Source organism: Zhenpiania hominis (assembly GCF_014333425.1).
In the GTDB taxonomy this organism is placed as follows: domain Bacteria; phylum Bacillota; class Clostridia; order Peptostreptococcales; family Anaerovoracaceae; genus Hominibacterium; species Hominibacterium hominis.
In genome coordinates, this window is the sequence record NZ_JACRYT010000010.1 from 57,672 (window position 1) to 109,327 (window position 51,656).

General features: G+C 45.3%; 43 protein-coding genes (1 of these 43 only partly in view). 12 read left to right on the plus strand and 31 right to left on the minus strand.

All coding sequences use genetic code 11. The features are described from left to right. Positions 1 to 157 carry the end of a hypothetical protein gene (locus H9L42_RS17280; protein WP_346726309.1) on the plus strand. The gene continues 191 nt to the left of window position 1, outside the view, so 157 of the gene's 348 nt are visible here — the last part of the coding sequence; the start codon falls outside the window, past its left edge; it ends in the stop codon at positions 155 to 157. Positions 158 to 276: 119 nt separating this feature from the next. Here the strand turns inward: H9L42_RS17280 and cydC are convergent, their stop codons facing one another. The 13 genes from cydC to H9L42_RS10125 form a co-directional block, all read right to left on the minus strand. Continuing rightward, on the minus strand, positions 277 to 2,013 hold the full coding sequence (cydC, locus tag H9L42_RS10065) for a thiol reductant ABC exporter subunit CydC (RefSeq protein ID WP_187303278.1): 1,737 nt from the start codon (positions 2,011 to 2,013) through the stop codon (positions 277 to 279). After that, positions 1,994 to 3,769 (minus strand): ABC transporter ATP-binding protein/permease, encoded by a 1,776-nt coding sequence (locus tag H9L42_RS10070; RefSeq protein WP_187303279.1) that lies wholly within the window; start codon positions 3,767 to 3,769, stop codon positions 1,994 to 1,996. The genes cydC and H9L42_RS10070 overlap by 20 nt, the downstream gene beginning before the upstream one ends. Positions 3,770 to 3,795: 26 nt before the next feature. Further along, complete coding sequence (locus H9L42_RS10075) at positions 3,796 to 4,224, minus strand: YbaN family protein (RefSeq protein ID WP_207734957.1); 429 nt, start codon at positions 4,222 to 4,224, stop codon at positions 3,796 to 3,798. Between the two features lie 9 nt (positions 4,225 to 4,233). Next, positions 4,234 to 5,025 (minus strand): ABC transporter ATP-binding protein, encoded by a 792-nt coding sequence (locus H9L42_RS10080; RefSeq protein ID WP_187303280.1) that lies wholly within the window; start codon positions 5,023 to 5,025, stop codon positions 4,234 to 4,236. Beyond that, positions 5,015 to 6,034, minus strand: a complete 1,020-nt coding sequence (locus H9L42_RS10085) for a FecCD family ABC transporter permease (protein ID WP_243235746.1) — start codon at positions 6,032 to 6,034, stop codon at positions 5,015 to 5,017. Before H9L42_RS10085 ends, H9L42_RS10080 begins: the two co-directional genes overlap by 11 nt. A gap of 5 nt (positions 6,035 to 6,039) precedes the next feature. After that, on the minus strand, positions 6,040 to 6,939 hold the full coding sequence (gene isdE, locus H9L42_RS10090; RefSeq protein WP_187303281.1) for a heme ABC transporter substrate-binding protein IsdE: 900 nt from the start codon (positions 6,937 to 6,939) through the stop codon (positions 6,040 to 6,042). Continuing rightward, on the minus strand, positions 6,939 to 7,901 hold the full coding sequence (locus H9L42_RS10095) for a heme-binding Shp domain-containing protein (RefSeq protein WP_187303282.1): 963 nt from the start codon (positions 7,899 to 7,901) through the stop codon (positions 6,939 to 6,941). Before H9L42_RS10095 ends, isdE begins: the two co-directional genes overlap by 1 nt. 1 nt (position 7,902) lies before the next feature. Beyond that, positions 7,903 to 9,681 carry an NEAT domain-containing protein gene (locus tag H9L42_RS10100; RefSeq protein ID WP_187303283.1) on the minus strand — a complete coding sequence of 593 codons (1,779 nt, stop codon included), beginning with the start codon at positions 9,679 to 9,681 and terminating at the stop codon, positions 7,903 to 7,905. 56 nt (positions 9,682 to 9,737) lie between these two features. Then, the gene (locus H9L42_RS10105; RefSeq protein ID WP_187303284.1) at positions 9,738 to 11,159 is read right to left on the minus strand and encodes a fibronectin type III domain-containing protein; all 1,422 of its coding nucleotides are present in this window, start codon (positions 11,157 to 11,159) and stop codon (positions 9,738 to 9,740) included. Positions 11,160 to 11,171: 12 nt separating this feature from the next. Beyond that, the gene (locus tag H9L42_RS10110) at positions 11,172 to 13,337 is read right to left on the minus strand and encodes a fibronectin type III domain-containing protein (RefSeq protein WP_187303285.1); all 2,166 of its coding nucleotides are present in this window, start codon (positions 13,335 to 13,337) and stop codon (positions 11,172 to 11,174) included. 75 nt (positions 13,338 to 13,412) lie between these two features. Continuing rightward, entirely contained in the window at positions 13,413 to 15,476 is a 2,064-nt protein-coding gene (locus H9L42_RS10115; protein WP_187303286.1) for a fibronectin type III domain-containing protein, read from the minus strand. 287 nt (positions 15,477 to 15,763) lie between these two features. After that, a complete protein-coding gene (locus H9L42_RS10120; protein WP_187303287.1) occupies positions 15,764 to 16,582 on the minus strand; it encodes a MarR family transcriptional regulator in 819 nt (272 codons plus the stop codon). Positions 16,583 to 16,796: 214 nt separating this feature from the next. Further along, the gene (locus H9L42_RS10125; RefSeq protein WP_187303288.1) at positions 16,797 to 21,737 is read right to left on the minus strand and encodes a chitobiase/beta-hexosaminidase C-terminal domain-containing protein; all 4,941 of its coding nucleotides are present in this window, start codon (positions 21,735 to 21,737) and stop codon (positions 16,797 to 16,799) included. Positions 21,738 to 22,409: 672 nt separating this feature from the next. On the opposite strand from H9L42_RS10125, the gene H9L42_RS10130 reads away from it, so the two are divergent. Beyond that, positions 22,410 to 24,272, plus strand: coding sequence for a S8 family peptidase (locus H9L42_RS10130; protein ID WP_243235747.1), 1,863 nt, complete (start codon positions 22,410 to 22,412; stop codon positions 24,270 to 24,272). Here H9L42_RS10130 and H9L42_RS10135 read toward each other — a convergent pair. Beyond that, a complete protein-coding gene (locus tag H9L42_RS10135; protein WP_187303289.1) occupies positions 24,269 to 24,853 on the minus strand; it encodes a hypothetical protein in 585 nt (194 codons plus the stop codon). The two genes, H9L42_RS10130 and H9L42_RS10135, sit on opposite strands and share 4 nt — an antisense overlap. A 200-nt stretch (positions 24,854 to 25,053) precedes the next feature. On the opposite strand from H9L42_RS10135, the gene H9L42_RS10140 reads away from it, so the two are divergent. Then, a complete protein-coding gene (locus tag H9L42_RS10140; protein ID WP_187303290.1) occupies positions 25,054 to 25,776 on the plus strand; it encodes a glucosaminidase domain-containing protein in 723 nt (240 codons plus the stop codon). A gap of 57 nt (positions 25,777 to 25,833) precedes the next feature. Here the strand turns inward: H9L42_RS10140 and H9L42_RS10145 are convergent, their stop codons facing one another. Next, the gene (locus tag H9L42_RS10145; protein ID WP_187303291.1) at positions 25,834 to 26,754 is read right to left on the minus strand and encodes a nucleotidyltransferase family protein; all 921 of its coding nucleotides are present in this window, start codon (positions 26,752 to 26,754) and stop codon (positions 25,834 to 25,836) included. A gap of 268 nt (positions 26,755 to 27,022) precedes the next feature. Between H9L42_RS10145 and H9L42_RS10150 the strand changes: the two genes are divergently transcribed. Together H9L42_RS10150 and H9L42_RS10155 are read left to right on the plus strand one after the other, a co-directional pair. Then, positions 27,023 to 27,493 (plus strand): shikimate kinase, encoded by a 471-nt coding sequence (locus H9L42_RS10150; RefSeq protein WP_187303292.1) that lies wholly within the window; start codon positions 27,023 to 27,025, stop codon positions 27,491 to 27,493. A 19-nt stretch (positions 27,494 to 27,512) separates the two neighbouring features. Further along, the gene (locus H9L42_RS10155) at positions 27,513 to 28,061 is read left to right on the plus strand and encodes a ferredoxin domain-containing protein (RefSeq protein WP_187303293.1); all 549 of its coding nucleotides are present in this window, start codon (positions 27,513 to 27,515) and stop codon (positions 28,059 to 28,061) included. Positions 28,062 to 28,134: 73 nt separating this feature from the next. Here the strand turns inward: H9L42_RS10155 and H9L42_RS10160 are convergent, their stop codons facing one another. Beyond that, positions 28,135 to 28,764 (minus strand): phosphatase PAP2 family protein, encoded by a 630-nt coding sequence (locus H9L42_RS10160; protein ID WP_187303294.1) that lies wholly within the window; start codon positions 28,762 to 28,764, stop codon positions 28,135 to 28,137. Positions 28,765 to 28,894: 130 nt separating this feature from the next. Here H9L42_RS10160 and H9L42_RS10165 point away from each other — a divergent pair, with 130 nt between their 5' ends. From H9L42_RS10165 to H9L42_RS10175, 3 genes are all read left to right on the plus strand, one after another. Further along, positions 28,895 to 29,659, plus strand: a complete 765-nt coding sequence (locus H9L42_RS10165) for a lysophospholipid acyltransferase family protein (RefSeq protein ID WP_187303295.1) — start codon at positions 28,895 to 28,897, stop codon at positions 29,657 to 29,659. A gap of 80 nt (positions 29,660 to 29,739) precedes the next feature. Beyond that, complete coding sequence (locus H9L42_RS10170; RefSeq protein ID WP_187303296.1) at positions 29,740 to 30,015, plus strand: type II toxin-antitoxin system RelB/DinJ family antitoxin; 276 nt, start codon at positions 29,740 to 29,742, stop codon at positions 30,013 to 30,015. After that, positions 30,012 to 30,293, plus strand: coding sequence for a type II toxin-antitoxin system mRNA interferase toxin, RelE/StbE family (locus H9L42_RS10175; RefSeq protein ID WP_187303297.1), 282 nt, complete (start codon positions 30,012 to 30,014; stop codon positions 30,291 to 30,293). The genes H9L42_RS10170 and H9L42_RS10175 overlap by 4 nt, the downstream gene beginning before the upstream one ends. Positions 30,294 to 30,366: 73 nt before the next feature. On the opposite strand, the gene H9L42_RS10180 is transcribed toward H9L42_RS10175, so the two are convergent. The 6 genes from H9L42_RS10180 to H9L42_RS10205 form a co-directional block, all read right to left on the minus strand. Next, positions 30,367 to 30,906, minus strand: coding sequence for a zinc ribbon domain-containing protein (locus H9L42_RS10180; protein WP_187303298.1), 540 nt, complete (start codon positions 30,904 to 30,906; stop codon positions 30,367 to 30,369). A gap of 27 nt (positions 30,907 to 30,933) precedes the next feature. Beyond that, complete coding sequence (locus H9L42_RS10185) at positions 30,934 to 31,671, minus strand: zinc ribbon domain-containing protein (protein WP_187303299.1); 738 nt, start codon at positions 31,669 to 31,671, stop codon at positions 30,934 to 30,936. Between the two features lie 88 nt (positions 31,672 to 31,759). Then, a complete protein-coding gene (locus tag H9L42_RS10190; RefSeq protein ID WP_187303300.1) occupies positions 31,760 to 32,905 on the minus strand; it encodes an anti sigma factor C-terminal domain-containing protein in 1,146 nt (381 codons plus the stop codon). A gap of 3 nt (positions 32,906 to 32,908) precedes the next feature. Next, positions 32,909 to 33,400, minus strand: coding sequence for an RNA polymerase sigma factor (locus tag H9L42_RS10195; RefSeq protein WP_187303301.1), 492 nt, complete (start codon positions 33,398 to 33,400; stop codon positions 32,909 to 32,911). A 138-nt stretch (positions 33,401 to 33,538) separates the two neighbouring features. Continuing rightward, on the minus strand, positions 33,539 to 33,859 hold the full coding sequence (locus tag H9L42_RS10200) for a putative heavy metal-binding protein (RefSeq protein ID WP_187303302.1): 321 nt from the start codon (positions 33,857 to 33,859) through the stop codon (positions 33,539 to 33,541). 333 nt (positions 33,860 to 34,192) lie between these two features. After that, positions 34,193 to 35,212 (minus strand): Fic family protein, encoded by a 1,020-nt coding sequence (locus H9L42_RS10205; RefSeq protein ID WP_187303303.1) that lies wholly within the window; start codon positions 35,210 to 35,212, stop codon positions 34,193 to 34,195. 576 nt (positions 35,213 to 35,788) lie between these two features. On the opposite strand from H9L42_RS10205, the gene H9L42_RS10210 reads away from it, so the two are divergent. Together H9L42_RS10210 and H9L42_RS10215 are read left to right on the plus strand one after the other, a co-directional pair. Beyond that, positions 35,789 to 37,006, plus strand: a complete 1,218-nt coding sequence (locus H9L42_RS10210; protein WP_187303304.1) for an MFS transporter — start codon at positions 35,789 to 35,791, stop codon at positions 37,004 to 37,006. A gap of 68 nt (positions 37,007 to 37,074) precedes the next feature. Then, positions 37,075 to 37,323 (plus strand): hypothetical protein, encoded by a 249-nt coding sequence (locus H9L42_RS10215; protein WP_187303305.1) that lies wholly within the window; start codon positions 37,075 to 37,077, stop codon positions 37,321 to 37,323. A 5-nt stretch (positions 37,324 to 37,328) separates the two neighbouring features. On the opposite strand, the gene H9L42_RS10220 is transcribed toward H9L42_RS10215, so the two are convergent. After that, positions 37,329 to 38,678 (minus strand): ATP-binding protein, encoded by a 1,350-nt coding sequence (locus H9L42_RS10220; protein ID WP_465270658.1) that lies wholly within the window; start codon positions 38,676 to 38,678, stop codon positions 37,329 to 37,331. A gap of 422 nt (positions 38,679 to 39,100) precedes the next feature. Between H9L42_RS10220 and H9L42_RS10225 the strand changes: the two genes are divergently transcribed. Continuing rightward, positions 39,101 to 40,258 (plus strand): IS91 family transposase, encoded by a 1,158-nt coding sequence (locus tag H9L42_RS10225; protein WP_187303306.1) that lies wholly within the window; start codon positions 39,101 to 39,103, stop codon positions 40,256 to 40,258. A gap of 24 nt (positions 40,259 to 40,282) precedes the next feature. After that, positions 40,283 to 40,534 (plus strand): hypothetical protein, encoded by a 252-nt coding sequence (locus H9L42_RS10230; protein WP_187303321.1) that lies wholly within the window; start codon positions 40,283 to 40,285, stop codon positions 40,532 to 40,534. A gap of 157 nt (positions 40,535 to 40,691) precedes the next feature. Here H9L42_RS10230 and trpS read toward each other — a convergent pair whose 3' ends face one another. The 8 genes from trpS to dnaA form a co-directional block, all read right to left on the minus strand. Continuing rightward, positions 40,692 to 41,678: a tryptophan--tRNA ligase gene (gene trpS, locus H9L42_RS10235; RefSeq protein ID WP_187303307.1), complete on the minus strand. Its 987-nt coding sequence runs from the start codon at positions 41,676 to 41,678 to the stop codon at positions 40,692 to 40,694. An 11-nt stretch (positions 41,679 to 41,689) separates the two neighbouring features. Further along, complete coding sequence (locus H9L42_RS10240; RefSeq protein WP_187303308.1) at positions 41,690 to 42,424, minus strand: SigB/SigF/SigG family RNA polymerase sigma factor; 735 nt, start codon at positions 42,422 to 42,424, stop codon at positions 41,690 to 41,692. After that, the gene (locus H9L42_RS10245; protein ID WP_187303309.1) at positions 42,418 to 42,819 is read right to left on the minus strand and encodes an ATP-binding protein; all 402 of its coding nucleotides are present in this window, start codon (positions 42,817 to 42,819) and stop codon (positions 42,418 to 42,420) included. The genes H9L42_RS10240 and H9L42_RS10245 overlap by 7 nt, the downstream gene beginning before the upstream one ends. 10 nt (positions 42,820 to 42,829) lie before the next feature. Further along, positions 42,830 to 45,346 (minus strand): DNA gyrase subunit A, encoded by a 2,517-nt coding sequence (gyrA, locus tag H9L42_RS10250; protein WP_187303310.1) that lies wholly within the window; start codon positions 45,344 to 45,346, stop codon positions 42,830 to 42,832. A 14-nt stretch (positions 45,347 to 45,360) separates the two neighbouring features. Next, positions 45,361 to 47,280 carry a DNA topoisomerase (ATP-hydrolyzing) subunit B gene (gene gyrB, locus H9L42_RS10255; protein WP_187303311.1) on the minus strand — a complete coding sequence of 640 codons (1,920 nt, stop codon included), beginning with the start codon at positions 47,278 to 47,280 and terminating at the stop codon, positions 45,361 to 45,363. A gap of 178 nt (positions 47,281 to 47,458) precedes the next feature. Continuing rightward, complete coding sequence (gene recF, locus H9L42_RS10260) at positions 47,459 to 48,580, minus strand: DNA replication/repair protein RecF (protein ID WP_187303312.1); 1,122 nt, start codon at positions 48,578 to 48,580, stop codon at positions 47,459 to 47,461. Positions 48,581 to 48,582: 2 nt separating this feature from the next. Beyond that, positions 48,583 to 49,701, minus strand: coding sequence for a DNA polymerase III subunit beta (gene dnaN, locus H9L42_RS10265; RefSeq protein ID WP_187303313.1), 1,119 nt, complete (start codon positions 49,699 to 49,701; stop codon positions 48,583 to 48,585). 180 nt (positions 49,702 to 49,881) lie between these two features. Beyond that, complete coding sequence (gene dnaA / locus H9L42_RS10270) at positions 49,882 to 51,357, minus strand: chromosomal replication initiator protein DnaA (RefSeq protein WP_187303314.1); 1,476 nt, start codon at positions 51,355 to 51,357, stop codon at positions 49,882 to 49,884. Positions 51,358 to 51,656 lie beyond the last annotated feature (299 nt).

The window sequence follows — 51,656 nt, forward strand, 5'->3', positions numbered from 1 at the left end:
CTGCCGCATATCGAAATTTGTCAGGATGCTGCAGAGATTTCAAATCGGAAAAAGCAAAAACAGCGGCGGTCTCCCGGAATCAGGGGAACCCCCGCGTTTTTCGCACACAAAATATCAAACATGGTATCCCCAGCATAATTCTTTGTTCCGGATCTGATCCCGGTTTTTTCAGTGCAATATTAAGAGTTTCCGGATCCGGTTTATGTTTTACCGCATCGTTTCTCTTACGTTGAAAAGTTGTGGAGATTTTATGCGGGTGTCTCTAACGCTTTTCTTTTACATCTGAATCACTTCCCTGGCAATACCCATGGTGGATTTGCGGTGGGACACCAGCACGACTGTTTTGCCATCGCATTCTTCCCGCAGGGTTTTCAGTATTATTCCTTCGTTCAAGCTGTCCAAATTGCTGGTCGGCTCATCGAAAAAGATCATGTCCGGATCATGGAGAAACGCTCTTGCAATCCCGATCCTCTGCCGTTCACCGCCGGAGAGGGAATCCCCCAGCTCCGCAAGTTCGGTATCGTAGCCGTCCGGCAGACTCATTACAAAATCGTGGAGAGAAGCTTTACGGGCAGCTTCTTCCACTTCCGAATCCGCGGCGCCGACATTGCCCAGACGGATATTGTTGCCAATCGTATCATGAAAGAGAAAAGTCTCCTGCGTTACATAGGCAATATGCTTTCGCAGATCTGAAGTTGTAATCTGATTTACATCTGTTTCCCCGTAACAAATCTGTCCCTGTTCCACTTCAAAGAAACGCATTAAAAGTTTGAGCAGCGTAGATTTTCCGCACCCGCTTTTTCCCAGAATGCCTGTGATTTCTCCTTTCGGGAACCGGGCCCGGAACTGTGATAAAATCTTCTTTTTTCCATAAGAAAAATCCACATGATCCACGGCAATCGAGTCAAAAGGAAATGCTTCGCCGTTTTCCACCTCATACACCTGCGGTTCTTCTTTCAGCAGATCCAGCACCCGATTCCCGCAGGCCAAAGTCTGGTTCAAATTGTTAGAAAGGCTGGACAGCGCCGCAACCGGCCCAAACGAACTCATCATTGCCATGACCGCAATCATCGCATCCGCGAAACTAAGCGTTCCCGCCGAAACCTGCAATCCGCCCATTACCAGGCTGACCCCTGCTGCAGCGATAATCACAAAATCCGTCATTGCTCCCTGCCTTGTTTCCAACGCCTTCAAACGCTTATTCGCGCCGGAAAGAATCGTCGTTTTCTCCTTCATCTGCTCCCTGCGGGTCTCTCCCTGATCGTACTGAAGAATTTCATCCATCCCCCGCAGATTATCCAGTACCACCGAATTCAGTTCCCCGAACTTATCCCTGTACTGTCTGCCCCTGCCGCTCCCCAAATGCCCGTTGATCAGCGGAATTACGGCACCTGCCAGCAGGTAGCAGATCAACGCCAGCACACCGAAAGAAATCGAGAAGTTTCCGACAAAAATGATCATCACAATGGAAGTGATAATTGCAATAGCAATCGGAGAAATGGTATGCGCGTAAAAAACTTCCAGCAGTTCAATATCCGAAGTGATCATGGAAATCAGATTGCCGCGCTCTTTGCCTTCCAGCTTTGCCGGAGCCAGCCTGCGCAAGGCCGCAAACACCTTGTGCCGAATCTGCGCCAGCAATTTGAACGCGATATAATGATTGCACGCCTGCTCCGCATACCGCAGAAATGCCCGCGCCAGCGCCAGCACAATCAAAATCACCGCAGCTGTCCGCAACGGGAACGGGCTGGCAAGATCCATTGCGGAAAGCAGCCCGAAACCGCCCATAATCGTCAAAAATGAAGCGCACAAATTACCTGCGCACCCCATCAGAATCGCCAGTAGCATGATACCCAGCATCGGCTTCACCATTCCGATCAGCCCCATCATCACACGAAAACCGCTGCGCGGCTTTGCATTCTTTTTTTCTGAATTCCCCGTCCCGGGATCCGATTTTGTGGATTTTCCGCGAATTACCTCATCCTGAATCCCCTTATTTTCCGACCGCTTCATTTTCAGCGAACTCCTCCTTTCCCGCTTTCCCCTGGTACTGTTCCAGTTCCTGCTGTGCCGTAAAGAGCCTGTAATACACGCCCCGATCTGCCATCAGTTCGCGGTGGGAACCCGATTCACAGATTCCACCGTGATCCAGCACATAGATCCGATCCGCATCCATCACATTGGCAAGACGGTGGGAGATCAGAACAACGGATTTTTCCTTACTCATCCGTCGGATTACCTCCATAATTTTGTTCTCGCTTTCCACATCCACGTTGGAAGAAGCCTCATCGAAAATATAGATAGGGCTGTCGTGGAGCAGCGCTCTTGCCAGTGCCAGCCTCTGCCGCTGACCGCCTGACAGATTTTCGCCGCGCTCCGAAAGAGCCATCGCAAGCCCGCCCCGCGGCTCGAAATCCTCATAAAGATCCACCTGCCGCAGCACTTTCAGCATATCCGCCGCGGAAGCATTCTGATTTCCCATACACAGGTTTTCCTCCACAGTTCCCCGGAAAATATATCCGTTATGATTGATCCTGGTAATCGCCGAAAACCTCACGTTTTCCCGAATCTCCCGCAGTTCTCTGCGGGCATCTCCTCCTGCAAGAATCCGGCCCTCATAATCACTGTACTCTCCCATCAGAAGGCTGGCAATCGTACTTTTTCCGCAGCCCGACTCCCCCGTCAGAGCAGTAATGCCGCGCTCCCGCACACGCAGTGAAATATCTTTCAAAATCGGCCGCTCCGGCTCATAGGAAAAACTGACCTTCTCAAAGCGCAGTTCTCCCTGTGGAAACACTCCGTACTCTCCCTTTTCCCGCTCATCCAGATCCAACAGCCCGAAAATCTTATCTGCCGCCGCATTACCGTTCATCGCGATATGGAAAAACGAACCCAGCATCCGCAGAGGCAGAAAAAACTCCACCGACACCAGCACCATGAAAAAACATTGCGCGAACGTCAGGTTTCCATGAAGAAAACTGCGGATCGAAAGCAGAATTCCCGCCGCCGCGCCGCCGTAGGCTGCCAGATCCATAATACTGATGGAATTGAGCTGCATAATCAAAACCCTCATCGTAATCTTGCGGAAACGCTCCGCAGATTCATCCATCCTGCGGGCATACTCCCCGTCCGCGCCGTAAATCTTTAAAGTCGTCAGTCCCTGCAGATTTTCCAGAAAACTATCGCCGAGTTGTGTATAGTTTCCCCAGTATTTGCCCAAAAGCCGTTTTGCGATCTTCTGTACGCCCATAATGGAAAGCGGAATCAGCGGCACGCAAATCAGAAGAACACCTGCTACGAGGAGATCCATCTGCCCTGTAACCGCAAACAGTGTCAGAGGTGCCAGCATACTGAAGAAAAACTGCGGCACATACTGGCTCATATAAAACTCCAGCTGTTCTACTCCCTCGGTGCTTACCTGAACCACTTCTGAAGTAGAAACCCTCTGATGATAATTTCCTCCAAGCCGCAGCAGCTTGGAAAAAATCTCGTCCCGCAGCCGTTCCTTCACAAGATCCGCCGTTTTTACGGAAAAATAATTCTTTCCCGCGCTGACCGCCCATCTCACTGCAAAAAAAACACCCAGCAGCACCAGATAGGTAACCGCTGTCTGCGCAGTGAAAATACCGAATATCACATTCTGCATCATACGGGCAGTCGTGTAAAGAAACAACAGATTGGCGGCCATTCCGATCCATTGAAAAAACACTACAGCCGCCGTATATTTTTTTGTGTCGGAAAATTCTTTTAATAATCGTTTATGAAACATGGATGCCCCCTCTCCTCACAAAACTCTCAGGCACTCGCTTTTTCCCGGCGCTTGCTCTCTGCTTTCTGGCGTGCTTTTTCCTCCTCCGACACGGTTCGGATTCTGAATAAAAAAACATAATAATGCGCAGCCGCCACGATCGCGATCACGGATTTGGCATGCCAAATCGGCGCTGCAAAAAAGCCAATCGTGAACAAAACCGTTATGGTCGTCAGCACCGTAAGCTTACTCTTCTTCGTCATGGATCTGGTTATTACTAAATCCTCCAGATGATTCCGGTAAAGCTTTGTCGAAAGAAACCATTGATGAAACCGCTTTGAACCTTTGGCAAACAACACGGCTGCCGCCAGAAAAAGCGGTGTTGTCGGCAGGATCGGCACAACGATACCGATCGCGCCCAACCCGACGCAGACAAACGCAAGTACTACGCATATTCCATTTATAACCTTTTTCATATTTCCTCCTCAGCGAACTGTCATAACAATCTTATGGCCGTTTACCCGCTCCACACCCAGACGAATTCCATACACTTCCTCAATGGAATCCGGGGTAATCACATCTTCCGGCTCTCCCTGGAGCAAAACCTTCCCATTTTTGAGACCAATCACCTCATCGCTGTAGTAAACCGCATGATTCATGTCATGGAGAACCATGATAATGGTAATCCCGTAATCAAGATTCAGCTTGCGCACCAGTTCTAAAAGCTCAATCTGATACCGGACATCCAGGTATGTCGTCGGTTCATCCAGAAACAGAACTTCCGTCTTCTGCGCCAGTGCCATAGCAATCCAGACCCGTTGGCGCTGACCGCCGGACAGGCTCATTACCTCCCGCTCTCTGTAATCCGCGATTCCCGTTACTTCCATTGACCACTGAACGATCTCCCGATCTTCGGCTCCGTTTATAGAAAATATGCTATGGTGGGGCGTCCTGCCGTAAGCGACCAGCTTTTCCACCGTAATATCATTGGCAGCCTGGTTGTTCTGATGCACGATCGCCACCCTGCGCGCAAACTCTTTCTGTTTCATAAAGCGGATGCTCTTTCCTCCAAGCAGCACCTTTCCCCGCAAAGGGATCAGGTTCTTTGTCATCAGATTAAAAAGTGTCGTTTTTCCGCATCCGTTCGCCCCGATCAAGGTTGTTATTTTTTTCTCTTTTATGGAGAAAGATACGCCATCAAGAATTTTCTTGGCCAGCTTTCCATTTTTATCTTTTGTCTTTCTGTCATAGGCAAACATCAGATTTCTAACTTCCATAGTTTCCCCTCCCTCTCAAAAGCGCGATAAAGAACGGGCCTCCCGCTACTGCCATCACAATCGATGCGCTGATTTCGTAAGGCGCGGCGAGGATCCTGCCAATCGTATCGGCTGTCAGAAAAATCAGCGCCCCCAGCAAAATTGTAAAAGGGATCAGCACCTTATGGTTGTTTCCCACCAGAATCCTGGCAATATGCGGCACAATCAGCCCTACAAAGCTGACAACCCCGGCTACTGCTGTGGAAACGGAGGCCAGAACTACGGCAATCAGCGAGATCGCAATACGCCAGCGGCTTACATTCAGACCGATGCCTTGAGCCGTTTTGTCATCCAGCGCCATTAGATTGCAGACGCCGGAAACCAGCAGCGCGAAAACCAGAAAAATCGGCAGATAATACAGTACGATATTCACATCATCCCACGTTTTCATCGTAATACTGCCGTTTACAATCGAAGCAACCGATGACTGATTTCCCCCGCTCATCGAATTGATCGCGCTGGAAAGGCCGGAAAACATAGTACTGACCGCAACACCGACCAAAACAATCCGAAGCGGGGAAAGCCCTCCCTTCCAGGAAAGGGAATATACCAGAAAAAAGGCCAGAAGCCCGCCGAGAAACGCGGCCAGCGGCAAGAGAAAAAAAAGCCGGGGAAGCAAAGCGGTCAGGATAACTGCCGTAAAACTGGCGCCCCCGGAAATGCCGATGATCCCCGGATCGGTCAGTGGGTTTTTCAAAACCGATTGCAGCAGCACGCCGGAAACCGCCAGCGCGGCTCCGACAAGCAAGGAAATAATGATACGTGGAAAACGCAGATCGTAGACAGTTGCCACATCGTCATCGTATTCGATAAACAACCCTTTGACGAGTTGGGAGGCAGAAAGTTCAATGCTTCCCTCATTGACCGACCAAAGCAAAACGAGGATCAGCAGGACACAGACCGCTACAAAAGCAAAAATCGTTATTATGCCTTTTCGTTTTCGATTCATTTGTTCCATATTTCTTTCCATACCCGTTAATCTCCATATAAAATCGGTTCCAGTTCTTTGAGCGCTTTCGGATAATCAAAAGTCGCACTCATGCCAAAGTATTCATAGGACAAATCGTAGACCTCATCGTTTTTTACCGCGTCAAAATGTTTCCAGATGTCGTTGGTTTTAAACTCTTTGCCGAACATTTCCGTCACCTGATCCGGCAGAGCGTGAGCGCAGCGCAGGATCACATCCGGATCCTGCTTCAGCATATCCTCTGTATTGATATTGACAAAGTCCTTTTCCTCGTCCGCGTACACATTGATGCCGCCTGCCAGTTCCACCAGGCTTCCCACATAAGATTTCGGCGTTGCCACCACATAAGAGCCCGGCAGGCCCATAAGAATCAGAACTTTCTTTGGTTCTTTATTCTTATGCTTTTTCCGGTACTTTTTATAATAACGTTCAAATTCATCCACAAGCGCTTCCGCTTCTTCTTCTCTTTGAAACAGGGTACCGAGCTGCTGAATGGATTTGTACATACCCTGTACGCTGTTGAGATTTAAAAACGCATAATCCGCGCCGATCGCCTCGTACTTCGGTTTCAAATCCGCGATCAGACTGACCGGGGATAAAATCCACTCCGGCCGCAGAACCGCTACTTTCTCCATATCCGGTGCCATGGCCTTGCCGATTTCTGGCAGATCCTTGTACATTTCCGGGACTTCCGATAATTCACTGCTCGGTACACCTGCCAGAGGCAGGTTCAGCTTTTCACAGATCGTAACGACTGCCATAGAAGTGGCAATAATCGTACTTTGCTCCGGATTGACGCTCGTAACCTGTTCCTTTCTGCCGCTTTTTTCATACTCCACACAGCCGGTAAGAGAAAAGCTGAGAATCAGGACAACAAGAATAAACCGGACAAATCCGCTCCGTTTCATCACTCGATTTCCTCCCGGTTCTTTATGTAAATCAAAAGAGCCATCAGCACGCCGCCTACGACCAGGGCAGGAACCAGAACAATCAGAATGCATTGCAGCACCAGAACCCATGAAAGAGCCGGAAGACTTTCCTCTTTTTCAGAAGAAGACGCTTGCGCCGTTTCATCCTGAGAGGTCGTCAGACCATCGGCGCTGTCCAGGAGATCGCCATCTGCAGTCAGTTCCGAATTCTCATCTGCCAGAACTGTGCCATCCGCAGCGGTTTCTCCGGAAGTTCCGCTCTGCAGGCCGGTAGCTGACGATGAATCCGATACACTGCCCGATGTTTGCGAACTTCCTGCGGATGTCCCTCCGGAAGAGTTCTTTGAAGCCGCCGCTCCCGAACTGCCTGCAGAATTGCTTACGCTGACAATAAAATTACCGCTGCCTTTTTTCAGATTCGAAAAGCCGATATAAAACACAACATTCCGTCCCATAGCGGAAACATACATACTGGCTCTGAGAATCGCGTTCTGTGAAGGAATGCGCATCCGGAAATCCGAGCAATACTGTCCGCCTGCATTTTCCTGCATAATCCGGGCCGAAACTCTGCTCCAGCCGGAAGAGCCCCGCTCCTGCGCCCAGAAGCGCACGTTTGAAATATTATCCATCATATAAAAACGAACCGTTGCGTAAAATTTTCCCGAATCCGTAATTTCGATCAGCCCTTTTCCGCCTTTCAGAACGCTCTCCGTCATACCCTGCCCAATGCCTTCATTCTGACCGGGGTCCTCAATTTTTCCCGTTACAGGATGCTTATAATATGGTGTCGCTGTCGCAAGGTAAGCAGTCCCGCTTTCCGCCGCGCAGACATAAGATGCGGACATCACAGACAAAATGACAAGCAGTGTTATAACGATAACTGCCGCCCGATATTGCCCGCCCTCGGATTCTATTTTCGTTTTTTTGAATGCTTCATACATATCAGGTTCTTCTCCTTCCTGCCATTTTAATAAAGAAAACAATTACTGTAACTACAAGGACAAAAGAACTGAGCATGGAAATTCCAAGCAGCATCAGCGCCATCATCTTTTCCGTAGACAGTGCGCTTCCTGTATATGGAATTGAACTTTGGGTTATCTGCGGATCGGTTTCCACCCCCGCCTCTGTAAGCGTGTCTTCCGGCAGAGCCGTATCTTCCAACAACGTGCTGCTGTCCCCTTCCGGCAAAACAGATCCTCCTGATGAAACACTTGACGAACTTCCGGTTCCGCCGCTTATATCAACTAAAGCGTAAATGCTAAAATGATTGGATGAGAACGTACAGTTTCTGCTGCCCGCCTTTGCGCTCATTTTCGTTTTCGTACTGCCGGATACCCGGTAGACTTGAAGTTTCTTTTTATTATATCCATCCGGAATTGGAAGATAAACCTTCACCATTCCGTTTGGCTGCACTTTGGAATTTTCCGGAGAATAGAGTGTAATATCATAAACCGTTATTTTGTCCCCGATACCGGAAAGAGCCTTTTTCACCTTGTTGTATTTGCTTCCCGATTTCAGCTGTGTTACTTTCAGCTTTACTCCATTTACCAGAACATTTTTCGAAGCCTTGATACGCACCTTCGTCTTCTTGTCCGTTATATCCACCGCCTCGGTATCCAGCCCGGCGGCCACGGTCTTATTATTTTCCTCAACCGCCGCGTCATCCGAAGCTTTTGTCAGAGTGTCCCAGCTGATCTTAAGCCGCGCGGGAAGAGGATCTTCTCCCATCACTTCCACTTTTGGATCAATTTTAACCTGGATGTACTCCTCCTTTGACGGGAGTACAAACCGGAACACGCTGGGCTGTCCATTCGGGTTGTTCTTCGCAGTAATCTGCGCGTATTTGTACGATCCGTCTGCCTGCCGGATCTGCAGCGTCTGCAGACATGCGGTAATTGTCCCGACCGTCATGGGATGGGTTGAAACATCCATCGTATAACTGCCGTTTTGAACCGTAAGCAGAGCCTTGCTGTTCAATGTCGGATTCCCCATAGACGCTTTATTGGAAGTCGCGTGCCAGAGTGCCACCTGTACATTGTACTTTCCATTGGGCAGATTATCCTTATCCAGTTTTCCGGGATCCGTCTCCTGCTTTGGATCGCTTTTTTCCGCTTCCGCCCACGCGTCCAGCTCTGCCTGGGTCATTTCCTTCATATTGCTGAAATCCAGCTTAATACGGCATTCCTGATCCCCGGAATCCAGTTCTCCCATAACCGGTACATAGACATGCGCCCAGATATATTCCTGTTCCATGGTAATCGGAACAGAAACCACCTTTGGGTACATCTTTCCGGCGCAGACCTTATCCTCCGAGGTTTCCTCGTTATAACGATCCACAATGCCGTAGGTTGAAACGACTTCGGAGGGAAGTTTTGTGTAGTTTTCAGGATAACCGAATTCATTAAACGCAATGTCCTCCAGCAGGTTAAGCTGCATCAGATAGCCGCTCATACCGGCAAACTCCATGCTGATAAATTTCAAGTAAAGTTTTGCTTTCCCATCTTTTACCACCAGCTTGCCGGTCTGCTGCAGGGCACTGTTTCCCATTGAAGCTTTATCTTCCAGCGCTTTCCACAGGCTGACAGGTATGGAGTAAGTTCCGTCTTTCACCGTTCCGTCGGCTGCCAGACTGATTTTCAGGCCGGCAGTCGCAGAAACGATTGTTATAATCAGACAGCAGCAGATCGTTGCGATCGCTTTCTTTTTCAAACCTTTCTCCATAACCTCTCCTCTCCTGTGGCACAATGTTTTAAGGACAATATATCATGTGATAACTTCTATCTCACTTTTACGGCAGCCGCCTTCCCGGTAAAGCTGCTGTAAACCTTTTTCTTGCCTACATTTCGGTAAGCTTTTACTTTGTAAAAATATTTCCTGCCTTTTTTCAGCTTTTTATTGGTAAATTTTACGGTTCTGCCGTTTTTGATCGTCTTTACCGCTTTGTATTTTCCTTTTTTCTTCGTTGACCGGTATACTTTGTACCCGGACGCACCCGCCGTTTTGGCCCAAGAAACTCTGGCGCTTTTTTTGCCGGCTTTTGCTTTTACCGATTTCGGAGCGGGCAGAATCGGCTTTGCGGAAACAACGCGGGAATACGCCCCGTAAACCTTTTTGCCGCTGCTCACCTTATAGGCCGCTACTCGGAAACGATAAAAAGCACCGCAGTTCAGCCCGCTCTTTGTATAGCTGGAAGCTGTCGTATTCGCGATGAGCGTATACTTTTGGGAACTGCTGTTATATTGATATACGCTGTATCCGGACGCTCCGCTGACTTTCCCCCAGCTTATTTTCACTTTGTTGTAGCCTGCGCCCGCCGCTTTTATGCCTGTCGGCGCTTTCGGCGCGGTTACGGGCATATTTTTGGCTTTTACCGTAAGTTCGCAGATCGCCTGCGCATTATTGGCTTCTGCTGTAATCACGGCTGTTCCTGCCTTTTTCGCGTTTACCAGCCCGCTGCCGCTTACGGAAGCTACGGAATCGCTGCTGCTGCTCCATACGACTTCACCGTCTCCTGAACCGGAGACCGCCGCCTTCAGCTGAAGGCTCTGGCCTTCGGTCAGAGAAGCAGACGTCTGATTCAGTTCAACAGAAGGTTCTTCCCATTTTTCCAGCTTCGAGAAGTCAAGCTGCAATCTCGCTGCCTGTTCTCCCTGCGCCAATTCTCCCATTACCGGTACATAGACCTGAATCCATGTATGGGTTGTTTCATCTGCTGCCTCCGGAAGATCAATGTCCATAACTGCGGTTTTCATGTACTTCTTTCCCGCGCAGCGTGGATCTTCGCTGTTTTCCGCATTGTACCGATCCACAACATCAAAAAACGACAGCACTTCCGGCTCCGCTTTTTCCCAGTGTTCTGACAAATCCGGCGATCCGCCGGTTCCCGGCGTAAAACTTGTAATGCGGTTAAATTCCATCAGGTAACCGCTGAGGTTCGCGAATTCCATTGGTTTAAAAGACAGAGTCAATTTCCCCTTTCCTTCGGTTACTTCCAGTTTTCCAACCTGCCGCAGCGAATTGTTTCCCATAGACTCCTGGTTTTGATAAGCATGCATCAGCTTTACCGGGATGCTGTACGTCCCATCCGCAACAGCCGCATTCGCGGCAGTATCCGCAAATGCCCCTGCTGGAGCAAATACGGATACTGCCATCATTACGGCCAGAGCGGAGGTTAAAAATTTTCTAAACCGCCGTTTCATCTTTTACCTCCGTTACTTTCTGATTTTTACAGAACGCGCAATTGAAGATTTTCCGTAAACTTTTTTCTTTCCAATGTTTCTGTAAGCTCTCACTTTGTAGTAATATCTCTTACCTTTTTTCAGCTTTTTGTTTGTGAATTTCACAGTCCTGCCGCTTTTGAGCGTCTTAACAGCTCTGTATTTTCCTTTTTTCTTCGTTGCCCGGTATATTTTGTAGCCGTTGGCTCCTGCTACGCGTTTCCATGTGATTCTCGCGTTTCTCCCAGCGTTGTTCTTCGTTTTTACTTTCGTAACTCTCGCGAGAGTCGGTTTCGCGGAAACTGTGTTTGAATATGGACTGTAAACGGTCTTACCGCCCGCAGTCTTGTACGCGCGTACGCGGAAGCTGTATTTTGTTCCGGTTTTCAGGCCGCTCTTTGTATAGCTGGTTCCTTTTACAAGTGCAGCTCTACTGTACTTCTTTGTGCTGCTGTTGTATTGCAATACTTCATATCCGGTTGCTCCGCTTACTTTGCTCCAGCTTACTTTCACTTTGTTGTAAGCAGCGCTTGCCGCTTTTACGCCTGCCGGCGCTTTCGGCGCGGCTGTGATTGTTGCGTTTGATTTCAGGCTGCCGAGCGCAGTGTTCAGAGCAGTAACCGCAGCTTTTACCTGCGCATCACCGGCCTCTACGTTAAAGTAAATGTTTTTCGCGTTCTGCAGAGCCTTATCCAGGTTTGCCAGACTTGCCGCTGTGTAAGAACTGCGTTTTACATTCATAGCTTTTTCACACAGGCTGTAAAGCTGTGATTTGTCAGCTTCATCGACTTTCTCCAAGGAATCCCAATATAGAGTAACCGTTGACTTAATGTTGAATTTTCCATGATCGAAAAGAACGCCAGAGAGCAATCCGTCCAGATTCTTCATTGCTTCTACATAAAGATACACATTCTTATAGTAGTATTTACTCAGTTCGGAAAGCGGCATTACGAAATCAGTTACGACCTGATATCCCTGACATTCTTCCATGTTGTACATAATACCGTCTTTGGACAGAGTATCTTCTGTCGGCGAATTGTTATCTGTGTAATATCCGTTTAGCCCTAAAACATGGAGCGGTTCTTTCGTTGTTCCTGATATCATCTTGTAAGAAAGTGTCATCTTTCCGTTCTTATCTACACGCAGAATCGCCTCTCCCGTTTCACTTTCCACCAGACTGTGTTTTACAACATCTGTGATATCTTTAATCTTCACCTTATAGGTTCCCGGTTCCGGAACAGATTCCGGCGGTTCGGGAATTGCTTCTTCTTGAACTTCAAGCCCAAGCGCATCCATTACAGCTGCTTTTATAGTCTTTGAAGATGTTGTGGCTCCGGTTACGACATCCACGTCATTAATCGCTTCCGCATCCGTATCGTAAAGTCCGATGATTTTATCTTTTATTCCCGCGATTGCCGAAGCCAGGATCGCCTTGTTCGTGGCTTCATGCGTCCCCGCAAACTCTCTTCCGCTGATATTGAGATCGCTGATCTTTCCATCTTCCACCGTTACATCCGCATCGATATAATATTTTCCGAACTGTTCAACATAATCGCTGCCCTGTTTCCTGTAATTAAGCGATGCGGCGCCGGATTCCACCGCCTTTTCCCAATCAATTAAGATATAAGTGTCCGGAGCATATCCCATTGTATCCACATAAAGGCTGATATAAACTCCATCTTTGTCCTGAACTGCCGTTGGAATTGCAAACTCAATTTCCTTTGGCACTGTTTTGGTCGTTTCACTCTCTCCGCTCGTCGTTGTTACCGTTTGTTCTGAAAGAACAGTCGCGGCTACTTTCTCGCTCCCAATCTCTCCTTGGTAAACCCTGATATCTTTTGCATAATCTGTGGCGGTTCCGATTTTAACTCTGCGCAGATCTGTCCGGAACGTTGCGGAGCCTTCCGCGTCAACATCAACCTGCGCGTATTTTCCCAGGCACGCCTTTGCTACGGAATCCTGGCTGAGATTGCTTGCGTTTTTCAGAGAAACTGGCACAATATAAGTCTTTCCTTTTGTAAGCTGCGTTCCTTTTGTACCAAAGGAAATCGTATCGCTCTCCCCTGCCGCCATAACCGGAGCGGAGGATATCGCTACAGTGAAAACAATCAGCCACGCCAGAATCCATCGGATCGCTTTTTTTTCTCTTAGCCTCTCCATGCTTCTTTTCCTTTCTTTGCGCTGTAAGGATTCCGAGTCTGAAAGAGTCCGGAATCCTCAGCCCTTGTTTTGCTTTTATTTTCTAATCTTTACAGACTCCCTGGAAGAATAGCCGCTGTAAACCTTTTTCTTCCCAACTGTTCTGTAGGCCCTTACTTTGTAGTAATATCTCTTGCCTTTTTTCAGCTTTTTGTTGACAAATTTTACGGTCTTGCCCTTCTTTATAGTCTTAACCGCCTTGAATTTGCCGTTTTTCTTTGTGGAACGGTATACTTTGTAACCGTTTGCTCCCGCTACGCGTTTCCATGTGATCGCAGCGCTTCGCTTCGTCTTATTCTTCGCCTTTACGTTTCTGACTTTTGCAAGAACCGGTTTCGCGGAAACCGTCTTTGAATACGGGCTGTAAACGGTCTTTCCGCCCGTCGTCTTATACGCGCGTATGCGGAAGCTGTATTTTGTTCCTGTCTTCAGGCCGCTCTTTATATAGGCGGTTCCTTTCACCAGAGCAGCTCTGCCGTACTTTTTCGTGCTGTTGTTATATTGCAGGACTTCATATCCTGTTGCTCCGCTTACTTTGCTCCAGCTTATTTTTACTTTGTTGTAAGCAGCGCTCGCCGCTTTTACGCCTGCCGGCGCTTTCGGCACTGATGTTTCGGACGTCATATTATTGCGCTTTAACGCTTTGACCGCTGTATCTAAATCCTTCAGGGCGAGTTCTATCTCTTCTTGTGTCTGTGCCCATATTAAACTACTTTTTGCTGTTTTAATCGCTGCCTGCAGATTCCGATAGCTTTCTTTCGTATAATCGGCAGCTTTTATAGCTTCCGCTTCTTCAATTTCTTTTTCTAAGGTTTGTGTTTTTTCCAGCTTTACACAATCCGAAAAATCCAGATTAATGATCATGTCATAGGTTTTGTTCATATAATCCACATACGCGGAAATCCGATAGGTTCCATCTTCCTGTTTTACAAGAGGGAAAGAGAGTATTTCCGGAATTTCGATCTTTTCAACACTATCGCCTACAGAATATTCGGATTCAATCGTATTTTTTACAGTCACAGATTGTTTCACTCCTGTTTCATCATAATAATAGATATCCGATAGATTTGCATACATGGTAGACATACTGAAAAAGTCAATTATCATTTGTCTGTTTTTTACAATTAATTCCATACTCCCATCGTTATCTACATTAATCGCGCCTGTGTCTCCAAATGCCGAGGAAAAAGCTTCCTTTACTGGCGCAAGTGGAATTGATACGGTACATTCCAAAGAAAGCGGTACTGTATATTTACCCTGTTCCAATTCCGGCTCTAATGCAGTTATGGCTTCTTCCAAGCCCTGTTTCGCATTATCCAGTTCAGCCTGGCTTGCCGCATTTTCCAAAGCTGCTTTCGCCGCTGTCAACGCTTCCTGAAAATTCTGCCAGCTTTCTGCCGAGTAATTCTCCGCCGCATAGCTTTCCGTGGCTTTAATCAGCGCTTCCAATTCTTCTGTTTGCATTAAATTATCCAGATCTACTTTTAAAGTAATATCGGTAGGATGCGCGTCTCCACCCCCCAGAAAGTTATCCATAAAGTCAACCGTACAATTCAGCTTATATGCTCCCTTTTCTTGATCCTCTTGCTCAATCAGCGAAAATGTCATCTCATCCGGTACAGTAATTTCTTCTGTCTTGCTTGGATCCCCAAAAGTTGTTGAATATTTTGACTGTCTGGTGCTATTTACTGTGGCTTCATGTTTCTGCCCTTCTTTGTCATAATAAGAAAGGGTTTTGATGTTTGCATAATAGCTTCCCGACATTTCAATAATCATGTTTTGACTATGTACGGTAATGCTTTTGTTGCCCTCTGCATCGACGTTCAAAATGCCTTTGCTTCCAAACGCTTTTGAAAAAGCAGATTTAACAGCCGGTAACGGAGCGGTACTTTCGAGATCCAAAATAGGGATTATATATATCCCCTCTTTTATCTCGCTATTCTGCCCTTGTTCCGTTTCGATTGATTGTTGATGTGATATCTGATTCGTGGATGACATTTCGCTGTCTGTGCTATATTCTGCCGCCGATGCAACTGTCGGCATGGCCCCAATCAACATGACCAGCAAAATTGTGCTTGCTACTGTCCTTTTCAATTTCATTTTTCGTAAAGCTCCTTTCTGTTTTACGTCATTTCTCACTCATCCATCCACTATACTCTGATAGATAAAAATATAACTTGGTTAGCTTCATCTAACTTTTGCATTTAAATTTTATTCTTCGCGGCTATTTTTGTAAAGAGTTTTTTTGTTGCATCTTATGCGCATTTTTCCTTTCGTTTTGCCGGACGGGCAAGGGTGATGTATTCGCGGAGTGATTAAAATCTCAAAGTTTTGTCCTTTGTTGCATAGAATGCGCGACTGCATCTTATTTTCGAACAGATTTTTTCTCATAAGTATAATTTTAGAAGCGCGGTGCTCTCCGGCATATGCTCCTGCCCTACCGTACAGGTAAAAAACAGTTTTAATTCGCCCTGCAGGATATCGTCCTCCTGCAGGTAGACAAACTGCATGGCTTCCAGAGATAAGCTCGCGTAATCGGCGGATATCTTCGCCGATCGGATCTGGTTCTCATATTCGTATTTCATGGAGTTCATTTTTCCTTCCATTATCGCAAGCGTCTCCAGTGATTTCTGCTGAACCTTGCGGAGCTTTAACCGCAGCTCCGTTTTTCCCTTATATACGGACAAAATTGCCGGGTGTTCAAATGCTTCGTTTGCCATAGAATGCTGCAGCGGACCTCGTTTTCTTCCTTTGTGAATGGAGAATGCAACTTTATAATCTCCTCTGGAGATGTAACTATCAAGTTGATTCCCCCACAAAACAAGCTTGTGTCCTTTCTCGCCAAAGTAATTGCAGGCTTTGCACAGATCGCCTCCCTGTACCAGCAGTTTTCTTGTCTGCTCGGAGCAGTTTGCCAGAATCTGAATCGCGTCTTCGGCGGCTTCTGCTTCCGGAACGCCATTGTTCCGCATCCATTCCTGAATTTTTTCATAATTATAGTTCATGCGCTCAATGAAAGAGCTGCCATAGTCTGTAATCGAAAATCCGGAATCCAAGAGGTTCTCTTTTACGCAGACTGCCAAAACTCTGCTTACTGTAGAACGATTGACATGAAAGCTTCTCGCAACGTCGGAAAGTGACTTTTTTTCACCTTCCCCCGCTGCCAAAGCCATCAAATATTTTATTTGTGTCGCTGTCATATTCATCTTTCTTTCCCGTACCGTTTTCTAAAATCTGCTTTTTCCGTTCCATTCGAACTCAATTCAAGGTTAGTTAAAGCTAACCATTTTGTATTTTAACGCAGCCTGTTTCGTTTGTAAATAGAATTTTTCGTTCCCCTTCCATCCAGCTGAGAATCCGGAAAAATCCCCGTCCGGAAAACAGAACCCGAACGGGGACTTTTTTTACCGTCTGTTGTCTTTATTTCACTCTAATTCTTTTCGCGGCAGAATAAGCGCTGTAGACTTTTTTCCCGCCGACTTTGCGGTAAGCCCGTACTTTATAATAATAGCGTTTGCCTTTCTTCATTTTTTTCGTTGTATATTTTACAGTACGGCCTTTTGTAATTGTTTTTATCCGTTTATAACCCCTGGATTTCTTCTGGGAACGATAAATCTGATAGCCGCTTGCTCCATCGACTTTTTTCCAGCGGATCGTTACTTTCCGTTTTTTCGACTTCAGGGATACACGGGTCTTTTTCAGCGCAGGTTTTACGGATACTGCTTTCGAATAGTCTCCGTATATGGTAATTCCCTGAGAAACTTTGTATGCGCGTACTTTATAGGTATAGCGGGTCCCGGTTTTCAGTCCCTTGTCGTTCAGTTTTGCCGCTGATTTCGCGGAAATTTTTACAGAGCGGGTTTTTCCGCCGCCGGTACGATAAATTTCATAACCGGATACGCCGGAGACTTTCTTCCAGGTGACAGAGGCTGTGTTGTAAGAACCGGAAGATACCTTTACTCCACTTACTGCAGGCACCTTCACTGCAGGAGGCTTCTGCGGTTTCGGATCTTCGGAAGGTTTTTCCTCCGAATCTTCAAAACCTTCTTCAACACCGCTCCAATCCAGTTTCAGCAGTACGTCCTGCGTTCCGCTGCCCGGTGTGATAGAGTCCATAATCGGAACAAATACCTGCAGCGGCACATATCCGTCTTTGTCAGAAATCGCGGTAGGCACCAGACGGAATTTTACTTGATCCGGATAAAGATGCGCTTTATCGTTAAATTCATCGATAACGTCCGAACCGTCTTTGTTCTTCTGCGTGGAAAGCACCTGCGCCGATACCAGATCGCCCTGCGGCAATCCATTGGCTCCATAGGTATATCCTTCATCGTAATACTTAAGTTCCGATAAATATCCAAACAGATCGGAGATTTTCATCCCCTGGAAATCCAAGGTCAAGTAATAGGTTCCATCCTTTACTTCCAGCTTTGCTGTATGTCCGATCGCGTTGTTCGACATAGAATGGGTCTTGCGATCCGGTTTGAACATTTCTGCCGGGATGGAGTACGTTCCGTCTTTCAGCTCCCGTTCCGGATAAGAAACCGTTCCATCGCCCTGTCCGGAGTAAACCGCAATCTGATGTTGCAGATTCGCTGTTTTATTCGAAACCGTTTTTACAAGGCGGTAACGGCCTTTTTCATTTATATCCGCCGCTTTTACGCTTCCGGATTTCGCGTCTTCTTTCTGAGAAACCGTCTCCGATTTGAGGGTATGCCAAGTTCCATTCCGCAGTTCCTGGAGCTGTGTTTGTACCTCAAACGCGCTGACAGTTCCGGTGGAATCTGTCAGAATCGAATTTTTAATGGATTCTGACGAAAAATCAGGCAGATTCGCGTTTCTGAACTCAAGAAACTCTTCGACCGTGTCAACCGTTTCCTTTCCAAGGACTTTTTCCACTGCCTCTTTCACATATCCGGAAACATAGCCTCCCTTGCAGAGTGTCCAGAACCAGTAGTCAAAACCTGAAAGTTCAGAGGTATAAGAAAGTGTACCCTCTTCTGCTGTCAGAGAAATTCCAAGATCGTTTTTGGACGGATATTCTCCTGCTTTTTCCCTGAGAGTGTTCCGTTCCGTCTCGCTCAGATCATCCAGGTCGCATTGCTCGAGATCTACCGCGTTATACTCGAAAATACTGTCGAACTGCCCCTGAGCCTGCGCAACTTTTTTCAGCAGTACCGCAGGTGCAGTAATAATACTGTTTTTAGACACTTCCAGTTTCGTAAGATTCCCATTGCTGCTGATAAGGCTTTCCGGCACAGTATCCAGCAGATTGGCGCTGAGATTGATTTCTGTAACGGACGGCAGATTGTCCAGAGATGTTCCGATTTCCGCAATCTGGTTTTGATCGAGATCCAGCTGTTCCAGTTCCGGGATCTCCCGCAAGCCTTTCGGAACACTCGTCAGCTTGTTTTTCGAAAGCGAAATCCAGGTAAAGTTTTTCCTCTGTGGGAAAACGCCTTCGCTTACAGAAGTTATCTGGTTTTCTGCCAGATACACGCCAGTAATGCTTTCCATATCATCAAACGCGCCTTTTTCAATACGGGAAATCCTGTTATTACTCAGATCCAAGACCGAATCATTTCCGGTTCCGACTTGAGAAAGCCCGGAAAACAGGTCTTTACTGATCGAAGTCAACAGGTTCGTAGAGAGTTTCAGATCCTTGAGTTTAGAAAGATCCGAAAAGGCATCGTCTGCAATCTCAGAGATACAGTTTGCTGAGAGGTTTAGTGAAGTCAGCTTTGTGAAACCTTTCAGTTCATCATTCAACTCGGTAATACTGCAGCCGGAGAGATTAATGGACTCCAGGGATTTGTCCCCCAGCTTTTTCAGCCAGGAAATATCCTGCATAGCAAAATCATCGAAAACGCTGTAGTGGCTGCTCACTGTACTGTAGCTTAAATCCAGACTTTTTTCCTCAGCGGAGAACTGATAGGATTGCAGTTCGCTGTCAGAAACATAGCCATCGCGATCGGCATCCATGCCTTTTATCGTCATTAGTGCGCGGTTTTTTATTTTTTCTGTAGTCATTCCGGAATTGTTCACCGCAAATCCGGAAAACCCTTCCGTTACTGTATCGTCGAATACCAGTTTGACCTGCGTATAGCTATCGTAGCTCCCGTTCATTGCTTCCGATCCACCCATAGCCTGAACATTAACCGCAGCGATCAGATCGCCGCCGGAAAGAGAAGGAACCGGCAGTGTGTAAACCGCAGCCGTTATTTTTCCGGAAGCGTCTTTTTCCGGTTCTCTTTTGCCGTCTTTGATTGCACCTTTCCAAGTCCCCTCACTTCCCTGTACAGCAAAATCCAGCATGGAATCCGCATAAACCGTATTATAGAAAGAAGCGGTTATCGTTCCGTCCGCAGCGACAGAAAGTTTTACATTTTTATCAAAAAATCCTCCCAACATGGATTCTGTGCTGCTATTGTCAATTCGATAGGCTTTGAACGTCGCCGTATAAGTATTTCCGGCCTTCATTTCCGAAACAGGAATTACGTTCCCCTCTGAGGCGGTAGAGTCTGTGTCCTTCTGCGTAAGGGTTACACTATCCGGATCGGACAGATCCAGCTCCAGATGCTTGTTCTGAAACGCTTTCATTACAATATCCAGCGTGAGCGGTTCGGATGTGTTCCAGGCTTCCTTATCCAGATTGAGAGTCACAATCCCTTCGGATGTTTCTTCATTATACTGAACCGTAAATCCGCCGAGGCCTCCGTTGTATACGAATTTTTCCTCCTTCTCTCCCTGAGAAGCCTGAATGAAATAATCGGTGGCAGAAAGCGCATCTTCGGATACGGCATCATAATAAGTCCGATCGGATGTATAAAGCCGGATCGTATCATATTCTTTTCCCTGTGTCAGCTCAGCTTTGGAAATTCCGCCGAGGAGTTCCCAGGTATATACTGCGGAAGCTTCCTGGCTGGTTTCCATACCTTCTTTTACCGCAATCGCTTTCAGCGTTGTTGTTTTTTCGATAGAAACAGGTTTCTCTGCTTCATAAAGCGTGCTGTCCTCAGTCGGTGTTTTTCCATCTGTAGTGTAATAGATGGAAGCACCTTCTGTTTCACAGCTGATTTTCACTTCTGTTTTCTCACGGATAGCACCTCCCTCAGGTGAAAACACAGGCGTTTTTACCTGAGGCAGTTTTTTCTCAGCCGTATCCCAGGAAACGGTCAATGTATAGCTGCCTGCCGTTCCGTTTTTCAGGGTAAAGGTTCCGGTATAGTTTTTACCAAGACCGGCATAAGGAAGATCGATCATGGCAGTTCCTACGATCTCTTTATATCCGGAAGTTCCGGATGCCGGAGAAATTTCAACTTCCTTTAAATCGCTTTCCTCTTTGCTGTTTTCTGTCTGGTGGATGGTCAAAGCAGATACGGAATTGTCTGACCAGTCGGAGAGCATTGTCAGACGCAGTCGGCTCAGCTGCCCGTCTCCACCTGTATACGCCACAGCCTTTGTGTCGATCAATCCCGGAATATCATAATTTTCATCCTCTGCCTGAACAGAAACAGAGTATTCGCTGTCTGCTTCAAAATCCGGCAGAGTTGTCCTCTGAAACGCAGCGCTGGAAATGGTACTTGCGGCATATTGCTCCGGGACATATGCGATCGCTTTCACGGTCGCGCTCTTCGTCAGTGTAATCGGCTCTTTGTATTCCGTTCCCGTCTGCCCGCTGCCATCTGTATATGCGGGATCTGTGCCGTCAAGGGTATACAAAATGACTGCGTTTTCTGTTTCGCTTTCCAAAGTTACGGTCTGTGTTTTCTCAAACTCCCCGCCGGCAGGTTTGATCACAGGAGCCTTTGCGGCAGGCAAAACCTTTTCCAGTGTGCTCCAGTCAATTACCAGTTCCACATCGCTCTCTGCCGCGCTGTTTAATGTGCCGTGTCCTTTATAGGATCCGCTTTCATCCAGATACGGAAGGGTGAACGTTACCGTCCCTTTTACCGTATTGTATCCACTGGTTTCATCTTTCGGCGTAAACGTCAGATCTTCGATCGGCGTTTCACTGTCTTTTGGATAAAACTGCAGATCCGTAAACCACTCTGCTTCCCAGGAATCATAATTCATCCCTTCATAAAGGGTAAGCGTAAGCAGCGGGCTGCCTGTATCTTCTCCTGTTGTAATTTCTGCAGTTGTATTATAATAACCTGAAAAACTGCTGTACCAGCTGTCACTCGGTTTTTTCAGAGTGACTGCCGCACGATAGTTCGAATTTTTTGTGAACACCGGGGTCTTTTCATTTTCGTTTGTTTCCGCAAAAACACCTACGGAACTCATACTGAGCAAAAGTGTCAGAATCAGAAAAAATGCCAGCCCCCGACGCAGCCAGTGCTGTCCGGTGTGTGTATCCATGTTTTACTATCCTCCCATCTTTCGAGCTACCTTGATTTCCAACTTTCAAAATCTGAAATTTGAAATTCGAAACTATGATTAATTGGCGCGCCTTAAGTTAGCAATAACTAACTTTTACCGTTAAATTTTACCTTTTTTTATGGTTCTTGTAAAGAGGGGGGATGTTGCACTCTGTGCATAGTTTCTTTTGATTCCGCATTTCAGATAAGATCTCCCGATTCGTATCATGGTTGAAATTTCAAAACTCCATACTTTGTTGCATAGGATGCTCATCCGCGTTTTACTTTTTTATTCTTCTGCAATACGACAACACTCCACATGCTGGTCGCGGGGTCCGGCGCATTTAAAGTTCTTTTTTTGAAATTCCGGAAATAGCGTTTTAACGATATTTCCTGCATAATGTGTCAGCTTTCTTGTCTTTTCTGTTGAAGCGACAGAACTTTATTCATAGTCGCCAACGCAATTGCTGTTCCTATTAAAAAAGAGCCCATTAAATGGGACAGTACTTCTTAACAAAAAAGCCGCTGTCAGCACCAAATTTGAGTGTCCCCATTTGTTCTTGGAAAAAATGGGGACACTCAAAACAATTCGATATTTACGACAGTTTTAAGAAATGGTATAATACAAATTATAAGAAAATTCGTTCTATTATTTATATGGAGGATCCCGCTGATGAAACGAAACGGATACAGAGGACTTATTTTTCTGATTGCGGCTGTTTTTTTATTCGCCGCCCCCGCTCAGCCTGTTTTGGGGCTGACTGGTTCTGACTCTTCCAGTTCAAATAGCGATACGACCTGGGAATATCATCCGGATCGCATCATTCTTACGTTTAATGAAAACGTGACAAAAAAAGAGGTTTCTGAAATCCTTGAACAGGAAGATATGCAGCCGATCCTGTTCAGTGGGTCCGATAGGATCACCACCCCTGTTGACCTTCCGAAGGAACTGACTCCAGAGGAAGCGCTCCGGCTTATGAATCAAAAAAAGGAAATTGCGGCCGCCCAGCCGGATTACTGCCACCGATATGACGGCTACACAAATGATACGGAAATTTCTTCCGCAAAATACAGTTCAAATCAGAACAAGTATCATTATATATTCAAACTGGGCCTGGCCGGGCCGGGAAAGACCGCATGGGATTACGCCACTGGCAAAGGTGTAAATGTCGCTGTGATTGATGGCGGGGCCAATGTGAGTCATCTTGATCTTGCGGCCAATGTAAAGGGCTGCTATAATGCTGTGACAGAAAAAGAGGGGAAAGCTTCTGTCCCGCCTCTTGGAAGTCACGGAACGGCCACAGCCGGAATTCTGGCCGCAGTCGGAAACAATAAACGACTGAGCGCAGGTTCTGCTTATAATGCGAATCTTTATGTCATTAACGCTTTTCAGGAGCTGGAAGATGAGAATGGAAAATTTTATGGCGCTTATGATTCTGATATCATGCGCGGGATTCAATGGGCAGCCGGGAAAAACTGCCGGGTTGTCAGTATGAGTCTGAGTGGAAACGGTGAGCCCAATGAAGCTATGGAAAGTATGATTCGACAGTACTATTCCCAAAAAAGCAACAGTATTCTGTTTGTATCTTCCGGAGGAAACAGTAAAATAAATGAATACCGTTATCCGGCGTCCTACGATGGAGTTCTGTCCATCTCCGCCGTTAACTACGCCAGTGGGAAATACACGATCTCTCCAAATTCCACTTACAACAACCGCATTGATCTGGCTGCCCCGGGAAACGGACTTTACACTCTTTCCCATAGCAGCAATACAGCGGCAGCCACGGCCGGCGCAACCAGCGCTGCCACACCTTACACTGCCGGGGTCGCCGCACTCGTATTTCAGGCAAACCCCAGCCTGACCGCGGCTCAGTGCGCTCAAATTCTGACTTCAACCGCTACCGACGCCGGGGCGCGCGGATATGACGTTCATTATGGATACGGCGTCATTAATCCTCTGAAAGCGGTTCAGAAGGCGATCTATAAAACGGATTCCAAAGCTCAGCAGATTTCGGGAGTCAGCTCGTCCTATAAAAAAGCCTACACTGCCAGCAGCTTTACGTTAAAGCCGATTCTCTCCGGTTCCGGTACCGCGTCCTACAAATCGAGCAATTCCAATATTGCCTCTGTATCCGCTTCCGGCAAAGTAAATCCAAAGAAAATCGGTAAAACGACGATTACGATTTCCGTCCCTGCATCGGGGATTTTCCGGAGCGCGTCCAAAAAAATCGCCCTGACGGTCACACCAAAAACAGGGAAAATCCGTTCCGCAAAAAATATAAAAAGCCGAAAACTGAAGGTAAAATGGAGCAGAGATAGAAAAGCTTCCGGCTATCAGATTAAGTTGGCAAAAAATAAAAGGTTTAAAAAAGCCAAAACCTACTGGGCAAGAAAAAATTCGACTACAAGCAGAACCCTTGCAAAGCTCAAAAAGGGAAAACGTTACTATATAAAAATTCGCGCCTACAAAAAATCAGGAGGTAAAAAGATCTATGGCTCCTACAGCAAAGTAAAACAGATAAAAATCAGACGCTAGAGAGGAATGATCAGCCCGCCCATAATGATTTCCATCATTTCCTCGGTCAGCTGCATATCCCAGCTGTAATTATCGTTTTTCGTCAGGTTTATGGTAATCGTCTCGGTCTGCAGCTTTGTACTTTCGCTGGCTTTTTCCGTCTGGTTGGCAAAGATAGACAGGCATTTGGCGTTAAGCTTTTTCTTGCTGAGGTTTCCGGAGTACAGATTATCCTGCATATAGTTGTAGGCCCTTTTCTGATAATTTTTCAGGACCTTGCTAAAATCCACATTGGAAACCTCAGCTGTAACCGTAGCCTGGGTTTCTTCTTCATTTTTCTCTGTGGAAAGAATTTTATAGGAAAAATTTTTAAAAATGCTATCATACATTTTATTCAAATCCGCTTGTTTTCCCTTGCTATGCAACAGCATATTAATATCTTCATTTTCTGTATACAAAATCAGGACATCTTCGTTCTTTGTCTTCAGTCCCTTAAAAAAATCGTTTACCACTTCTTTTGGCTCTGTCAGAGTCAGACTGCACCCGCAGAGGGCCAGCATAACTGCCGTTAGCACCAGCAGAGCCCCAAACCTTCGTTTCATGATTTATCCATCTCCTAACTGGCTGTTTTCTTTTCATTATAGCAGTTCCAATATATGAAATCCGAACTTTTTTCTAAATTTCACATTCTTTTTCGAAATTTGTAGTATACTTTTAGGTAAGCTTGTGGAATATCGGAAAGTTATCCACAGATTTATCAACAATCAGTGAACAGTTTTAACAGCCTTTGAAAGGATCGATTATGGAATCTGCAAAGAAAAAAAGAAGATCAAAAAATAGTTTCTTGATTCTTCTTGTTATCGATTTATTTCTTTTTTTACTTTTATGCGCTACGATTGCCGGAGGTTTTTTTGCCGCGAAAGTATTCGCCCAGCAGGTAAAGGAAACGGACGAGGCAAAGGTTCAAACCATGTACGCAAAAGCGGAGCAGGCGGAAAAAGTCAATATCCCCAACGCGCTCCGCTCTTATACGGCTGAGCGGCTTACGGATCAGGAAGCGATTCCCGCCTATTCCGTGTCAGAAATCTATAATTTGGATTTAAGAGAGCCCAGCGGCGTAACAGCCGCGGATCTGGAGCTGGTTACCAGCGACGGATTGGTTGGTCTGGAAGAAGCTTTTGTCAACGCGGAAGAAAAATATGGAGTTAACTGCGTCTTTCTCATGTCCATCGCTTCTTTGGAAAGCGCCAAAGGGACACAAATGTTCCGCCCAAACAACATGTTCGGCTATGGGCAAACCGGCTTTTCCTCCAAAGCGGAAGGGATTAATGTTGTCGCCAAAGGACTTTCCACCCGCTATCTGGATCCCAGCGGCAGCCTCTACGGCGGGAGCCCCACTGTGAAAGGCGTCAATAAAAGGTATGCCGCCAATCCTCAGTGGTATGTCAAGGTCGCGAATTATATGGAGGAATACTACTCGGTTATCAGTCAGCGGCACAACGAGGCCCTCGACGCAATCAATTGATTTCAAAAACAAAAATCCGGATACAGGCAGATGTCCGCTATCCGGATTTTCTCTATTTTATTTCCAAAGTTTTTCCGGATAAAGTCCCTTGTCTTTCATAGACTGAAGCGCGCCCATCACCATTTCCTTGTCCGCCCGATAGGTCACTCCATACCATTTATCCTGAGTAGGAAGGACCTTCACAGTTGCCTTTTCTTCTTTTATCAGCTGATCCGCTACAGCCGGAAGATAAAATTCTCCTTTTAAAGGATTTTCTTCCATCGCCTGCTCTAGAAATACCGGAAACCGTGCCTGCATCTCTTTCATCATACTCTGCGTAAATCCCCAGAAATTCATGGAAACCGTAGTATCCGCGGGAAGGATATTCCAGGTTTCTCCATCATCTTCCGTATAGGCGATCCCCTCGGACCTGCGCATAATTTTCGTCCGCTCCGTAACCTGCGTCAGATTTCCATCCTCCGCGATTTCGCAGACTCCACGAGCCACATGCCCATTTTCCGTAATCGTATTTTCCAGACGGAAACCAACCATGCAATAGGAGTACTTTTCGCCGTCCTCATTGTGAATGAGGAAGTCATAAATACTCTGAAATCCCCCTGGTCCATAATAATCATCCGCGTTAATGACCGCGAAGGGCCCGTCAATCTTTTCTCTGCAGCTTAAAACCGCGTGAGCTGTGCCCCACGGCTTTTCCCGTCCTTCCGGCACCTGAAAGCATTCCGGAAGATCATCCAGCTTCTGAAACGCGTAATCCACCTGTAGGAATCTTCCAGCTCGCTCATCAATCAGGGCGCGAAAATCGCCTTCCATTTCTTCTTTAATTACGAAAATAACTTTTTTAAATCCTGCCAGCATCGCGTCGTATAGGGAAAAATCCAGAATAATTTCCCCTTTATCTGTGATCGGATCCATCTGCTTGAGTCCACCGTAGCGGGATCCCATTCCTGCTGCCATTATGATCAATGTTGGTTCTTTCATAAAGCTTCCTCTTTTCGCTAAGTATTTTTCCTATTATACCACTAAACATCCGCTTGCGTAACCATCCTCGCCTGATTTTCCGATTTTCCTTGCCAGCATCGCGTACCTGCTATAATTTAAGAAAGGGTGGTGGGAGAAGGAAATGCCTTGTGATTGTTTCTCTAGTTCTTTCGGCTGTTCTTCACAAACAGGTAGTTATTTTAAGTCTCAAAAAAATTGAATTCGTGCTATAATAGACGAAAAAGCAGGGAAAGGAAGTTACTATATAATGGATTACCATAACAAGCCCCGTATTTTCGTCATTGGTTTTATGGGAAGTGAGAGAAAGGGTACGGCAGAAAAAATCGCGAAAGAGCTGAATTACCGATTGGTTGATCTGGACCGGGAGATCGAACAGGAAGACGGCCGTAGCATACAGCGAATCTGCATGACCATGGGGGAGCATGAATATCGTAACAAAGAATATGAATCACTGGAAAAACTGGCGGGCCAGAATCGTATTGTCGTCGCATGCGGAGACGGGACCATCCTTGATGAAATGAACCGGGAAATTTTAGAAAAAAACTGCGTCATCATCGCGGACCGCGAAACACCAGTGGAGATTCTCTGGGAAAGGGCGCGCGCGGAGCAGGAATCCTCTCCCTATGCTTTTATGCACCAAAGCGATGACAAATTGAAAAAAGAAAAATTTATCAATCTTTACGAACAGAGAAAATCCCTGTATAATCAATTTGGATAAACGGGCCGGGAGGTTTACTATGATTTACAAAAGCGAAGATTCGGAACGGAGGGCAGCCTTTGCTACCGCAGATAAAATGGCCGCAGCGGCAAAAACAGCGCCCAAAGGATCCGGTAAAGATAAAGTGATCACACTGATTCTGGATGGCAACGACAAAACGGTTCTCAGCGCTCATATGCGCGATATCGCGGAGGAAACCGGCGCGGCCTTCTTTGAGAGAGATGCCGGAAATGTAGACGCGAGCCAATGCGTTGTTTTAATCGGAGTGCGATCCGAACCCTTTGGCATGGATCACTGCGGTATGTGCGGATTTAAAAACTGCGGTGAAATGGCAAAGGCAGGAGCTAACTGCGCGTTTAATATCACCGATCTGGGCATTGCCATCGGTTCGGCGGTTTCGGTTGCGGCGGATAACCGGATTGACAACCGGGTGCTCTACTCAGCCGGACAGGCGGCGCTCCGCATGAACTGTTTCCCCTCCGATGTACGCGTATGCTTTGGAATCCCACTTTCCACAACGTCAAAGAGCATTTTCTTTGATAGAGATCCAAATCATGTAATGTTATGAAAAAAAGAGGCTGATCCATTTGATAAAACTTATGGAGACAAGCCTCTTTCCTTTCTGTTATGCGCGATCGGATTTATTGGATTTTCTGTTTTCTCCGCGCGTCGCACTTTTCTACAATCACGATAATCCCTACCAGAACCGCGGCTCCCAGCGCCCATCCTGCCAGCACATCGCTGGGGAAATGAACGCCCATATAAATTCGGCTCAGCCCGATAAAAATCCATGGGACTGCCAGCGCCACGGTAAGAATATTCGCGGCTTTTCGGTTCTTCACATATTTCCTTACCAGATAAATCAGCAGCCCAAATACCACCATACTGGTAATTGAGTGCCCGCTGGCAAAAGAATAGCCTCCTTCCTCAATCAGATGAAGGCTCTCCTCCGGGCGTGGCCGTTTAAAGATAAGCTTGATTATTCGGTTGAAAATCGTAACAAAAATTGCTCCCGCGGAAACCGGCACGCCGTATCGCAGCCGCGTTTTCCGAAATAGCAGAAGTACAATGCACAGCAGAGTAATCGTCTGCCAGTTGCCCATATACGTGATAACTTTCAACACCTCCGTCAGCGCAGGATTTCGAATCGAATACACCCATTCTCTTATGGGATCATCGAACCATTGCAGATTTCCCGTTACCATCAGAATCGCCAGCAAAACAAACAGCACCAGCCCTGCCGCGAAAATAACGCCTCTCTTTTTTTTCATAAACGTTCCGCCTTCCCATTACAGTATATTTCTTTATTATATACGTTTTTCCCGAAAACTTCATCCGTTTTCTTGCTGGCGCAGGAACCCTGTGATATAGTAAAGATACCAAAATCAGGAGGGCGTACTTATGAAAATCTTTCGAAATATCCCTGCCGCAGTAAAGCTCTACAGCGCGCTGAAGCAATTCAATCCATATAAAACCGCCATTGAAGACGCGAAAAAGAAGGGGGATTACGAGCGGGAACGGGAAAACATCCAGGCTGCGGAATCCATCTGGTCCAAACACGTTATGGACATGTTCGGCGCTCAGCTGGTCGTTCATGGAAAAGAAAACATTCCATCGAAAGGACCTGTGGTTTTTATCGGAAATCATCAGGGTTACGCGGATATCATCGCTTATTTCGCCGCCCTCAGCCCATCTCTGGCCTACGGCTATGTAGCAAAAGACGATCTTGGAAAGATTCCTTTCTACGGACCCTGGATTGTCCGCATCCGCAGCGTACTCATAAAAAGAAACGATCCCCGCGCCTCCATGCGGGCCATTGACGAAGGAATTGAACTGATAAAAAAGGGCTTTTCCCTCATGATCTTTCCCGAAGGGACGAGAAGCAAGGGACCGGAACCCGGCTCCTTCAAAAGAGGCGCGTTTAAGCTGGCTACGAAACCAGGAGTTCCTATTATTCCCGTATCCCTGAACGGGAGTTACAAAATGTATGAGGAAACCGGCATCATGAAGGGAGCCCGTATAGATGTGAAGGTCCATCCTCCGGTTGAAACAAAGGGACTTTCCCGGCAGGAGGAAAAGCAGCTGTGTCTGGATGTGGAAAAGACGGTGAAGGATGGAATTCGGGAACTGCAGGAGATTCAGGAAAACTGCAACAGAAATTTGTAAATTTGAAGGCTATTGAGTTGATTTTGCAATGCAAATAGCATATAATATAAGTGCAATAAACTTGAAAAGGAGTTGATACAATGGCTAACACGACAAATTTCAGCGTCCGTATGGACAGCGACATCAAAAAGCAGTGTGAAAAACTTTACAATGAATTGGGTGTAAATCTCACTACAGCGATCAACGTGTTTCTGCGCCAGTCACTCCGCGCCGGTGGCTTTCCCTTCGAGGTCAGGCTGGAACAGCCTAACAAAGAAACCATTGCCGCCATGTTAGAGGCAGAACGAATTGCGCATGATCCCAACGTGAAACACTACTCCAACGTGGAAGAAGCTCTCCAGGAGCTGAAACGGTGAAGCGCGACATTGTTTGGACGACAAAGTTCAAAAAGGATTACAAGCTGGCGATGAGGCGCCACATGGACATCGACCTGTTGGATAATATTATCCGAACCTTGGCACGGGGTGAAAAGCTGCCAGACAAAAACAAAGATCACGAGCTTACTGGCGATTGGGTAGGTCATCGGGAATGTCACATCCTTCCGGATTGGCTACTCATCTACCGCATAGAGGATGATTTACTTGTTCTGACACTGGTCCGCACCGGGTCGCACAGTGACCTGTTCGGCAAATAAATCGTCTGCCGATGTATAAAATTCAAAGGGATGTCACTTCAATTAAAGCTTTGTATGGCAGCCGCCCTGCTATTTACGCGTCTTCCCCGCCGGGAACCAGATTTCCATCGGTTGCTTCATCCGGCGCTTCGGTCTGCGGGCTTTCAGTCGGCTCATCTTCCGGTTCATCTGCAGGCGCTTCGGTCTGCTCCTGCCGATCGATTTGCTGCGTCTGCTGTGTCCGCGCCGGCTGGCTTCCCCCATTATTCGCGTCTTTATAAACAAAGAAGTAATAATAGGCCCCTCCAGCCGCAAGAGCCAGAAGCAGCAGCATAATGATAATCGTAGCGATTACAGCGCCCGCGCTGCTTCCTTTTTTCACCGTTTTATGTACCGGGCGTTTTCCTCTGGGCGCCCTGGGAGCCCGCGGAGCTCTGGGCGCGGAAACGCCGGATCTCTTCGATTTTTTTGTTTTGGTCTTTGAAGATGATCGTCCATTTTGCCTTCTTTCTTCATATTGTCCACTCTCATCCTCTTCTTCCCTTAGTTGCTGTACAGGCCAGCCGCATCCCGGGCAGTTCTCCGCATACTCGGATATCTGCCTTCCGCATTCCGGACATCTTATTAATGCCATAATCCATTCCCCCTTTTAAACAATTTACTATTCAGACAGCGGCTCTTCCGGCTGCTCCGCGGGAGCTTCCGTCGCAGGCTGAGTTGTCGGCTGCGCGGTTGTCGTCTGCCTTGTTGTCTGCTTTGTCGTTTGCCGTTTTGTAGTTTCGCGCTGCGTCTGTTTTCTTGTCGTTTCCCGGGTAGATCGCTGCGTTTCTCTTACTGCATCATCATCGGAATCATCGTTGTTATCGTCATAGCTGTCATTATTTTCATAACTATTATAGTCACTGTATGTCTCTTCCGTCGCTGCATCGGAATCATTTCCCAGACTGTCCTTCGGCCTGTCCGATGAAGCCATAACGAAATAATAGATCAGCCCTCCCGCAATCAGAACCAGAATCACGATCAGAATAATAAGAGCTTTCCAGTTCTTTTCTTTGGACTGCTTTTTTCCCTTTGATCTTGAGCCTGAATTTGAATTTGAAGATTTTTTCTTCCTGCTTTTCGGCGCGAGAGCGCTTTCTGAATTTTTTACAACTCGCTCCTGGCCCGGTTTCCGCTGCTGTCTGCTTTGTCCTGCTCTTGCTTCCTCCAAAGCCCTATTCAGTTCCTCCTGGCTGTAGACCTGCGTATTCGTCTTCCTCTTCGTTTGATTTGGATCCCAGTTCCGATCGTCAACCTGGTTTTCCTGGGCAATATCGGACATCGGGCAGCCGCAGTTTGGGCACGCCTTCGCGAATTCCGATACATATTCGCCGCATTCCGGGCATTTGAGCATTGCCATAACCGTTTCCCCCTTTTCTGGATTTGAATAGATTATATCAAGTTTCAGGAAGAAGGGCAAATTTTTGCAGGCAGATATTTTACAAATATTACCTGCTATACTCGGAAACTTTCACGTCCATGATGCTGATATTCGCCACCCTGGAATCCTTTCTCATATTCCGCAGGTTTTCCGGAGAAGCGAAGGTTACAAGGGAGTACACCTTGACTCCGTTTTTCTTTATATAAGCCAGTGCCTCTTTGTATTGCTCCTTTTGCAGTTCCCCATCCGGAATGGCGCCCATAAAATCATCGCTATCAAGCAAATATTCCAGCATATTCTGAAAGTGAAGGGCCCATTCTTTAGGCGTTTCCGCATCCGTATTGCACAGGTAGGGGTATTGTTTCGAATCGTAAGCGTCCTTTTCCAGAACGTTTCCCGATGAACCAGGTATAAAGCCCAAGTGATTTGCAGAGATTTTCCGTTCTCCCAGAGCAGCTATCGCGCGCGTTCCATAAACCTGATTCCGATCCATGATGTCCCGCAGCTCTTCCAGGGAAAGGGCCTTTTTAAAATTTACCGCGCATTTCACATAGGCGCTTTCCGGAAGCCTGGCAAGCTCTTTCACATAAAATCGGTCATCTCTTTTTTCAGTAACTTCCTTTCCATTTTCTATGTAAGTCTCTGTCACCTCAAAATCATCGGTAATGTGATTCAGCTTAAAGGTATCGTAAAAGGAATCTTCGTCGAATTTCCCCTTGTTAAGGAACAAGCTTTCTTCCGAGGACTGTAATCCGGAAGAAAAACCGCACTTTATAGAATAGCTGCCGAATCCTTCCGGTTTCGCCAGAGCGTAGCTGTAATTCTGGTCCACGCAGTGAAGCTCTGTAAAAACATGCATTGGAACATCAAGGACCGTCGAAGCCTCACCGGCCGCCTCTGAAGGATCGTAATAGATGCGGTTCATAAGAGGGGAAAGGCCGAAAATCAGAAACATGACAATCGCGATGACAATGGCTCCGGTTGCCACTCCCGCTTTTAAAAACCTTCGGCTGACTGATCGCCTGATATTTTTCAGACTTTCCTCCGTACTTTTTTCTCTTTCTCCGGAAAAATCAGCGCTTTCACTCAGCTCCAGGCCATAGATATAATCGGAAATTTCTCGAATCTTTTCCATTTCCTGTTCCAGATCCCGGCGCTCATCCTCACTGAGAGTACCATCCTTATATTTTTGTATTTTCTCTTTGTATCCCATATCTTATTCCTCCTTTTTGATCTCTTTCATCAGCTTCGCTCTGGCCCGATGCAGGGTAACCCGCACGCTTCCCGGAGAAACTCCCAGCAGAACGGCGGTTTCCATTCCACTTAGTCCTTTCTGGTAAAAACACTCGATCATCTTCCGTTCAGCCAAAGAAAGCTTTTTTAAATGCTTCCGCAGAGTCTGGCTTTCTTCTTTTTGAAGGATCAAAGCCAGCGGATCTCTCTCATCCGAAGGCGTTCTCTCTCCGAAAGACTCTGCCGGAATTTCTTTTCCGTTTTTCCGCACCCAGTCAATATAAAGGTTTCTTGCCACCCGGTAAAGCCACTGAGCAATATATTCGGGTTCTTCCGGCAGTTTCAGCAAAACCAGCACAAAGGTTTCCTGAGCCAGATCCTCTGAAAGTTTCTCATCTCCCGAAAGCTTTCTTAAAAAAGAATACACACGTTCATAATAAAGCCCGTAAAGCTTCTCAAGTTCTTTCTTTTCCATCGCTTTCCCTCTCACCTGTATAACGAATACACACCGATTTTTGTTACACACTTTTTTCAAAAAAAAGCGGCGCAAACAGAGCATGTTCTTCTCTCGCTTGTGCCGCTCTATCTTTGCTATTTATGTATGGCTCCTCGCTTATTCCACGGTTACCGCTGTGCCGGAAGCGGTTACCATCAGCATTCCGTTATCAGAGCCCAGCACTTCATAGTCAATATCCACTCCGATTACAGCATTAGCGCCTAAAGATGCGGCTCTCCGCTTCATTTCTTCCAACGCTTCATTGCGGGCGTTGCAGAGCTCGTCTTCATATCCCTGGCTCCGGCCGCCGAACATATTGCGCAGCCCCGCTCCGATATCTTTGAAAAAGTTAATTCCCGTAATTACTTCGCCGAACACAATATCTTTGTATTCTACTACCTTTCTTCCCTCTACCGCATTTGTCGTGGTTACAACCATTTCAAAACCTCCAATCCGATAAGCGCTTTCTCATCCGCTTATCTACACACAATTTGCGTTAACTGACAGCTTTATTATATTTTACCGGATCCTGCCGCGTCAACTGGAAATTCAAGTTCCTTTGCGCAGAATATCCAGATATGCTTCATAGGCAAAGGCGGATCTGGAGGAAGTGGATTTGGCACGAAAGACTGATACGCTATTTTGCCCGACAAGTTTGATTTATAATGACCTGCACGGTTGTTCATTTGCGATGGCTCCTTTCTTGGAACTTGAAATAAAAAAATCAATTATGACTTTAGTATGCATCACAGACCATGTGCCAATCATTTCCTAAATAGTCTGTTTTCTAACTTTGCGATATTTCTGATTCCTGCTGCTGGGTTTATCCGGGATCGTCCGTTCTATGAGCCCGGCTTCCAGCGCGGGTTTCAGATAATTCTTTCGGAAGGTAGGCCTGTGTGAAAGACCGAGACGTTTCATCAGTTCAGCGGCTGAAAGGGTCTGATTTCCCAAAACCTTTAATAGTTCCAAAACAAAGTCATTATCCTGGTCGCTACCCTGGTCGCTATCCTGGTCGGTCTGTTCATGAATAACTTCTACCTCACTTAGCGTATCCCGAATAATTTCCAACATCAATTCGGCAAATACTGCACTATCCGCATCCTTATCTGCTTGAGCAAGACTATCATAATATTCCTGTTGCCGCGATTTAATAAGTTCTTCTATAGGCAACCAGAAAAAAACTTCTTTCCACTGCCCAAGCAGCAGACTATGCCACATTCTTCCTATTCTTCCGTTTCCATCCGCGAAAGGGTGGATAAATTCAAATTCATAATGAAAAACCGCGCTCTTAATCAGCGGATGCATAGATGAACGCTGATACCACTCAAATAGCTGCCTGATCTGTTCCGGTACAAATTCCGCTGGTGGAGCCATATGTATCAGAACATCGCCATCAAATACACCTACCCCTCCGGAGCGAAAACATCCGTTTTCTTTCATAAGTCCTCTCATCATCACTCTATGCGCGGTGAGCAAATCTTCAATAGAAGCAGGATCAAACTGGAGCATCATCTCATACGCTTCATAAGCATTTTGAACTTCTCTGACCTCATTCGGATTTCCAAGTACACGCTTTCCATCTATAATCGCTGTAACCTGTTCCAGAGTCAGAGTATTGTGCTCAATCGCTAAAGAAGAATGGATTGTCCGAATCCGGTTTTCTCTGCGAAGATGTGGATTAATATGTTGATCTTTCTGCAGAGATATACGTCCAACCTGCTCACTGATTTCTGATATTAAATTTATCATCTTATCCGTTATATGAAACGGAGGTTTGTAGCTGTTCATAAGGTTTCCTTCCCGTATAATTGCCCTTATTCATTCTCCTTAAATCTATTATAACAAAAAATTTAAAAATTAAGATCCTTGATTTTCCTGTAATCCTTTTATCAACAAATCAAAATTCTTAGAACTTGTTACTAATTTTTCAAGGCTTCCAGAGTGGGTGAAAAGGGGAGACTCGCGAATTTTGCTTTTAAACTCAAAATCACATCAAAAAAACGTTGAAAAATTAGTAACAAAATTGAAAAAATCGAAAGTGTTGATAATTTCCTTTTCATTCTTGCTTTTTTTGCGCTGTCGTGGTAGAGTAGGGGAGATGAAAAGAAAGGGAGGTGGCTTGATGTCGCTTATTCGCTAATTTAAGGACAATAAAAAATCTTTATTCTCATTCGGAATTGATGATGAGTTTTTTGTTGTACTTATTTTGCGGATAAAGGATTCAGGCTGGCTTTACTACATATACAGGCAGTTTCTATTTGTGTGCAAAACAAGTCGCGGATAACTCAGAAGAACGGGTTATCTTTTTTTATTGTCCTTTTTCATGTAAGTAATTTCAATCGAACTGGAGAAAGGATAAATATTATGTATGAAACGAAGAAATGGAAATCAAAATTCTTTATTGTTGCCTTCGGACAAGCAATTTCCCTGTTAGGGAGCCACGGTGTCCAATTCGCGCTGATCTGGTGGCTGGCGGAGAAAACATCATCCCCGTTAATGCTTGGAATATCCGGGCTTGTGGCATATTTGCCCATGACGCTTTTCAGTCCTGTCGCGGGAATCGCCGCGGATCGGCTGAACCGGAAAATCATCTGCATTGTTTCCGATCTGTCAATGGGCATCCTGGCCGCTGTTTATGCCGGTCTGCTGTTTTTCTTTGATCTGCCTGTATGGACCGTATTTATTATGCTGTGCGCCAGAGGCATCGGAAATACCTTTCAGCAGCCGGCAATCCAATCTATCATTCCGCAGCTGGTTCCATCGGATCAGCTTGTAAAAACAAATGGTTGGATGCAGCTGATGAACGCCGGCTCCTTCTTCCTGGGGCCTGTAATTGGAGCTTCCCTTTACGCGGCTTTTCCAATGTCAGTAGTTTTGATCAGCGACATAATCGGAGCTGCTTTGGCCAGCGCGGCGCTGGCTGTTGTGAAAGTTCCTGAGTTAGAGAAACACCAGCTGGAACAAGAACCTATAGCGCGGCAGTTGAAAGAAGGATTCACTGTCTTTCAGGCAGATTCGAAACTCTTTTATCTGGTGCTTGGAGAAGCTTTGTGCATGTTCTTTTACGCGCCGCTGTCGTCTTTTTATCCGCTGATGACCAGCGACTATTTTAATCTTTCCGCAATGTACGGAAGCGCTGTAGAACTTGCTTTTGCCCTTGGAATGATGATATCTTCACTGATGTTCTCAAGTGTGCTGAAGATAAAAAGAAAGATCCGGACCTCTTTTATCGGATTGTTTGGAATGGGAATTTCAGCGGCAGTCTGTGGTCTGATACCGCCAACTTATTGGGGATGGTTTTTCTTCGCCGCTGCCTGCGTATGTCTCGGCGCGTCGGGAAATATCCATTCCATTCCCTTAACCGCGTATATTCAGGAAACCGTTGCTCCGGAAAGAATGGGAAGGGCCTTTTCCGTGCTTACCTTGATTTCCTCTGTAACAATGCCTGTAGGTTTACTGGCGGCGAGCCCTGTCGCGGAAAAAGTCGGTGTAAATGTCTGGTTTTTTCTGTCTGGCGCCATTATGATAATTATTACAAGTATCCTGATATGGTACAGTAAAATGAAAAGGAGGCATCCCTGAACATCGTCGAAATCAAGGAAATCAGAACTCCCTGCCTGATTGTTCTGGAAGATGAAGAAAACTGCTCTGTGGGTTTCATGGGCGTTGAGAATCAGAAGCTTGAAATGCTGTTTCTTTCACCTGAAAAAAGGCAGCCCCTTTCGCCTCTTTTATCAACAAATCAAAAATTCTTAGGTTTGTTACTAATTTTTCAAGGCTCCCAGGGCGTGAAAAAAGGAGAAGTCACAGATCAGCCTGAAATTTCCCGTAAATCTCAAATCCACAGGGCGAAAACGTTGAAATTCTGGAAACAAATTGCGGAAAATAAAAATTGTTGATAAAACTACTGATTCTTTTTCATGGCAATTTCCATTAGGCGAGTTGCTTCATCTGCCAGAAATAATGGGATATTTAACAAATCGTCGTCGAGTTTGAGATTATTCAAAGAAAATCGAACACGCAAGTTTATTTTATCTCCAAATTTTTCTTTGTATTTCTTAAGACTCCTGGCTTCTGTATTTGCATCCGCTTTTACCTCCACAGGAATAATTTCATTTTCCATTTGGATAATAAAGTCTACTTCATACGGCGGATTATTCTGTGACCAGTAGCGCGGAGTTACTTCCAGTTGATTAACCAAAGATTCCAGCACATAATTTTCAGAAAGCGCACCTTTAAATTCTGTAAAAAGTCGGTTTCCCTCACCAAAAGCAGTGGGAGATAACATGGACAAACGGCGCAGCAGGCCCACATCTGCCATGTAAATCTTAAAAGCCGACAGATCATCATAGGCGGCAAGCGGCAGTCCGGGCGCTGTACTCCGATAAATTTTTTTTACCAGATTAGCGTCTACCAACCATTGAAGGGCATCTTCATATTCACGCGCTCTGGCGCCTTCTTTTACCACTTTATATAAAAATTTTTTATTTTCTCTGGCAAGCTGGGAAGGAATAGAATTCCAAATCATTGAGATTTTAGGGAATTCTTTTACATTCGGGTGCTTTGCAAAATCACGCTCATACGCATTTAGTATATTAAAAAGAGCGTTCTGCATGGCTTCTACATCTCTTTCTTCGGTCCACAGTGCCACGGATTCCGGCATTCCTCCTGTTACATAATACATTTTCAGTTTTTCACACAGGGGATTAAAAAATGCCTTCGGAATCGGTTCCAGCGTTTCCATTGTATTCAAATACTGATATAGATTCTGATCTCCGTTTGCAACTAAAAATTCATGGAATGTCATCGGATTCATCTGCATAAAATCTACTTTTCCTACTGGAAAAGAGGAAGGCTTAGCTAAAGCGATTCCCAGAAGCGATCCTGCACAGGCGATATGATACTGGGGGGCATTTTCGCAGAAATATTTCATAGAATTAATCACTTGCGGACAATCCTGCACTTCATCAAAAATGATCAGAGTTTTTTCCGGAACTATTTTCTGACCACTTGCCAGGATCAGATTTTGCACAATACGCGTCACATCTTTTGTTGTTTCAAAAAACTGTTTGTATTCTTCGTTTTCATCAAAATTAAAATAAGCCGTATTCTCATAATACCGCCTGCCAAATTCTTTTAAAACCCATGTCTTTCCAACCTGCCGTACACCTTTTAAAATCAGAGGTTTTCGGTATTTGGAATTTTTCCATTTCAACATTTTTTCTAAAACAAACCGTTCCATCTCAAACCTCACTTTTTCTAATCTCTTTGTTATCTATTTTAACACAAAATCACATTTTTATAAATAATTTAGTGTATATGATCACATTTTTATTAAATATTATTTTATCGTGAACCTATTTTAACCGGATATTTTATCAACAAATCAAAAATTCCGAGATTTGTTACTATTTTTTCAAGGCTTCCAAAGTGCAGAAAAAGGGGAAAACGCAGATCAGCCCGAAATTTTCCAGAAATCTCAAATTCGCAGGGCGAAAACGTTGAAATTCTGGAAACAAATTTAAAAATGGGGAAATTGTTGATAAATTCTGTCCTATAGCGCTGATGAAAACAAATAAAAAATGTGGCTACGCCACTTTGGTGCAGATCATGACTTTCTGTCAAGGTCTGCACTTTTTCTTTGCACTGACGTACCTTTTCTTTTAAAATATAACTATGGAATCTAAAATCACCATCCGTGAAATACTTCAGGACCATTGGGAGTCCTTTACAAAAAAATATCCGGGTGACAAGATCCGCCCTGTGGTTCATTCAGAAGTCCAAAAAGTCATCTCCTGCGGCGATCCCTGTGGTGGCTTTGCCTTGTACTGCTGTCCTCACTGCGGCACTTACAGAATCGTCCCTTTCCGATGCCATTCGCGCTTCTGCAATACCTGCGGCGTTGCTTATCAGTCTCAAAGAGCGGAAGTGATTTCTTCCAAGCTTTTCAACTGCCATCACCGGCATATCGTCTTTACCATCGCCGAAGAACTCCGCCCATATTTCAGAAAGGATCGCAGTCTTCTTGACGTTCTCTTCCGCTCAGCTGCACAAACCATCTCCGATTGGCTCTATGAACAGAATCATTCCCGAAACTTCAAAGCCGGTATGATTTGCGGTCTTCATACATTTGGACGCGATCTCAAATGGAATCCTCATATCCATATGATTATTACCGAAGGAGCTCTTGACTGTAATGGAAAATGGAAGTCGATACGCTTTTTCCCATACACCATGCTCAGAAGCCGTTTTATGACCACATTGCTTTTCAATATGAAATCGGCTCTTGATCCCGATTCTTTCTCTCTGTCTGATTTCAATGCCCTCACAAACAGCCTCTACAAAACCAAACATAACGGTTTCTATGTGAATGCTCCTCCTGCTGACCTTGGCTCCACTGACGCCATTGTCCATTATGTCATCCGTTACATTGGAAGACCGGTTATGGCTCAATCCCGCATCCTTTCCTATGATGGAACGAATGTGACCTACTGGTATCAACGCCATGAGGATCAGGAAAAAGTTACGGTTACAGAAAGTGCCTGTGAATTCATTCAAAAACTCATCATCCATATCCCGGAAAAGAATTTCAATATGCTCCGTTACTATGGGCTTTATGCAAAAGGGCGCTCTGCCTTCCCTACTCTAATCCGGAAGCTTTCCGAGCCTGTCCGAAGGCTTAAAAAATCACTACTCAAATGGCGCTATGCTCTTGACATGGCTTTCGGCAAAGACCCTCTGGACTGCCCTTGCGGTCATACCATGAAATTTTCCGGTATTTATCATCCCTCTTGCTCTCCACATTCGCCTCCGTTTATGTTAGAATTTATTTGACTTCGATCCATGGAGGATAACACTATGACCGACAAACCCAATCTCCTTAATCCGGATGTTCCCCCTATACCGGATGATGGATATGACCGTTTGGGAGAGCACGGAAAATCCATCGTTCACTATATCATTGGTGATGAAGTTTTTACGGAAGCCGAGTTTGCACAGCGAAAGCGGCAGCAGTATATCCAGTCCCCTCCGGAAGGATTTACCTCGGATGAAATCCGTTCAATGCGTGATGATGAGATTCTTGATATGGATTACTTCTTAAATGAATAGCTTCCTCCACATCTTGAATGTGTCTTTTTGTGTGCCTGCATTTCCTTTGAATGTACTTGCTCCCATTTTATGGATATTTTTTGTTCTCTTTTTCAGATTGATATTTCCTATATAATAAAAAAAGAAGCATCGTCTTTTAACGATACTTCCCAAAGTTTTAAACACCAAGCCCAAGCCCGAAGTTTTCCTTTACCCGTTTCATGGTCTTTTCAGCGATGGCGTTTGCCCGCTGGGCGCCATCTTTCAAGATCTGAATCAGTTCGTCTGACTGGCGGATTTCATTAAAACGCTCTTTAATCGGAGCCAGAGCCTGAGTGGTAACTTCCACCAGATCCTTTTTAAAGTCACCGTAGCCGCATCCTTCATATTCTTTCTCAATATCAGGGATTTCCTTGCCGGAAAACGCGCTGTAGATATTCAGAAGATTGCTTACGCCCGGTTTATTTTCCGGATCAAAGCGTATACTTCCTTCGGAATCGGTTGTAGCCCGCATAATCGACTTCTTAATCTTCGAAGGTTCATCTAAAAGAGAAATCCGGCTGTAGATATTTTCCGCGCTCTTGCTCATTTTCTTAGATGGATCATCCAGAGCCATGATTCTGGCTCCGGCCTTTAAAAATCTTCCATCCGGAACCACAAAGGTCTTTTTATATTTATTATTGACACGTATAGCAATATCGCGGCAAAGCTCGATATGCTGTTTCTGATCGTTTCCTACAGGAACGATATCCGCGTCATACAGCAGAATATCGGCAGCCATCAGAATCGGGTAGGTGAAAAGCCCTGCCGGAGCGGACTCTTTTCCCTTACTCTTATCTTTAAACTGGGTCATTCTGGAAAGCTCGCCTGTATAGGAATTACAGGTGAGAACCCAGGAAAGCTCCGCATGGCCCGGTACATCGGATTGTACAAATACGATGGACTTTTTCGGATCAATTCCCACAGCCAGATACAGAGCTGCCACATCCAGCGTATGCTGTCTCAGTTCCTTTGGATTCTGCGGAACGGTAATCGAATGCATATCCACGATGCAGTAAATACATTCATTTTCTTCCTGCAGTTCTACAAACTGCCGGATCGCTCCGAGATAATTTCCGATATGAATATTTCCTGTGGGCTGAACGCCCGAAAAAACCCTTTTCATTTATTCGCCTCCTAGCACTGCGCTTCCTGCTGAAAACGCTTCTTAATATTTTTTTCCGCCCTCGAAATCGTCATCTGGGAAACGCCCAGCCTCTTGGCGATTTCCGCCTGGGATTTATTTTCCACAAACCGCTGTCTGAAAATATATTTGTTTGTATCGCTCAGTTCACCTAAAACCTTAGTGATCATTTCCTGATATTCCAGGCGATTAAACCCTTCATCTTCCATAGCGGCGTATTTCTCAAAAGCCGGCGCGTCCCCTTCTTCTCCGGATTCATCAAAGGTCTGATTGAGTGAAAAAGCGTTATAGGCCATTCCGCTCTCTGTCGCCTGCAGCACATCCTCTTCTGAAAATCCTGTGAATTCAGCGATTTCCGGAATGGTGGGATTTCTCTGGAGCCTGTTTGAAAGTTCTTCTCTGGCGGACTGAATCTTCCCCGCCATCTCTTTCATTCTGCGGGGCACCTTCACGCTCCATTCCTTATCCCGGAAATATTTTTTAATTTCACCGATAATCGTAGGTGTCGCGAAACTGGAAAACTCGTATCCCTTTGAGGGATCGAAACGTTCCACAGCAGAAATCAGAGCCATGGCTCCAACCTGGTAAAGATCGTCGTATTCCACGCCCTTATTTAAATACTTTCTGATTAAAATATCCACCATGTAAAGATAAGACTCTACGATTTCATTTCGGATCGAAACATCTCCCGTCTTTCTGTATTGGTCGAATAACTCCTGTTTCAGCATTTATTTTTCACCATTCTGATCTGATTTCCGTCCTCAGCCTTAACGATTTCCACCTCATCCATCAGAGATTTTATAATATAGATACCCAGATTGCCCTCGTTCGGGCAGTCCAGGCAGGGCTTTTTATACTTAGCAAGCCCGTGTTCACATGCTTTATCAGAAACTGTAATGATGATTTTATCTTCGTCGATCCGGCATTCGACTTCATAAAAATTGCTGAATCCGTCAAAGCCGTGGCATGTAATGTTTTTACATGCTTCTCCTACTGCAATTTCAATATCTTCAATGGCCTCTATATTAAAATTTGCTGTTCCCGCGGCCGACCCGACAGCCAGTTTAGCAATTTTTACATATTCGGGTCTTCCGGGTATCGAAAATCTGAGTAAATCACTCATTTACATTCTCCTATTCTGTCTTCATTTCGATCTGTCCGCTATCGCTGTTGTCACCGCCGCTTTTTTTCTCCTTCGAGCCGCTTTCCTCAACTTCGTCATCCTTTATAACCTTCGCGAGGGCAATGATATTGGCGTCTTCATCGACTTTCATAATCTTTACGCCCTGAGTAGCCCGTCCAAGTACAGAGACTTCTTTCGCTTCGATACGGATAATAATTCCCTCTGAATTAATCAGCAGGATCTCATCGTCCTCATTTACAACCATAGCTCCTACCAGCTCACCGGTCTTTTTGAACTTTGTCTTATCGTAGGTGAGGAGTCCTTTGCCGCCTCTTACCTGAATCTTATATTCATCAACCGGCGTTCTCTTACCATATCCGTTGGTAGTCACGACCAGAAGCTCCTGATGAGGCTGTACCAGTTCCATGGAAACGACCTCGTCATCGCCTTCCAGCTTAATAGCTCTCACGCCTCCCGCGATTCGTCCCATCGGTCTTACATCGTCTTCCGAGAAACAAATGCACTTGCCGTGTTTTGTAACAATAATCACATTATCCGTACCGGTTGTCTCTTTGATATCCACCAGCTGATCGCCTTCTTTTAAGTTGATCGCTAAAAGTCCAGTCTTTCTGCTGGTATCAAAACTCGACAGCGCCGTCTTTTTAATGGTTCCGTTCTTTGTAACCGCCATCAGATATTTATCTTCCGAGAAATCCTGAATCGGAATTACCGCGGTAATCCGCTCTCTCTGCATCAAATTCAGGAAGTTGACAGCCGGCGTTCCCTTGGCCGTCCTTGTAGCTTCCGGAATCTCATAAGCCTTGATCTTATGGGCTTTTCCCGTATTTGTAAAGAACATCAGATAATCATGGGTCGATGTCATAATCAGATTCTTTACAAAGTCGTTTTCTCTTGTTGTCAGTCCGGTGATCCCTTTTCCGCCTCTTCTCTGAGTCTTATAGGTATCTGCCGGAATCCTCTTCAGGTATCCCAGATGGGTCAGAGTAACGACAACCTGTTTTTCCTGGATCAGATCTTCCTCGTCAATCTCCTTAGCGTCCGCCACGATTTTGGTTCTTCTGGCGTCCTTGTATTTTTCCTTGATTTCCAGAAGCTCGTCGCGGATTACGCCCATCATCTTGTCGTCATCGGCCAACAGTTCCTTGTAGTAGGCGATTTTTTTCTGTAATTCCGCGTATTCATCTTCAATTTTTTCCCGTTCCAGTCCCTGCAGACGGGCAAGTCTCATGTCCAGAATCGCCTGAGCCTGAATTTCGGAAAGGCCGAACCGCTCCATCAGCTTTTCTTTGGCGTCGTTGTAACTGGAACGAATGATGCGGATGATTTCGTCAATATTATCCAGAGCAATGCGCAGACCTTCTAAAATATGAGCTCTTGCTTCCGCTTTTTTCAAATCATATTTGGTTCTTCTGGTTACTACATCAAACTGATGCTTCAAGTATTCGTCCAGAATCTCATACAGGTTCAGGATCTTCGGCTGCCCGTTCACCAGGGCGATCATAATCACGCTGTAGCTTTCCTGCAGCTGCGTATGTTTGTAGAGCCGGTTCAAAATGATCTGCGGATTGGCGTCTTTTTTCAGTTCAATGACAATCCGCATACCGCCTCTGCTGGAGGATTCATCCCGTATATCGGAAATACCTTCCACCCGTTTGTCCTTCACCAGTTCGGCGATTTTTTCGATCAGTCTGGCTTTATTCACCTGATAAGGGATTTCCGTTACGATAATCTGGGATTTTCCGCGGTTTGTCTCTTCAATTTCCGTCTTGGAACGAACGATCACCTTTCCCTGTCCGGTTTTATAGGCGTTTCTAATATTGTTCTTGCCCATAATAATAGCGCCGGTAGGGAAGTCCGGTCCCTTTATAATTTTTACCAGATCGTCGATGGTGCAATCCTTATCTTCGATCATTTTTACGGCAGCGTCAATCACCTCCGCCAGATTATGGGGAGGAATGGAGGTCGCCATGCCGACGGCGATACCATTGCTGCCGTTTACTAACAGATTGGGAATTCTGGAGGGGAGAACAACCGGTTCCTTTTCCTCTTCGTCAAAGTTCGGCATAAAGTCGACGGTTTCCTTTTCAATGTCCCGCAGCATCTGCAGGGCAAAGGGCGTCATTCTCGCTTCCGTATAACGCATAGCCGCGGCGCCGTGGCCGTCTACGGAGCCGAAGTTTCCATGGCCGTCCACCAGCATGTATCTTGTGGAGAAAGGCTGGGCCAACCTTACCATAGCGTCATAAATGGAACTGTCACCGTGAGGGTGGTATTTACCCATTACTTCGCCGACAATACGGGCCGATTTTTTATACGGCTTGTCCGGCGTAACGCCAAGGCCGCTCATTCCGTACAAGATTCTCCTGTGTACCGGTTTTAATCCGTCCCGCACATCCGGAAGGGCTCTTCCTACGATTACGCTCATGGCGTAGTCGATGTAGGAATTCTTCATTTCCTTGTATATTTCATGCTGGATCAGCTTCTGATCCTCGATTAAGTTATCCACGTTTTACCCCCTTTTTAAATATCAAGAGTCGCGTAAGTCGCGTTTTCTTCAATGAATTTTCTTCTCGGCGGAACCTTATCGCCCATCAGAGTCGTAAAGATTTCATCCGCGGCGGCCACATCATCCAGGGTAATCTGGATCAGTGTCCTGGTTTCAAAATTCATTGTTGTTTCCCACAGCTGGTCTTCGTCCATTTCACCAAGACCTTTATATCTCTGAATTTCCGCTTTTCCAGGCTTTTCCGCAAGGGAAGCCAGCAGCTTTTCCTGCTCCGCGTCCGAATAGGTATAGTGAACTTCTTTTCCTTTTTTTACCTGGAACAGAGGCGGCTGGGCCGCGTAAACATATCCGCCTTCGATCAGAGGCGTCATATACCGATAGAAGAAGGTGAGAAGCAGAGTCCGGATATGGGCTCCGTCCACGTCCGCATCGGTCATGATGATAATTTTATGATATCTCAGCTTTTCCAGGTTAAAATCATCGCCGATTCCGCAGCCAAAAGCGGTAATCATATTTTTAATTTCATCCGAATTTAAGATCTTATCCAATCTTGCTTTTTCTACGTTGAGGATCTTACCTCTCAGAGGCAGGATCGCCTGGCGCTTTCTATCTCTTCCGTTAATCGCGGTACCGCCGGCGGAATCTCCCTCTACCAGAAAGATTTCGGAAATAGAAGGATCTTTTTCCGAGCAGTCGGCAAGCTTTCCTGGAAGGGAAGTGCCGTCCAGAACGCCTTTTCTTCTCGTCAGTTCTCTCGCTTTTCTCGCCGCCTCTCTGGCACGGGCCGCCCGCAGGCATTTGTCCAGTATGATCCTGGCCTGCGCCGGATTTTCTTCTAAAAAGGCGGTCAGATTTTCATTGGTGGCAGTTTCCACAAAACCGCGCATCTCGCTGTTTCCCAGCTTGGTTTTGGTCTGTCCCTCAAACTGAGGCTCTGTCAGTTTTACGGAAATAATCGCGGTCAAACCTTCTCTTACGTCTTCGCCGGAAAGAGAGTCGTCGTTTTCTTTCAAAAATTTATTTTTCCTGGCGTAATCGTTCATAACTCTGGTAAGAGCGGTTTTAAACCCTACCATATGGGTTCCGCCTTCCGTCGTATTGATATTGTTGGCATAGGAAAGGATCAGCTCGTTGTAGCGATCCGTATACTGCATGGCAATTTCCACTTCCATGCCTTTTTTCTGCACTTCAAAATAAATAATATCTTTATGGAGCGGCTCCTTATTTTTATTTTGGTGTACCACAAACTCGCGGATTCCGCCCTCATAATGAAATACTTCTTCCCGCTCTTTTCCTTCCCGCTCGTCTTTCAGCGTGATTTTAATGCCTTTATTCAGGAATGCCATCTCACGGAGTCGGTATTCCAGGGTTCCGTAATCAAATTCTGTATCATCAAAGATCTCCGGATCCGGCCAGAAAGTCGATTTGGAACCGGTATGCTTTGAAGTTCCGATTTCGGTAAGCGGAGATGTCGTCTTTCCTCTTTCGTAAGTCTGCTTGTATACTTTGCCGTTTCTGCGGATCTCCACTTCCATATGGGTGGAAAGGGCGTTTACAACGGACGCGCCTACACCGTGCAGACCTCCGGATACCTTGTATCCTCCGCCGCCGAATTTTCCGCCGGCGTGAAGAACCGTATGAATTACCTCTACCGCGGGAATCCCCAGTTTCGGGTGTTTATCCACAGGCATTCCCCGTCCGTCGTCTTCCACAACAATGGAGTTGTCCTTCTGGATCGTTACGCCGATGGTGCTGCAGTAGCCGGCCAGAGCCTCGTCCACACTGTTATCGACAATTTCGTAAACCAGATGGTGAAGCCCCCTGGGCCCCGTACTTCCTATATACATACCGGGTCTTTTCCGAACCGGCTCTAATCCTTCAAGCACCTGAATCTGCTCAGCATTATACTGCTGCTGGTTAACATCTGCGCTCATTAATCGATTCACCTCTCTACCTTTTGTTTCATTAAAATATGGTTAAACCCATAGATAATATATTATACATCAAAAACGCACCTTTTACAAGTTTTAGTGCGTTTTGGACATTTTTTATATTTTTTGTATAAAAACAGGCTATATGGCGAAAATAAAGCTTCTCAGCCTGTTTTTAATATCAGAGCATACTTTTTTCTTTTTCAGATACAATCATTCCATCTTTTATCTGAAAATATTTAATATTTCCCAGACGTTGTTCCGCCTCCCCAGATAGTTCCGTCGTTGTAAGAAAAACCTGAGTTTTCTCAAGGGATCGGATCAAATAATTCTGACGCTCCTGATCCAGTTCTGACAATACATCGTCTAACAGCAATACGGGACTTTCTCCCGTCTCTTCTTTAATCAATTCAATCTCTGAAAGCTTGAGGGAAAGGGCCGCTGTCCTCTGCTGTCCCTGAGATCCGAAACTGCGAATATCAATATGTCCGATTTGGAGTCTCAAATCATCTTTATGTGGTCCGCTTCCGCTTGTTCCTCGTCTCTTATCTTTTTCTCTATTTTTTTTCAATTCCTCATAAAACAGAGCCGGTTGATTGCCTGAGACTTTGATATTTGGCTCATAGGAAACTTCCAGCTGCTCTTTGCCGTTTGTTATTTCCCGATGAATTCGTCCGCTGATTTTATTTATTTTACGCACAAATTCTTCTCTGCAAGAAAGGATCCTGCTTCCGTATTCAGCCATTTTATTGTCCCAGATATCCAATATGTCATCTGTCATATTGGGGTTTCCCATATAAAATTCTTTCAAGCACGCGTTTCTCTGCATCAGAGCTTTCCGGTACTGGCTCAGGCTGTTATAGTAGGACGGCTTTATCTGGCACAGCTCCCGATCCATAAATTTTCTCCGTTTTTCAGGTTCATCCTTGACGATTCTAAGATCTTCCGGAGAAAAAGCAACGATATATACATTTTCAAAAAGCTGAGACAGTTTCTTTGCTTTCACCCCGTCTATCTTGATCCCTTTTTTTCCATCTCGGTTCACTGCCAACTCTACTACCAGATCGTTGTCATCTTTAAAGGCCACGAGACGGATCCGGAAAAATTCCTTTCCGAACCGGATCATGTCCTTATCTTTGTTTGTCCGAAAGGATCTTCCCATAGACGTCAAAAAAATGCTCTCCAGCAGATTTGTTTTTCCCTGCGCGTTCTGCCCGATAAAAATATTTACGTTTGGATGAAATTCGGTTTTCAATTCCTTATAGTTCCGAAAATCTTTCAGTTCTATCTGTTTAATATACATAATTAGTAATTAGATGAAATTCTTACCGGAAGGATCAGATATTCAAACTGATCACCCTCAATTGGTTTTACCAGGCACGGGGTTGTACTGGTGTTAAATTCCATCAAGAGTTTTTCATCATCAACAGCCTTCAGAACATCCATAACATATTTGGAGTTAAATCCAATTTCCAGATCTTCTCCTGTTTTTTCCATAATCAGTTCTTCAATTACATTTCCTTCCTCTGATCGGGAAGTGATGGTCAGAAGGTTATTTTTAATGATCAATTTAATCAAATTATTCTTTCCTTCTTTTGCGAGGAGTGACGCCCTTTCGATACTCTCTAAAAGAGCCGGCCGATCTATGATCACTTTTGTCTGATTAACGGTTGGTATAATATCCTTATATTTGATAAATTCGCCTTCCAAAAGCCGGATAATAATTTTGGTGTTTTCTGCAAAAATAACCGCTTTTTTACCACTAAACATAATTTTTGTGTCACTTTCATCTTCCGCTTCGGAGATGATTTTATTTACTTCATTGAGAATTTTAGCGGAAACTACGATTTTGCGGTTTTCCGTATTTTTCATTTCTTCTCTTGCTACTGCCATGCGGAATCCGTCAAGAGCTACCATATTCACGCCATCCGGTTCGATCTCCATAAGAACTCCGACAATGATACCTTTTGATTCGTCAATGCTGGCCGCGAATGATGTTTTACGAATCATGTTTTTGAAAATTTCCGTATCAAAGGAAATGGTGGCAAAATCGTCTTCTATATCATTGATATTCGGAAATTCATCCGCTTCCAGTCCTACAATTGTAAATTCGGAATAGGATGTTTTTATAAGAGCAGTATTATTTTCTTTTTCTTCAATCAATATATCTTCGTTTGGCAGCTTCCGAATAATATCGCTGAAGAGCTTTGATAAAACTACGATTTCTCCTTCTTCTTCTACATTGACGTCCATTTTCTTTTCTATACTCAAATCCAGATCCGATGCGGAAAGAGTCAGGGTACCGTCTGAAGAAGCCTTCATAAGAATTCCTTTTAGGATTGGAAGCGTTGTTCTGGAAGTAACGGCTTTTGAAACAGTGTTTAGTGCTTTTGTTAATGTTTGCTGGCTGCAAGTAAATTTCATTGTAATTTCCTCCAATTAACTGGCTCGAAGCTCTTATTATTATATATAGTTTTTAGTAGTAATAGTAGTAGGGGCTGTGCATAGTGTTAATAACCGGCATGCCCGTTTATTTTTGAACAAAAGTTGTTCTTAAAAATCTGTTGATAATTTGTTTTTTTTGTTCACTTCTTATGTGTACAATTATTTCCCATTAATCTCATCGCGCAGTTGATCTACGATCTCCGCGGTAGAAGGATTGGATTTTATCTCCGCGGAAATTTTCTCATAAGCATGAAGGGCTGTCGTATGATCACGTCCGCCGAAAACCTCTCCTATTTTAGGCAGGGATGTATCCGTCAGTTCTCTGCAGAGATACATGGCAATTTGTCTTGGATAAGCCAGATTTCTTGTCCTTTTTGAAGATTCGATATCCGCTATTTTGATATTGAAGTGTTTGCACACAATTTTTTTTATGGATTCGCAGGATATTTTTAAATCACCGGCAGGCAGAATATCCTTGAGAATTTCACGTGCGAATTTGACCGTAATATCTTTGCCCATGGTTTGGGAAAAGGCTGTGATACGGATGTAAGCTCCTTCCAGCTCACGAATGTTAAATTTGACTTTTTCGGCAATCAGGCTGATGACATCCAACAGTCCATCTGTCAGCTCCAGATTATCGAGTTCCGCTTTTTTTCTGAGGATCGCTACTCTGGTTTCATAATCCGGCGGCTGGATATCAGCGATCATATTCCACTGAAAACGGGAAGTCAGCCGATCTTCCAGTTTTGTAAGTTTATTTGGCGCGCGATCGCTGGAGATGATGATCTGCTTGTTCATATCATAAAGGGTATTGAAGGTGTGGAAAAATTCTTCCTGTGTTGCTTCTTTTCCTTCAATAAATTGAATATCGTCTATCAGCAGGACATCTACATTACGGTATTTATTTTTGAACGCGCGCATCTTCGTTTTTTTATTGTCCTCAAGAGAACGGATCAGTTCATTTGTGAACATTTCCGAGGAAACATAGAGTACTTTTTTTTCCGGATAATTTTCCATGATATAGTGCCCAATGGCGTGCATCAGATGGGTTTTCCCCAAGCCGGAACCTCCATAAATGAAAAGAGGATTATAGGCTACAGAAGGGGATTTTGCTACCGCGAAAGCCGCGGAGTAGGCATATTTATTGTTGTTGCCAACTACAAAGTTGTCAAAATTATAGCGGGGATTAAAATATACTTCATCTTTTAAAATGTTATTAACAGGTTCCACAGGCTTGTTTTCTTTGGGGATATCCATGGAAATCTGCAGTTTTTCAGGAGTTTCTGAATTTGTAGTTTCTATTTTTTCCACATTATCCTGTGGAAAAGTAACAGAGGATGGAACCTCAGCCGCAATGGAAGATTCTAGATCATCCTCATCTTCTTCCATCAGTTGGACGATGATACGATAACGTTCTCCAATGACTTGCTCCGCTTTATCGTGAAGCGTCTGTTCATAGCGCTGCTTTATGACACCTAAGGTAAATTCATCCGGTATTTCCAAATATAATATTTTTAACTGTTCATCGATGTTTTTTGGAATAATGGGAAGAAACCAGGTTCGGTAACTTGTTTCTGTAAGTGTTTCTTTTAAAAGCGCCAGTATATCTTCCCAAATTTTATTAATATCTTTCATTTTTTATTATCCTAATTTAAAATGTATGTATTCTGTTATGGTTTTCTTTATCATATCAGAAAAGTTATCCACAAACAATGGAAATTTAATTTCCTTGCAAAAAGAATTTTTTATAAACTTATCCACTACCTGTGGATAAAGTTGTGCAAAGTTTAAACATGTTGAAAACTTCAGTTTTTTTGTCAAGCATTTTTGAAAATGTCCCAAAAAATCTTTAAGATAGGCCCCGATGGATTCGGGGCTTATCTTTTATGAGAGATTATGCTCCGTGATAATTAAAATATTGACAGCAGGAACCC

Excerpts from the sequence above, each read along its gene's own strand:
- H9L42_RS10135 (WP_187303289.1), bottom strand. The coding sequence starts at position 24,853 with ATGAAACGAAGGTTTGGGGCTCTGCTGGTGCTAACGGCAGTTATGCTG.
- H9L42_RS10245 (WP_187303309.1), bottom strand. The coding sequence starts at position 42,819 with ATGAGTGATTTACTCAGATTTTCGATACCCGGAAGACCCGAATATGTA.
- H9L42_RS10100 (WP_187303283.1), bottom strand. The coding sequence starts at position 9,681 with ATGGAGAAAGGTTTGAAAAAGAAAGCGATCGCAACGATCTGCTGCTGT.
- H9L42_RS10080 (WP_187303280.1), bottom strand. The coding sequence starts at position 5,025 with ATGGAAGTTAGAAATCTGATGTTTGCCTATGACAGAAAGACAAAAGAT.
- H9L42_RS10145 (WP_187303291.1), bottom strand. The coding sequence starts at position 26,754 with ATGAAAGAACCAACATTGATCATAATGGCAGCAGGAATGGGATCCCGC.
- dnaN (WP_187303313.1), bottom strand. The coding sequence starts at position 49,701 with ATGAAATTTACTTGCAGCCAGCAAACATTAACAAAAGCACTAAACACT.
- H9L42_RS10105 (WP_187303284.1), bottom strand. The coding sequence starts at position 11,159 with ATGAAACGGCGGTTTAGAAAATTTTTAACCTCCGCTCTGGCCGTAATG.
- H9L42_RS10205 (WP_187303303.1), bottom strand. The coding sequence starts at position 35,212 with ATGAACAGCTACAAACCTCCGTTTCATATAACGGATAAGATGATAAAT.
- H9L42_RS10140 (WP_187303290.1), top strand. The coding sequence starts at position 25,054 with ATGGAATCTGCAAAGAAAAAAAGAAGATCAAAAAATAGTTTCTTGATT.
- H9L42_RS10190 (WP_187303300.1), bottom strand. The coding sequence starts at position 32,905 with ATGGGATACAAAGAGAAAATACAAAAATATAAGGATGGTACTCTCAGT.
- H9L42_RS10115 (WP_187303286.1), bottom strand. The coding sequence starts at position 15,476 with ATGAAATTGAAAAGGACAGTAGCAAGCACAATTTTGCTGGTCATGTTG.
- recF (WP_187303312.1), bottom strand. The coding sequence starts at position 48,580 with ATGTATATTAAACAGATAGAACTGAAAGATTTTCGGAACTATAAGGAA.
- H9L42_RS10125 (WP_187303288.1), bottom strand. The coding sequence starts at position 21,737 with ATGGATACACACACCGGACAGCACTGGCTGCGTCGGGGGCTGGCATTT.
- H9L42_RS10075 (WP_207734957.1), bottom strand. The coding sequence starts at position 4,224 with ATGAAAAAGGTTATAAATGGAATATGCGTAGTACTTGCGTTTGTCTGC.
- trpS (WP_187303307.1), bottom strand. The coding sequence starts at position 41,678 with ATGAAAAGGGTTTTTTCGGGCGTTCAGCCCACAGGAAATATTCATATC.
- dnaA (WP_187303314.1), bottom strand. The coding sequence starts at position 51,357 with ATGAAAGATATTAATAAAATTTGGGAAGATATACTGGCGCTTTTAAAA.
- isdE (WP_187303281.1), bottom strand. The coding sequence starts at position 6,939 with ATGAAACGGAGCGGATTTGTCCGGTTTATTCTTGTTGTCCTGATTCTC.
- H9L42_RS10200 (WP_187303302.1), bottom strand. The coding sequence starts at position 33,859 with ATGGTTGTAACCACGACAAATGCGGTAGAGGGAAGAAAGGTAGTAGAA.
- cydC (WP_187303278.1), bottom strand. The coding sequence starts at position 2,013 with ATGAAGCGGTCGGAAAATAAGGGGATTCAGGATGAGGTAATTCGCGGA.
- H9L42_RS10185 (WP_187303299.1), bottom strand. The coding sequence starts at position 31,671 with ATGGCAATGCTCAAATGCCCGGAATGCGGCGAATATGTATCGGAATTC.
- H9L42_RS10095 (WP_187303282.1), bottom strand. The coding sequence starts at position 7,901 with ATGTATGAAGCATTCAAAAAAACGAAAATAGAATCCGAGGGCGGGCAA.
- H9L42_RS10160 (WP_187303294.1), bottom strand. The coding sequence starts at position 28,764 with ATGAAAAAAAAGAGAGGCGTTATTTTCGCGGCAGGGCTGGTGCTGTTT.
- H9L42_RS10170 (WP_187303296.1), top strand. The coding sequence starts at position 29,740 with ATGGCTAACACGACAAATTTCAGCGTCCGTATGGACAGCGACATCAAA.
- H9L42_RS10130 (WP_243235747.1), top strand. The coding sequence starts at position 22,410 with ATGAAACGAAACGGATACAGAGGACTTATTTTTCTGATTGCGGCTGTT.
- H9L42_RS10110 (WP_187303285.1), bottom strand. The coding sequence starts at position 13,337 with ATGGAGAGGCTAAGAGAAAAAAAAGCGATCCGATGGATTCTGGCGTGG.
- H9L42_RS10155 (WP_187303293.1), top strand. The coding sequence starts at position 27,513 with ATGATTTACAAAAGCGAAGATTCGGAACGGAGGGCAGCCTTTGCTACC.
- H9L42_RS10150 (WP_187303292.1), top strand. The coding sequence starts at position 27,023 with ATGGATTACCATAACAAGCCCCGTATTTTCGTCATTGGTTTTATGGGA.
- H9L42_RS10120 (WP_187303287.1), bottom strand. The coding sequence starts at position 16,582 with ATGAATATGACAGCGACACAAATAAAATATTTGATGGCTTTGGCAGCG.
- H9L42_RS10230 (WP_187303321.1), top strand. The coding sequence starts at position 40,283 with ATGACCGACAAACCCAATCTCCTTAATCCGGATGTTCCCCCTATACCG.
- H9L42_RS10165 (WP_187303295.1), top strand. The coding sequence starts at position 28,895 with ATGAAAATCTTTCGAAATATCCCTGCCGCAGTAAAGCTCTACAGCGCG.
- gyrB (WP_187303311.1), bottom strand. The coding sequence starts at position 47,280 with ATGAGCGCAGATGTTAACCAGCAGCAGTATAATGCTGAGCAGATTCAG.
- H9L42_RS10070 (WP_187303279.1), bottom strand. The coding sequence starts at position 3,769 with ATGTTTCATAAACGATTATTAAAAGAATTTTCCGACACAAAAAAATAT.
- H9L42_RS10195 (WP_187303301.1), bottom strand. The coding sequence starts at position 33,400 with ATGGAAAAGAAAGAACTTGAGAAGCTTTACGGGCTTTATTATGAACGT.
- H9L42_RS10210 (WP_187303304.1), top strand. The coding sequence starts at position 35,789 with ATGTATGAAACGAAGAAATGGAAATCAAAATTCTTTATTGTTGCCTTC.
- H9L42_RS10225 (WP_187303306.1), top strand. The coding sequence starts at position 39,101 with ATGGAATCTAAAATCACCATCCGTGAAATACTTCAGGACCATTGGGAG.
- H9L42_RS10180 (WP_187303298.1), bottom strand. The coding sequence starts at position 30,906 with ATGGCATTAATAAGATGTCCGGAATGCGGAAGGCAGATATCCGAGTAT.
- H9L42_RS10240 (WP_187303308.1), bottom strand. The coding sequence starts at position 42,424 with ATGCTGAAACAGGAGTTATTCGACCAATACAGAAAGACGGGAGATGTT.
- H9L42_RS10085 (WP_243235746.1), bottom strand. The coding sequence starts at position 6,034 with ATGGAAAGAAATATGGAACAAATGAATCGAAAACGAAAAGGCATAATA.